Below are 53616 nucleotides of genomic sequence, written 5' to 3' on the forward strand. Positions count from 1 at the left end.
TAAGCGATTTGGTTACTATAATAACCTTCTTTATTAAGAAATTTGGCTAGATTTGGCCATAGGTTAATAGATATGTAAGCAGTTCTATTAAGGTCGCTTTTACATAAGCACATCGAAATAAATTCTACTAACATATCTCATTTATTGCAGGATACCTACAAAAGGAGAGTGAGATGCCTAAATACACAGCAGAAGAGTTAAGAAACCTACCAAACCCTTACAAAGAATTATTTGAAGATAATGACACACTAGCCGAAAATCGTGATAGTTTAGAACAGTTAAGTTATAAGGATAAGCTGACTGTAACTACCAAGATGCTTCTAGCTTGCCCTAATAACCAGTTACGTATGCTCAGCGCAAGAGCAGAAGAACTACGCCATCATCAAGAACCAGAAGATTCTTTTCATCGTGTATTAAGCCGAGGTTTAGAAGTACGCCACCGTATTCAAGCTATGGCCGATCAGCAAAATCCCCATCCGCAAAATAATTTGTTAGACAATGAGTTCAATGCTGATCTATTTAATGAATTTGGCGAGTTAAAAATTAAATTAACCGAGCGAGAGTTAACTGAGTTAGTCAATAACTTAGTTCTCAAGACGCCTGATAACCAGATACAAGAACTAAGCAAAAATATTCGCGCCGGTTTATCAGAAACGAATCTTGGACCTGCCTTGAGCGAAGCTTTTGTACTAAGAAGATTATTAACTTTGCTACAAAGCCAACAGCCACACCAAGCGTTTACTAGCTCAGACTTTAATTCAGATTTATTTCACAAATACCCATGTCTAGTAACCTCTTTCTTAAGCGGTCATGAAGCAGAAATTGCTCAAAGATTAGCTAATAGTAATGAGCGAGCTGCTATTAACAATGGCCTAGAGCAACTTAGACCTAATGTAATCGATAATGAAAATCCTTTAAGTATATTGTATTCCCAGTTTCAAAAAGCCAATATTACCGCGGAAGCTAACATTCAGCACCAACAAACTTCTCCACAAATTGCTTCCAATAATGTACCTACACAAGAAGCGACTACAACCCATAGAGAAATAAAAACTGATATACCTAAAGTTAGTAATAATCGTCATGGCACATTTGCTCGCCTAAAAGATAAGCTGAGTCATCTAGATCTAGGGCATAAGAAAGCGACGCCTGAAAACGAAGAGCATACGAATGAATCTAAATGTAAGCCTTGCAGTATCCTATAATGATTATTTTGCTTAGATGCCTTAACGGGCATCTAACATTAGTATTCTTCAATTACTTTTCCTTTTTAAAATGTGTATAATTACCTCTTTTGTTGCCCAATTTTAAATCATGAATCTGAAAAAAGCTTACGATATAATCATTATCGGTGGTGGCCATGCTGGTACTGAAGCAGCGCTTGCAGCTGCACGACTTGGTGCCGATACACTTTTGCTTACCCATAATCTCGACTTATTAGGTCAGATGTCATGTAATCCTGCCATTGGCGGGATTGGGAAAGGCCATTTAGTCAAAGAAATTGATGCCTTAGATGGCGTTATGGCTTTAGCAGCTGATCAAGCAGGTATCCAGTTTAGAATTCTTAATGCCTCTAAAGGTCCTGCCGTACGTGCTACACGCGCTCAAGCAGACAGGGTGCTTTATCGGCAAGCAATTCGACAATATTTACAAGCCGAACCTAATCTTACTTTATTTCAACAAGCAGTTGATGATTTAATTATTAGTGGTGAAAAAGTTGTTGGTGTGATAACTCAAATGGGCCTAACTATTCATGCTCGAGCTATTGTACTTACAGTGGGTACTTTTTTAGGTGGAAAAATTCATGTAGGCATGGGGCAATATGCGGGTGGCCGCGCAGGTGACCCGCCTGCAAATGCCCTAGCACACAAGTTACGAGAATTAAATTTACCTGTAGGGCGTTTAAAAACAGGCACTCCTCCTCGCGTTGATGGTCGCACTCTTGATTATTCTAAAATGACGATTCAACCAGGCGATATGCCTACACCTGTCTTTTCTTACTTAGGCAATGCTACTTTACATCCTCAACAAGTCCCGTGTTACATTACGCACACGACTGAAGAAACACATGAAATTATTCTAGAAAACTTACATCAATCACCGATGTATGCTGGCATCATTGAAGGTACTGGGCCACGCTATTGTCCCTCTATTGAAGATAAAATTGTTCGCTTTGCTGATAAGCTTTCACACCAAATTTTTGTTGAGCCAGAAGGCTTGACTACCTCCGAAATTTATCCGAATGGAATTTCAACAAGTTTACCCTTTGACGTGCAAACACAGTTTGTACGTACAATAAAAGGATTTGAGAACGCGCATATTACACGTCCAGGTTATGCTATTGAATATGATTATTTTGATCCACGTGGCTTAACCTCCTTTCTGCAAACAAAGCCCTTAAGAAATTTATTTTTCGCCGGTCAAATCAATGGTACTACAGGTTATGAGGAAGCAGCAGCACAGGGTATTATTGCCGGTTTAAATGCAGCTTTATTAGTGCAAGAAAAACCATTATGGTGCCCACGACGTGATGAGGCCTATATTGGTGTATTAATAGATGACTTAATTACCTGCGGCACTCAGGAACCTTATCGTATGTTTACTTCTCGCGCGGAATATCGCTTATTATTACGTGAAGATAATGCTGATCAACGTTTAACGGCAAAAGGCTATGAATTAGGTTTAGTAAGCGAAGCACGCTGGCAAGCGTTTAATATCAAACAAGAAGCAATTAAAATAGCACAGGAAAAACTTAATAATACTTGGGCACGTGTTAATGATAATGCCGTCCTTGCACCTATTCTTAGTACACCATTACAGCATGATTGCCGTATGTCAGACTTAATTAAACGGCCTGAAGTTAATTATCAAAAATTACAAGCTATAGAGAGCTTTCAGTTACCTGTCCTTGCTGATGAAGTAGCTGAACAATTAGATATACAAAGTAAGTATGCCGGCTATATTGAACGCCAGCAGCTGGATATTGACCGTTTACGCAAACATGAAGCGACAGCAATTCCTGCTGATTTTAATTATGCTGAAGTCTCAGGATTGTCGGCTGAGATAGTACAGAAATTAAGTCAAATTAGACCCGCAACAATAGCGCAGGCAAGTCGTATCTCTGGTGTAACACCTGCTGCTTTATCCTTACTGCTCATTTATCTTAAAAAGCACAAGGCACTAGTATGAGCTCAGAAGATGATGCAGAACGATTATTGAAAATAGGATTAAATCAGTTAGGGTTGACCGTTAGTCCTAATTTATTAATCCAATATCTTCTTCTTTTATCAAAATGGAATCGCACTTATAATCTAACTGCAGTGCGTCATTTAGATGATATGGTCATCAAACATTTATTAGATAGCCTTGCCATCTTACCGTGGGTTTACGGTAAACGATTAATTGATGTAGGAGCAGGAGCGGGCTTACCGGGAATTCCCCTAGCCATTGCCAACCCTCATTTAGAAATTGTACTTTTGGATAGTAATGGTAAAAAAATTCGTTTTATGCAAGAAGCAAAACGATTATTGCAACTCGATAATGTTATAGTTGAACAATCTCGGGTTGAACTCTATCGTCCAACTCAAGGTTTTGATACAGTTATGAGCCGAGCTTTTAGTAGCCTTGCTCAAATGATAACCTGGACGCAACAATTGATTGCACCTTCTGGAATATGGCTTGCCATGAAAGGTCGCTATCCAGAAAATGAATTACAAGCGATTAGCTTTCCTTATCAAGTTAAAGCTTATAGCATACCAGGCTTAGAAGGTGAACGCTGCTGCGTAATTATAAAGAATAATAAAACCAAGGAATAAAAACATGGCGAAAGTTATAGCAATTGCCAATCAAAAAGGTGGTGTAGGTAAAACCACAACAGCTATCAACTTAGCTGCCTCTATTGCTGCAAATCGCCAGCGAGTGCTGCTTGTTGATTTAGACCCGCAAGGAAATGCCACGATGGGAGCTGGGGTTGATAAAAATACCCTAGTGCATACTTGTAATGATGTCATTTTACGCGATTGTTTAGCAGAACAAGCCTGCCTTACAACAGCATGCGGCTTTGATCTAATTCCAGCTAATGGTGATCTGACTGTGGCTGAAGTCAGTTTAATGGAGAAAAACCATCGTGAAACATTTCTTTTAAAAGCATTACAATCAATACTTGATTCCTATGAATTTATATTTGTTGATTGCCCGCCTGCTCTAAACACTCTCACTATTAATGCTCTTGTTGCTTCGGACTCAGTAATTATACCTATGCAGTGTGAGTATTATGCTCTTGAAGGTTTGGCAGCCTTATTATCTACTATTGAGCAAGTTAGAAGTTCTGTAAATCCACGCTTACAGCTAGAAGGTATCTTACGAACAATGCATGATGCTCGAAACCGCTTATGTTCAGATGTATCTAAACAATTAATACAACACTTTGGCGATAAGATATATCGTACAGTTATCCCACGTAATATTCGTTTAGCAGAAGCACCTAGTCACGGTATGCCAGCTATGCAATATGATAAGGCATCTTCTGGCGCTAGAGCTTATATGGTACTTGCCGCTGAAGTTATTAAAAAACAATCTGTAATAGTTTAAGAGGTAATTTATGTCTATCAAACGAGGAGGTTTAGGGCGTAATTTATCGGCTTTACTTAGCACACCTGCCCCTAACTTTATTTCTAATACAAGCACAAATGAAACAGTAAAATTAGCACTTGATTGCTTACAGCCTGGTAAATATCAGCCGCGTTCGGCAATCGATGATCTAACATTGCATGAGTTAGCTAGCTCTATTAAACAGCAAGGCTTACTACAGCCCATTCTCGCTCGCTCCCTTGCTAATGGAACCTATGAAATTATTGCCGGAGAGCGTCGTTGGCGGGCTTGTCAATTAGCTGGTTTAACTGAAGTGCCAGTTATTATTAAACAAGTGGATGATGAAACTGCTATAGCCATGGCTTTAGTTGAAAACTTGCAGCGCGAGAACTTAAGTCCTTTAGATCAGGCTCGCGCAATGGCGAGGTTGATTGAAGAGTTTGGCTTAACTCATCAGCAAATTGCTGATCTACTATCTAAGTCTAGAGCCACAGTTAGTAATTTTCTTCGCTTGTTAGCACTTTCGCCTGAAGTAATGAAGTTACTCGATAATGGCGATTTAGACATGGGACACGCACGTGCTCTACTTATTCTTGATGAAGAAAAACAAGTCCAGGTTGCCAATATTATTATTGTTAAGAACCTTTCTGTAAGGGAAACAGAACAATTGGTAAACCGGCTTAAAGAGGCTGATAAGTTACCTCAACCTAACAGCCGTGAATCCTTGCCGCAATTTTCATTAATTTATTCCCACTTGGAAAAATTAAAAGAACATTTAAATACCCAAATTAATGTTAAGCATAGTAAAGCTGGCAAAGGCTCATTAGTCATTCACTATAATTCATTACAAGAATTAGAAACAGTGATTGAGCAAATTATTAGTTGAAGCGTTTGCCTCTTTTGTATTGAACTCATGTTAGTCAAGTTTAGTCATGAGGAATGATAAACTAAGATAAATTAAAAGCGACTAAATGCCCTGTTTAAAGCAGGGCAAGATATTTTAAACAATCATTCCTATAACCAATAGACAAACACAAATAAGAATAACCACACCACATCGACAAAATGCCAATACCAAGCCACCGCTTCAAACGCGAAATGGCGCTCTGGGGTGAAGTGACCTTTTATACATCGTATAAGGATAACTATCAGCATGATAGTCCCAATTGTAACGTGTAGACCGTGAAAGCCTGTGAGCATAAAAAAGGTCGTGCCATAAATTCCAGCATCTAAAGTCAAATTCAGTTCCGTGTAAGCTTCATGATATTCATAAGCTTGTAATGATAAGAATAAGATCCCCAGCGCAATTGTCAGTGCCATACCAACAACAAGCTGTTTTCTTCTATTTAACTTTAACGCCCAATGTGCCCAAGTAATTGTAGCTCCGGAAGTTAGAAGAATTAAGGTATTTACTGCTGCTAACCCCCAAGCACCCATACCCTCATTAGCCCCAGCAAAAATTTGATTATTTGGGTTAATAAGCAATGGCCAAGTAGCTTTGAAATCTGCCCATAAAGTGTAGTGAGTGATTGGATGTATTTCACCACCTAACATAGGTACGACCCAATAGCGGGTGTAGAATAACGCGCCAAAGAATGCACCGAAAAAGCAAACTTCTGAGAAAATAAACCAAGTCATTCCCCAACGGAATGAGTGATCAACTTGTGAGTCGTATAATCCCTTTTGATTTTCATAAATCACCTGACCAAACCAGCCAACCATCATAACAATTAATATTATAAAACCTAAAGTGAAGATATAGGGACCATACCAATCATGATGTAACCATGATGCTGCGCCCACTAGCGTGGTTGTCAGGCCTATAGAACCTACTAAAGGCCAATGACTTGGTTTGGGAATGTAATAGGTGCCATGCGTTCCCATAAATTAATTCTCCTATTATCGCTTTAACTTAAACTTTATTAGTTTATTACCCGGTTGGTAACATCATATAAAGTGTAGGATAAGGTTATTGTTTTTACTTTTTCTGGTAAATCAGTATCAAGGTGGAACAACAAAGGCATATCCATTGCCTCGTGTCCATTTAATGTCTGCTGAGTGAAGCAAAAGCACTCTGTTTTTTTTAAGTACTTAGCAGCAATACCTGGAGTAACACTAGGTATAGCTTGCACTGTCATCCGAAAATTACTCTTATTTTCGGCATAGAAAGCAAGCTTGGCAATTTCACCAGGATGTACCTTAATTTTTGTAGTTTTTGGATAAAAAGACCAAGGAACACTACCATTATTTGTAGCTACAAACTCAACGGTTATTTCTCTATTTTTATCAATAGTTTTATCAGTCGCTTCATAAGCTTCTACTTGACTATTAACCTTACCATTAATCCCTAGTGTCTGGCATAAACGATTATAAATTGGCACTAATGCAAAACCGAAAGCAAACATTCCAAGTGTAATCGCGCTTAAAATGATAATTAATCGTGTATGACGTTTTACCACTAATTTATTCCTCTATATAGCTACCGCTCATTTATCCTGTTGGCAAGTGTAGCTAAGTAATTAGGGATATCCTTTTAATCGATTCTGGGTGGAATCGTAAAACTATGATAAGGAGGCGGAGAGGATAAAGTCCACTCAAGGCCTTGCGCTCCTTCCCAGACTTGATCACTTACCTTTGGCCCACCACGTACTGTTTTAATAACGTTATAGAGAAATAGTAATTGCGCAAATCCAAAAACAAAGGCGCCTACTGTCGAAATCATATTAAAATTTGTAAACTGCAAAGCATAATCAGGAATACGTCGTGGCATACCGGCTAATCCTAGAAAGTGCATTGGAAAAAAAGCAATATTGACGGATATTACAGATAACCAGAAATGCCACTTACCTAGTCGCTCACTGTACATATGTCCTGTCCATTTAGGCAGCCAATAGTAGGTCGCAGCTAAAAGAGAAAAAATTGTACCTGGCACCAGTACATAGTGGAAATGACCAACAACGAAATAAGTATCCTGATATTGGTAGTCAGCTGGAACTAATGCCAACATTAAACCTGTAAAGCCACCTATAGTAAATAAAAACACAAAAGCAACTGCAAAGAGCATAGGTGTTTCAAAAGTCATAGCACCTTTAAACATAGTGCTTACCCAGTTAAATACTTTAACGCCAGTAGGTACAGAAATTAACATCGTAGCATACATAAAAAATAGCTCTGCGCCTAATGCAATACCTGTTGTAAACATATGATGCGCCCAAACAATAAAAGATAAACCTGCAATACTAACTGTTGCATAAACCATAAAATGATAACCAAATAAAGGCTTACGACTGAAGGTAGGGATGACTTCCGAGATTACACCAAAGGCAGGCAATATAAGCACATATACTTCTGGATGACCAAAGAACCAAAAAATATGTTGGAAGAGAATAGGATCACCACCCCCTGCTGCTTCAAAAAAGCTCGTACCAAAATGCCTATCGGCTAGCATCATAGTTACAGCCCCTGCTAACACAGGCATAATAGCAATAAGTAGAAAGGCTGTAATTAACCAAGTCCAAACAAACATCGGCATTTTCATTAAAGTCATGCCTGGTGCTCGCATATTTAAAATAGTCGCAATAATGTTAATTGAGCCCATAATAGACGAAATACCCATCATATGAATGGCAAAAATCATAAAGTCGGTACTTGGCGGTGCAAATTTAGTCGATAAAGGAGCATACATTGTCCAACCAAAATTGGGCCCGCCGCCACTATGAAATAAAGTAGATCCTAATAGGGCAAATGCGAAAGGTAATAGCCAGAAACTCCAATTGTTTAAGCGAGGTAACGCCATGTCAGGCGCACCAATCATCATGGGAATTTGCCAATTAGCCATGCCAGTAAAAGCGGGCATAACAACACCAAATAGCATCATTAAACCATGGAGTGTAACCATTTGGTTATAAAAATTAGGATCAACAAAACGATGCCCAGGTTGAAACAATTCAGCTCGAATTACTAACGCCATGGCGCCCGCAACAAAGAAACTGATTAAAGCTAGCCATAAATAAAGCGTACCAATATCTTTATGGTTAGTTGTAAATAACCACCGCTTCGCAAATCCTAAAATACCCCTGCCTTGCTCAGGTCCGTGATCGTGATGTTCATCAATACCGTGGGTTACTACTTCACTCATCGAAAACCTCCAGCTTGAGCTTTATTTACCATTTTAGGTTCTTGACTTTCACCTTGCCGCACTTTTAAAACATCTGCAGGCTGAATGACATCACCTGTGTTATTTTCCCATGCATTTCGTTCATAAGTCACAATAGCAGCAATTTCTTCATCAGTTAACTGATCTTTAAATGCCTGCATTGCCGTGCCAGGAACGCCATTTAGGACAATTTCTATATGCCTTGCAATAGGCTTACCAACGCAAACAGAACTGCCTTTTAGAGGCGGGAATACAGGCGGCATACCTGTTCCGTCAGCTTTATGACAAGCAACGCAAACTTGCTCATATTTAGCTTTACCCGCTGCCATAAGCTCTTCTTTAGTCATATTTTTTTGTACTTGCGTATTAGTGGGCGCACCTGAATACGGATCAGGAACTTTAGGTTGCTGATTAACCCATTTTGTGAACTCTTCATCATTAACCGCTTGTACTACAATTGGCATGTAAGCATGCCCTATCCCACATAGCTCAGTACACTGACCCCGATAAACACCAGGTTTTTCAATTCGTGCCCAAGCTTCATACATAAACCCGGGCATCGCATCCCGTTTAATGCCTAACTTAGGCACCCACCAAGAATGAATAACATCGTTAGAGGTAACTAGAAAACGAATTTTTTTGTTAACAGGTAGAACTAAAGGCTTATCCACTTCGAGTAAATACCACTGGCCTTTTTTATCTTTATTTTCAATTTGATTAAAAGGCGTAGAGAGATTACTAAAAAAACTAATTCCTTGATCCAGATACTGATACTGCCACTTCCATTGATAACCTACAACTTTAATGGTTACATCTGCTAGGTTGGTATCTTCTAAACGTAAAAGAATACTTGTAGCTGGAATTGCTAAACCAACCAGAATAAGAAAAGGGACAATAGACCAAAAAATTTCTAAACGATTATTGTGTATAAAAGTTGCTGGCGCATGTCCTCTTGATTTTCGGTGATAAATAAGGGAGTAAATCATTACGCTAAATACAATTATTCCAATAATAGCGCAAACAACCATAGCAATATTATGTAAGTTATACATATCTTTACTTAGTGGCGTAACCCCTCTATACATGTTGAGCTGCCACTCATCTCTGGCTATTGCCTCTGAGCCGATCATTAATCCAGCCAAAAGGGTAAGCACTTTACTTACCTGAAACCTATTTAGCATCCCCATCCTCACCTTATCATGAGCCATAGTCTAAACTCAGCTATGGCCTAACGTTTAAATCACCTTACTCTTCACCTAACTTAAAGCTTTACCATAAGCTGTAATTGCCTTCAGTTTTTGATTGACTTACCATATATTTGATAGCTTCAATAATTTCATCCGTGGTACAGACTTTGCAGCCGCCGTTTTTAGGATGATATTCACTTTGCATAGTATTCTTAATTAAAACGTCCATATTCTTAGCAATAATTGGAGCCCATATTGCTTTATCGCCTAGCTTGGGAGCGCCATTTTTCCCTTCGTTATGACATGCACTACAATTTTCGTTATAAACTAATTTTCCATTCGAAGGATATTTTCTTGAGCCTTCCGATTTCAAATCACGCCATTGGGAACGAGATAGAGAACTATTTAGAATGTAGTTTGTTGCTGCAATAATATCATTGTCTGAACAAGTTACACAGGCTCCTTTTACAGGCATACTGTTGTAACCATATATGGCATGACGGTATAGTCCTGTTAGGCCACTATCTTTTAAGCGGCTAAACCAATTTGCGCCATCACCAATTAGAGGTGCGCCCATCATACCTTTCTGATGACAAACAATACAAGCATTAATGTAAACTTGCTTTCCGCGCTTTAACGTTGGTTGTTCTTCTGAAGGAGCAACGCCTAAGCGTTCCTCACTAACAACTGTTTTTAAATAAGTAGCAATAGCCAGTCTATCCTCATTAGTTAAATTACTAAGACTGTTATGATTTACTTCAGCCATTGGTCCTGCAACAGGGCCTGCTTGATTAATCAATTCACTTTTTTTAAAGACATCAGCCACTTCATAATGACTTGCAGACTCTAATCCAGCAGCTGTGATATTAGGAGCCCAGTAACCATCAACAAAACCGCCCGTTAGATAATACCGCTGCTTTGGCGCGCCAAATACATTAAGTGGCGTATGACACATACTACAATGGCCAAGTGTATCTACAATATACTTTCCTCGATTCCAAGCGGGTGATTTATCTTCCTCATAAACAAATTCATCTTCCTCTGGGAAGAAAAATAAAAGATTCCAACCCCACAAGGCAAACCTTGCTCCAGGTATATTAAAAGGGAAAGGGAGCGGTTTATTTTCCTGCTTTACAGGAGGAATGCTCATAAAGTAAGCATACAAAGCACGTGCGTCGTCATCAGTAATTTTGGAAAAATAGACATAGGGAAAGACAGGAAAATAATTTCTACCTTGTGGATCACGGCCCTCTTTTAGTGCTCGAATAAAATCTGCTTCAGTCCAATTACCAATTCCTGTTTCTTTATCTGGTGTAATGTTGGGACTGTAAAAGGTGCCAAATGGCGTCGCTATAGGTAATCCGCCTGCATAAGCAGGTGTTCCACCTTTAACGTCTGTATGACAAGCAATACAATCACCCATTTTAGCAAGATATTCACCACGTTTAATTAAAGCTGCTTGGGCGCCCGTTGCCGGCCTAGTAGGTGGATAAGTTGGATAAATGTCTTTAAGATAGGGCTCAATTACTTTTGGTGCCTGATTAGTATTACCCGTATTCGGTATAACTTTTGGATCTGCTGTAATCGGTATAGGAGCAGAATTCATCTTGTTAGAAGTACCTGCTGGATTCGTAGTATTAGTTGTAGTAGTTGTACTTGTTGGATTCCCTGCATTCGTTGTATTAGGAGTTCCTGCTGAATTCGTTGTATTAGTGTTACTTGTTGGGTTTACTGTACTTGTTGTACCTGTGGCAGCTTTTGGATTAGCTGGCTTAGCTGTGTTAGTCACATTGGCTGTATTGGCAGTATTAGCTTTATTATCTTTATTTACTGTAGATGCATATACATTAAACAAATTAGTTATGCCAAAAACAAAAAGCAATATTGCCTTACTTTTCAACAAAGAGCGCACGCTCCCTCCTTAATTAACAGACTACCAACTTCATAAGTGCTCAAAATAAGCAGGCATTTTATACTTCTCAAGCTATAACTTGCAATCTAGTTTTCATGGAATTCTATTTCTTTTAATTTTTTATAGAAATTTATGTTAGGCATCATTAAGTCTTTAAAGTATCCGTTATGAAATTACATTCTTAATCAACTTGATGTATTAAAGGCAGGTAATTTTAAATTATATGCACACTGAATTAAAGACGATCTTGATAGTTAAATGAGATATAATTTTGCCTCACTGACTATTTCTTGAATAAATTTTTGATACTGATGAGCTGATACTTGCCAATAATGCCAATAAAGTGGCATAAGCCAACGCTTACCAGGATTAATTTCAATAAGTTTATTTTGCGCTAACTCTTCTAAAATATCGAGTCTTGGAATTAAGCCAAAGCCATAACCCTGCAAAGCAAATTGTTTAAATCCCTCCACTGACGGCACCATATGATAGCGCTTTGGATTAAAAGGAGTTTTAAAAAATTGTTGAAAATAATATTCATGTAATCTATCACGACTATCAAAAACTAAAATAGGCGCCAACATCATATTTTCTTGTATAGAAAGGCGTTTCTTAAAATAGCGTTTAATAAAATCAGGAGAGGCGACTAATAAATAATCCATATGTCCTAAGAGTTCACATTCACAACCTGGTAAAGGCTTGGCATAACTGGTCAAGCATGAAGAAACAATCCCTTTACGCAAATAATCAATAGTCAATTCTTGATCGTCGGTAATAATGTCAATATTTGCAGCCTTTAAACTATTTATTTTAGGTAATGCCTTCATAAACCACGTTTCTAAACTGTCACGGTTTAAAGCAATTGATAAACGACTTGGGGTATCAAGATTTAATTCTTGCAATAGGTGTTCTTCAAGCAACCTTGTACGCCGCAACAAACTTAATAATTTTTCACCTAGCGGGGTTGCAGTATAGGGTAATGATCTTATAAGTAGAGGTTGCCCAAATTGATTTTCCAGTTGTTTTATACGCTGACTTACCGCTGGTTGCGTTATAAATAATTGGTTAGCTGCCGTTGCAAAGCTTTGAGTTTGAATGACCATATCTAATGCACATAAGGCACGATAATCTATTTTCATAAGTAAAATTTATCAATTATCAAAATTATTAATTTTCATAATAAGTGAATCTAGGCGATAATAGAAGCCTATTTTTTTGAAGGAGGGCTAGAACTATGTTAGTTTATCTTAATGGTTTAGCATTAGGCTTATCTTTAGTTACAGCCCTTGGCCCTCAAAACATCTTTTTAATTCGCCAAGGCGCTCTACGTCAGTATGCAGTGTTATCCGCGGCTGTTTGCTGGATATGTGATATTATTTTGGTATCTGCAAGTGTGGCAGGTTTACACCAATTACTTAATCTACATCCGTTTTTGAAATCCTGGATTACTTGGGCAGGTGCGCTTTTCCTTTTTTATTATGGTACTAGTGCCTTAAACAAATCATTAAAAAAAACATCTAATGGCAATACTAAATTAAAGGAAGCACGTAATAATCGTTTACAAATAATTTTGCTCGCAGTAGGTTTTAGTTTACTTAACCCGCATGCCATTATTGATACTTTAATTATTATTGGTGGTAGCAGTAGTCAGTTTCCGGGACATCAAAATGCCTTTTTATTAGGTGTTATTAGTTCTAGTTTTCTTTGGCTAACGTTATTAACACTTGTAACACAGTTTTTTTCCGAAGTTCTGACTAAAGAAACTGTTTGGCGCCGGCTTGAATTTGGAAGTGGAAGTTTGATGATATTTTTAGGCGCAAAATTAATGCTTATGTAATTTCAGCTAATCTAATTTATTTATTTTACGAGATAACATTTGTTTAGCGACATAAAAGGGACAAAAGTCCCTTTTATGTCGTACTCATGTTAACTTCCAGGTTGATAATTAAATATTTTAAGCGCAGCATTATTTACTTGACTAGCCACGGTTGTTTTTAAGGTTTGCCATAAGTCATTAAGCCCATGCTGGCCATAAATGCGATAAGTAAGTTCGGAAACTTGTGTGCCCGCAGCAAACCGGGCTAACTGTTTTTCAAATTCTTCAGTAATATCATTACGACGTCCGCTAAAGAAGTTCTTTGGATTTAGGCTATTAGGCTTTAAATCATCAGCAGTCCAAGTATGAATTACTTCAGGCGCTACACAGGGACCCAATGTTAAAATTAAATCTTGCAATGTCTTAATAGCTAGCTTATGCCAATGATTACCTGTGTTTTTACCCATAGACCAATTATAGGTATTAATTAAATCATCCAGAGCTTGACGATATTTTTCATAAGCTATAGGACGTTTTGCATGGGCATGTGCCGCTAAACTAAAACTAGCTATGGATATGGTTACTACCGGAAATAGATAAGAGCCAAAATAACACGAACTGCCCACAATAACGCCTAAAAAGATATTATAATCAAGTGCTTTTAATGCATCTGCAGACTCTTTAAAACGTGAAATTTGCTTTTCAATAATCTCTAAATGGGCAGAGTTTTTATAATTAAAAGCTTCTCTAGGTAAACTCAATTGAGAAGATTGCATAGGGTTTCTAAACAAGGCTCCAAACATAACTACTACTCCATCCATTGACATACTATGTTGGTTTAACATAATTTTTTTTTTATTGCAATCTGTAAAAAAAGAGCTAATTGAAAGAATTAATGGGAGTTTTAGATTTTAATAGAAAGGGCCAATCAGTGTGTCGCCAATTGACCCAGTGGAATGACACATAGCAAGTCCAACCTCGCATTGATAATATTGCATACTTGCCAAGAAGTTGTCAACTCAGATTTCTATAAGCATAACAATAAAGTGCCTTTTATATTTTTGTCTTAATTGTTGTTTAGTGTTGAATGAGCTAAGATTGCTTCTCATTATTTAGAATTGGTATCCGAGGTAGTTATGATTTTTGGCAATAGTGTACAAGATACCAGACGGCTTTTCTTTACAAGTTGGCGAAAATATCGCTTAAAAGAAGTACTCACACCGCTTGAACAACAACTTGTTGACGTTATACTTGCGCATCCTGAATATCATGCACTTTTAGAAGAAAATAATTCCTATCTTAACCAGCAATATTTTCCAGAACTTGGGCAGACTAACCCCTTCTTGCATATGGGATTACACTTAGCTATTCGTGAACAAATTGCAATTAATAGGCCCGTGGGAATTACTAAACGATTTCAAGAATTAGTCGAGCGCTATCAAGATCCCTTGTTAGTTGAACATAAAATGATGGATTGCTTAGCTGAATGTCTTTGGCAAGCTCAGCGTAATCAAATGCCACCTGATGAAACAAATTATATTGCAGCCTTAGCCCAATTATAAATTTGCTTGTAAAGTAAACGAGTTTTAAACAAAAATAATATTTCAAGACTATTCTCTATGAAATAAAACTATTTCCCAGCCTTTTAAATGCTATTGTTACTTTCACCAATAAACAGCTATAGTTAGAGAAATAGCAGTAAAAAATTAGTTAACTTTATTACTAAATAATTAGTGAGCAAGTCATTTTTTTAATGAGAAATTACAAACTTTTTTCGAAAAAGCAATTTATAACTGATAAAGGCTTATTGAAATAAATTCAAAAGGTAAAGGGTTTTTGAAAGGGTTTAAGGGAGATTACTATGAGTAGAGTTACTATCATTATGTCTGTTTTACTTTTTGCTTCAACAACTATAAATGCTTATAAATCGCCCTTAAAAATAAGTGGTATTGAGTCACAAGCAATAACACCTATTATAACTGAGAATCCAGATCAAACCATTCATTTGCAACCAAATACATCTGATCCCTCTCAATTACATTCAGGGAGAACTATCCCTAGCGCAATCCACAGTGATCTAATAGTGACACCCGTTATAATTAATAACCCTAATCAAATTATACATTTACCATCAGATAGACCTGCCACTTTTCAATTAAATTCAGCGATTACTACTCCTAGTACAACAAATAGTGATACAACAGCACCTAGCATCACGAATGATAATAACACTGGAACTAGCCCTAATTCTATGGATGAGCAGGGTAATACTACTAACAACTCTTCCATAAATAATAATATAATCGACTCAACAGCCCCAGCCTCTATAGATGAGCATGGCAATACTACTAATGATACAGATGTAAATACTAATTTAAATGCTACACCAAGTGGCACTACCTCTTCTACTACTAATGAGACAAGTGATACAGATGATAACTCTGATATTGATACAAATCTAAATAATTCCACTAATGGAACAAATGGTACTCCTACTAGCGCCCCAGCTGTAACCGCGCCTCCTACATTAAATAATGATAGTGGCACTGCCAATGATTCATCTAATACTACCAACCCGACTATTGTAAACCCTGGTAATACTTCAGTACCTACTGCTGATTCTGAAAATGAAACAATCTTAGATAGCGAGGAAGATATCGGCGAGGGTGACGACATATTACTTTTGGACGATGCTGACACAAATTCAGATTCCACTTCAACGCCAGCGATAGGAAATCAAACTCCAGGTTCTCAATAATTTAAGCAAGTAACTTTTCTGCTAACCATTTTTTAATTTAAAGTGAGTTTAATAGTATTCAATCATAAAGTAGCTCGTTTTAAACTAAGTTTCGGCATAACTGCATAGGTACTTACAGAATAACATTTATTTAGCAGAAAAAATTCCTTGCCTTTTTTAAGTTAAACTCACGTTAATTTAGCAAGTTTGAAAGATTTCTAATTACTATTTTCTAGTCAATCAGGTAATATAGAGCTAAATCTTAAAAGTTTAAATCAATGAGTAAGCAAGAAAAAACAACCCACTTTGGCTTTACACCCGTTGCTTGGCATGAAAAGGAAAAAAAGGTTAGAGCTGTTTTTCAATCTGTTGCTAAAAATTACGATTTAATGAATGATCTTATGTCACTTGGCATTCATCGACTTTGGAAGCGCTTTACCATTGAATTAAGTCAAGTTAAACCCGGGCAAACTGTCCTAGATTTAGCTGGTGGAAGTGGTGACTTAACGCGATTATTAAGCCAAAAAGTAGGGGATCAGGGCCAGATTGTTCTTGCCGATATTAACTCTGCCATGTTAAATGTTGGCCGCGACAGGTTAATTAATGAGGGACTTGTTAATAACATTACTTATGTTCAAGCTAACGCTGAAATACTGCCTTTTCATAACAATAGTTTTCATTGTATTACGATTGCTTTTGGCTTGCGTAATGTTACTAACAAAGAAGCGGCATTACGCTCTATGTTTCGTGTTTGCAAACCAGGTGGTAAATTATTAGTCTTAGAATTTTCTATGCCTAATGTCCCTGGCTTAAAAACTATCTATGACTGGTATTCTTTTAATATTTTACCTAAATTAGGTCAATTTATTGCTCATGACGCTGATAGCTATAAATATCTTGCTGAATCAATCCGTATGCATCCAGACCAGGAGAATTTAAAAAAATTAATTGAGGAAGCCGGATTTGAAGATTGTCAGTATTTGAATTTAAGTGGTGGTATCGTTGCTTTACATATCGCCTATAAATATTGAGAACGATATGATTAAAAAATATTCTTTAAAAGCATTACAAACAGCCATTAATAAGGCTCTCTCCTTAGATGAAAGTATGCCTACAAAAATTAAGGCGCTTCACGGCAAAGTAATTGAAATTATTATTGCGCCATTAAATGTTAACTTTTTTATTACTTTTAAAGAAGAGCAACTCTGTTTACTAGAGCGCGTTACAAATGCCCCAGATACCATTATTCATAGTAATCCGCTTGGTCTTATACGCTTAAGTTTTTTGCCTGCATCCAAAGCCCGCTCACTATTTAATGATAAGATGCGGGTGTCAGGTGATATTGAACTAGGTTTAGCTATAAAAAGATTATTTGATGAAATGGACATTGACTGGGAAGGTCATTTAGCGCAGTTTACAGGTGATGTTATTGCTTATCAATTGGGCTCTATGATTAGGCGGGGGGTAGAGTTTAAACGCCAACTTAGTGCCTCATTACAAAACAATATGACTGACTATCTGCAAGAAGAGCTGCGGCTATTTCCTACCCATGAGGAAGTAGAGAATTTTTTTACGGATATTGATCACTTAGTGTTGGACGTCGAACGTTTACATGCTCAAATCAATCTCCTGGATAAGCAATGAAATCCATTAAACAGTTAATACGTTTAATCCATATTAATACTATCTTAGCTCGTAATGGGCTTGATCAAGTTATTGTTTCCATTCGGCTTTTTTCTGCTTTACGATTTATAGTTTATTTAAACCCTTGGAACTGGTTTCGCAAAGAGCAACTTACGCGGGGTGAGGCACTTCGTAAGACATTAGAAGATTTAGGCCCGATTTTTGTTAAATTTGGTCAAGCGCTGTCTACTCGACCTGACATTATTCCTGCCGATATTGCCTTAGAGCTTTGTAAATTACAAGACAATGTTCCACCATTTCCAAGCGAGCAAGCGTTAGCTATTATTGAAGCATCGTTTGGACGTTCAGCCTTTGATGTCTTCGCTTACTTTGATCCACAACCGTTAGCTTCTGCCTCCATGGCTCAAGTGCATGCAGCAAAATTAAAAACGGGTGAAGAGGTGGTAGTAAAGATTTTACGGCCTAATATGCGTAAAATCATTGATCAAGATATCAGCCTTATGTATACCATCGCGTCCCTTGCTGAGCGTTACTGGTCGGAGAGCAAGCGACTTAAACCGCGAGAAATTGTGCAAGAATTTGAGCACAATTTAATAGATGAGCTTGATTTACAACGAGAAGCAGGCAACGCTGGTCAATTACGCCGCAATTTTCCAAATTCGCCGTTATTGTATATCCCTGAAGTTTTTTGGGATTATACCCGCGAAAATGTGATGGTCATGGAGCGAATTCATGGCATACCAATCAGTGATATTAGTGCATTAAAAGCTAATCATGTTGATATTAAAAAATTAGCAGAGCGTGGCGTAGAAATCTTTTTCACCCAGGTGTTTAAACACTGTTTCTTTCATGCAGATATGCATCCGGGTAACATTTTTGTTTCCTATAAGCATCCAGAGCAACCGCAATATATTTGTATTGATTTTGGTATTATCGGTACACTAAATGATAGCGACAAACGCTATCTAGCTGAAAATTTTTATGCCTTTTTTAATCGCGATTATCGTCGAGTTGCAGAACTACATATTGAATCTGGCTGGGTGGCCAGAAATACCCGTATTGAAGAATTTGAAAGCGCCATACGCACTGTTTGTGAGCCTATTTTTGAAAAACCATTAAAAGATATCTCTTTTGCCCAAGTTGTTCTACGACTCTTTCAAGTTGCTCGGCGTTTTAATATGGAAGTCCAACCTCAGTTAATCCTTTTACAAAAAACGCTTCTAGCTATTGAAGGCTTAGGAAGACAGCTTTATCCAGAGCTTGATTTGTGGGCAACAGCCAAGCCATTTTTACAAAATTGGTTAAAGGAGCAATTAGGACCTAGAGCCTTTTTTAGGCGATTACGTGAAAATGTTCCTTTTTTCGTTGAAGAATTGCCTCATATGCCCCGCCTACTACAGGAAGTACTCGTACTTAGTAAAGAAGAGAAAATTCGCTCCTTAAATGAGCTTGCTAATCGGCAACTAGTTAGCTCGAATCAGAGCAATTGGTTTAAAGGGTTAGGCTTCGGTATTTTCATTACTATGCTTATAATAAGTTTACTTAGCTATTTAAATTTACTTAATCCAGAAAAATTAACTCTTACTGCCTTTACTATTGCTTTAATTGGCGGTTTAATTTACGTAGGTAACCTTAATAACAGGAGTTGACATGGGGTTAAGTGGCATTAGTCCATTATCATTATTATTAATCCTCTTAATTATTATTGCTTTATTCGGTACGAACAAATTAAAAAATATTGGTTCTGATTTAGGAAGTGCCATTAAGAGCTTTCGCAAAGCATTAAATGAGGACAATGATGAGAAAAAGTCATGAATATGAGTGAGTTATTAGTTATTATTATAGTAGCCCTGATTGTCTTTGGACCAAATAAGTTACCGATGCTTGCTGAGCATTTAGGCAAATTTATTCGTCAACTTAATTCTCTCAAGATGCAGCTAACTAATTTATGGCAAGCCCAGCTTAATGAACAACAATTGCGCGAGAATCAGCAAAAAGCTGAAAAAGCAGATATCATCTATAAAAATAGGGATTAATTAGCGCAAGCTTACTAGCTAAAGTGTAATCAATATGCCTGTTTGGTTTTTGAACATACATTATTCTATAACTAATGTAACAATAGGATTTTAGATGGGCAAAGCGGATCCCTCAATAACTGAATTTATTGAGCAGGAAGAGAGCTATATTAATCAACTTATTAATGGTAGCCAGCTTATTGAAACTCGGCTTGGCCCCATTGAAATCAACTATAAAGATAGTAATAAAAACCCTATCGATATAAAACAGCAGCTACCTTTAGCGCCAACTATCTTATTGATTCATGGCGGTATGGGCGGACAAGATCAATCAATGATGCTATTTGATTCTTTTTTTGGCCTAGGCTGTAACTTACTTGCTATTTCTCGCCCAGGTTATGGCAATTCGCCTTTACTTGAAAACAAATCAGCAGAACAGCAAGCTGATTTAATGGCAGCCTTACTTGATACCTTCTCATTAAAACAGGTTAGTGTAATAGGATTAAGTGCTGCAGGGCCTTCTCTCTATCAGCTTGCAATACGCCATCCTAGTAAAGTTAGTGCTATTATAGCTATTAATTGTATTTCCATGAATTATCAATTAAGACAATCAGCGCCTGTTATTAGTCAGATTTTATTTAGTGAGCCATTTACCTGGTTAATGCATCACTTATTACGATTAATGCCTAAAGCCACAACATCTCTAATATTACGTGCAAATAGTCTTTTAAACAAAGAGCAGATAAAAGCAGAAGCCGCTCATATTGTTATTGATAAGGCTAAATTTAAATATATTATTCGTCTTTGCAAGTCCATCTTAAATTACGACAGCCTGCGTAAGATTGGTGTTGAAAATGATATTGAGCAGGGCCGCCATTTGACACCTTTAAATTTAGAGAATATCACCTGCCCAACCTTAATTATTCATGCGACAGCAGATGCAGCTGTGCTATTTTATGACAGTGTAAACAGTGCTTCGAAAATTCCTCACTCTGAACACCTATGGATTGAAGGCGGCTCACATTTTTCTTTTTGGCTTAATCAAAATGCTGACCAAATTCAACAAAAAGCTAAAGATTTCATCTTAAGACATATAAATTAATAAGTTTATTTAACGTGAATTTTTCTCTTTTATGTCGAATTTGTTTATTCTTATAGCGACATAAAAAAGCCTTCGTCTCTTTTATATCGAACTCACGTTACTTCAAATGAACCGAAACGTGATTCAGGGCGATGGCAATAAGGGGCTTTATTATGTTTAGTATAATAGTCTTGGTGATAGCTCTCAGCCGCCCAGAAAGTCGTCACTTTCAACAACTTAGTAGCAACATTATAGCCACGACTTTTTAATTTCTGAATGAGCATATCTGCATCCTGAAACTGATCTTCATTGTAGCAGAAAATAGCACTTTGATATTGAGGCCCAATATCTGGCCCCTGGCCAGCTCGTTGAGTAGGGTCATGAATTTCAAAAAACCGTTTAATAATGGCAGAATAATCGACTCTAAATGGATCATATACAACTCGAGCAGCTTCATAGTGGCCAGTTGTACCCTGACACACTTGCTCATAAGTAGGGTCTTGAACAGTGCCACCAATATAACCTACTTCAACTTTTAATACGCCCGGTATAAGTTTTAAAAAATACTCAACACCCCAGAAACATCCACCTGCAACAATAGCTTCTTCCGTATCTAAGACCGTTGTATCTAAAACAAAATCAATAGACGCTGAATTAACACAATGACGTATATTTTTTTGAGTTAAATACTCGCCCACAAAGATATGGCCTAAATGAGCATCACAACGATTACATAAAATCTCTGTTCTCATGCCATCTTTGTCTGGTAATTGTTTAATGGCTTCGTCAATATTTTCATCAAAACTAGGCCAACCACAACCCGAGTGAAATTGACTTTCTGCTCTAAACAATGCCAAACCGCAACGTCGACAAAGATAAGTTCCTCTACCGATTAGATGATTATAAATACCTGTATGAGGATATTCTGTTGCTTTATGACAGATAACACGCTTGGCAAGTGGGGTAAGACTAGCCGTTTTATCTAAATATACAGTCATTTTACACCCCACTTTAAAAATATAACAAACTTCACTTTATACGATTACAAATCTTATCAGCCATATAACCGATAGCACCCGCATAATAGATAGAATTATTATAGCGTAAAATCATCTTATAATTTGGATAAGCTAAGAAAACAGGACCACCATTAGGCTGCACAATACTTGCATCTAGCTCTGGATAAGGCAATGGTTGGCCATCTACTGTCCTAACGCCCATGGCATTCCACTCACTTACTTTTTTGACAATTGATTTACCTTCTAAATTTTTATCAAAACCATTAGGTAATTTAACATGTATACCCCAAGGCTGGCCTGTTTGCCAACCATTTTTCTTCATATAATTAGCAATCGAAGCAAAGACATCAGGCTTACTTAACCAAATATCTTTACGTCCATCTCCATCATAATCGACCGCAAACTGTACCCAGCTTGAAGGCAAAAATTGCGGCTGGCCAGAAGCACCTGCCCACTCACCTTTAAAACGATCTAGCGTAACATGGCCATCATTAACAATGCGTAAAGCAATAAATAGTTCTTTACGAAAAAAATCAGGCCTTGATGAATCATAAGCTAAAGTTGCCAACGATTTTATAACTGGAAAATTGCCCATATAAGAGCCATAACTTGTCTCCATACCCCAAAAAGCAACAATAAAACAAGGATCAACGCCAAAATGTTGGCCTACTTCTTCTAAAAGAGCCTTATTATTTCCATAGTGTTTACGCCCCATCGCAATTCGATAACTATCTGCACGAGTATTTAAATATTTAGTAAACGTTAGGCGGTGCTCAGGTTGCGAACGAGCAAGGCTTTTTACCTGCCGACTAGGTTCACGAATATCAGCAAAGGCTTCATCAAATAATTCTGCTGAAATACCTTGATTAATAGCTTCCTGTCTTACGCTAGCAACCCATTGATTCCAATTCGGGCTAGCCATAACAAAAGGTGAAAAGCAACTCAAAAGCCAGGGCAATAAGTTAAATATCAACTTTTTCATTTTTCTCTCTCATTAATTAGGTAGGTTCTCATGTATTAACCTGATAGCCCATGGTGATATTAAAATATTTATTTATCATGGTAAAAAATAAATATGCAGGATTTATGCCGTAATTTACGCAAAAGTGTTTATTACTACATTTAATTTAATAACTCGGCATTATAGTATAATTTCTTACCAAAATTAAAGCATTTGCCGCAAGGTAGGCCAAATATTATCCAATATTTTTGCTTGAGCTTCTTGATTGGGATGCAAGCCATCTGGCTGCATCGAGTTAGGATTACCTGCAATTCCCTCTAAAAACATAGGAACTAAGGGAACTTGATACTGATTTGCTAAATCAACATAAACCTGTTTATATTGATTTAAATAGGTTGCGCCATAATTGGGTGGCAGTAAGGTGGCAAGTAAAAGCACTTTTGCCGATTTTTCCTGCGATTTAACAATCATCTTTTCTAAGTTACGCTTTATGTCACTAATAGATAAACCCCGTAATCCATCATTCGCGCCTAGTTCAATAATAACAATATTGGGTTTATATTTTGATAATGCGCCTGACAATTTAGCAAGCCCATTTGCAGTAGTATCACCACTCGTACTGTAGTTTACAACTTGATAGGGAGATGATTCTTTTTTTAGCCGTTCATTTAATAGACTAACCCAGCCTTTACCTTCTGCTATGCCGTAACCTGCACTTAAGCTATCGCCAAGAACAAGAATCGTCTTTGCATAAAGTGGTGCTATTATAAAAAGAAAACATATTATATAAAGGAATTTTTTAATCATGATTAACTCTGATGCCATAATTAAATTAGTAAACGTTAATTATAGCATCCCAGTTGATAGTGATACTCTAACAATTTTAGACGCCATTAATCTTACTATTCCTGCCGGTGCAACCATAGCGATTACAGGTGTTTCTGGTTCAGGTAAAACAACCCTACTGAATATTATGGCTGGTTTAGAAAAACCTACTTCAGGCCAAGTTTATTATGGTTTACAAGAAATTAGCAGCCTCAATGAAGATGACCGAGCTAAACTGAGAGCAAGAAAGGTTGGTTTTATCTTTCAATTTTTTCATTTATTACCCAATCTTACTGCTCTCGAAAATGTGATGTTACCCTTAGAAATTAATCAACAAAAAAATCCTGCCCACATAGCTTTAGACTGGCTTAAACAAGTTGGCTTAAGTAACCGAGCAAAACATTATCCAAACCAATTATCTGGCGGTGAACAACAACGCGTTGCTATTGCTCGTGCCTTTGCTCTTACGCCAGCTGTTTTATTTGCCGATGAACCAACAGGAAATCTCGATAAAAAAACAGGACAAGCAATTATTAATTTATTATTTTCTCTTAATCAACAATATCAATCGACCTTAGTCATTGTAACCCATGATGATACTCTAGCAGCTCGTTGCCAACTTCACTGGCCACTTATTGATGGGCATCTACAATGCTAAATTTTCCTTTACTTTATCGAACTCTTTTACGTGAGTGGCGTAGCGGCGAGTTAACCCTATTACTCTTAGCTTTACTTATTGCCATAATCTGCATGAGTACTATCAATAACTTTACTTTCTATATTGAAAATTTACTAAACCAACAGGCAGCGCAAATGTTAGGTGCAGACGCTGTTATTACAACTAATTCATCTATTCCTAAAAGTTGGGAAAAGAAAGCAAAGGAACTTCAATTAAAACAAACCAAAACTATTTCTTTTTTTAGTATGGCCGTGGCAAAGGATAAATTACAGCTTGTCCAGGTCAAAGCCATTACCTCTTCTTATCCTTTAAAAGGATTTATCAAAATTGCATCTCAGCCTTTTGTCTTAACAACCAATGTAAATCACGCCCCGGCATTAGGTCAGTTATGGGCTGAAGCAAAATTACTCTCTCTCTTGTCTGCTAAGGTTGGTGACAAAATTACCATCGGCGAGGCAACTTTTGTGATTAGCGGTATCTTAGTTGAAGAACCTGGACAAACAGGAAATTGGTTTAATATTTCACCACGTGTAATTATTAATCAAGCTGATCTTGCTAAGACTAAAGCCATTCAGACAGGTAGTAAAGTAAGCTATCGATGGCTATTAATGGGAACCGAGCAAAAATTAACTGAATTAAAAAACTCGCTAAATCCACCTTTAAGTGAACAACAGAATTGGCAGGATAAAACAACAAATCCTGCTCTTGTCAAAACGATTGAGCGTACTTTAGCTTATCTAAATTTAGGTATCTTAATGAGTTTAATTTTAGCGGGGATTGCTATTAGCATGGCTATGCACCGCTATAACCAAAGACATCAGAAACATATATCTATTTTAAGATGCTTCGGGGCATCCGAGAAGGATATTTTTCTTATTTACTTAGGCATTATATTTATCTTTGGTTGCCTTACATCCCTAATAGGAATTCTATTAAGCTACGCATTTCAACCTTTTCTTTTCAGCTGGCTAAAAGGTTTATTACCAAACTTTCAAGTTGACTTTAGCCTTAAACCTGCCCTGCTTAGTTTTTCTACTGGCATCTTAGTATTGCTTAGTTTTACAATTCCTCATCTTCTAAGCTTACGTAAAATTTCAGCTATCACATTATTTAAATCCCAATATCAGGTGAATAAATATTCTTTCTTAAATTATCTTATTGCATCTTTAGTGTTATTTAGTCTTGCTTACTTATATATTCGTTCCTGGCAGCTAATTGTTATTGTTTTTATAGGATTAATATATTTTACCATTTTTGCGTTAAGTCTATTAGTGATAACCAATTTCTTTATTAAACTTATAAAAAATAAAATTTCCTTTGTCTGGCGTTTTGGCTCCACAAGTATAAATCGTAATTTAACTAACAGTTTATTACAATTAATAGGGATAGGTTTGGCACTAGCAGCACTGCTAACCTTAAACTTATTTAAAACCAATCTAATTAAAAATTGGCAACAACAATTGCCGGCAAATGCAGCTAATTTTTTTGTTATTAATATTCAGCCGTCGCAAACAGCCAGTTTCTTAAATTTTCTTAAACAAAATCAGGTTGAAAACGTCATTTTATATCCTATCGTAAGAGGACGATTAATTACTATAAATGGGGTAGAAGTATCTTTAAAATTAGGTGATAAAGCAAAAGATATTAATGCGCTACAAAGAGAATTAAATTTATCTTGGTCAAAACAATTACCTGAAGAAAATAAAATAGTTCAAGGTAGTTGGCAAACGAATCAATTCGATTGGATTTCTATTGAAGAAGGATTAGCGCGGCAATTAGGTGTGCATGTAGGCGATAAATTAGGATTTCGTATAGAAGGACAAACGCTTATTACCTCCATTACAAGTATTCGACAAGTAAATTGGACAAGCTTTAAGCCTAATTTTTTTATATTATTTAATCCTGCCCTATTAGCTAATTTACCTAAAACATACCTAACTAGTTTTTATCTACCTGAAGAAAAACAAAATCAGTTAGTGAATTTAGTAAGGCAATTTCCTGGTATTACCATCATTGATCTTGCAAGTACTATTAAAAAGGTTCAGACAATTTTCCAAAATATAAGTAAGGCTATTAATTTAATTACTCTATTTAGTCTATTAATAGGGATAATTATCGCTATTTTAGCGATGCTTGCTTTCAATGATATTAAGCAGCAAGAAATCTATATATTAAAATTGTTAGGCGTGCAGAAAAAAGCACTTTTTTGGATTAGAAGTAGCGAATCAGCTATCATTGGTTTTTATGCAGGTTTACTTGCTATAATTTTAGCAATTTTAATAAATTATTATTTTAATATCGTTGTTCTTAATTTCACTTTTCAAATACCCTGGGCACTTTTAATCCTAGTACCTGCGCTAACTAGCCTTGCAAACATCTTAATTAACTATAAAATTATTCACCTTCAAGCTAAGTAATTAAATGAACCCATTTAAATAATTTATAGAAATTTTTTATGATTATCTTATATATTCCTTTTGAACGCGCCAACAGTGGAGACCTTGGCATAAAAGCGCAAATATGGAGAAATAACTATTTTTTACACACGTCAGAAAAGATAAAGATTATCTACTACCAAGATGACTTTAATCCTGATGAAATTGAGCTAAACAGTGAAATATGTATCTTAGCGCATGGTGATTATAGCGACCCTGATATTTTAGCCAACTGTCCTTATGAAGATAAAGCTTCAATCATTAATATTGACTGCCTTGTTTCACGATTTGAATTTGATTTCTTAAACATAATTCACCATATTTGTAAAATTTATCTGTATTGCTGTGGCACGCAACAAAAGAATCATTTAATGGCAAATCAGTTTCAACAATCTTTATTAAGATCTGAACATACTAATATACATTTTTATCAAGGCAAACTTTATGCCCCTGATGAACTAGGAAGATTTTTAACAGAACAAGATGACAAGATTGTTTCAGCTATTCCATTTAGACTTCCTTCTTTACAAGATGAAGAGCTTTATCCTGAATTAGACCGTCTTTCTGTTAAAGAAGTTACCACGTTAACCCATGCTAATTTTTTAGAACACTTAAGGCAAAGTGCCCTAAATAAAAGTAAGCAAATAAGATATAAAGAAATCTGCGCCGCCAGAAGCCTAAAGTTCGGATCAGAAAATATCAGCTCTACTAGTGAGGATGTTTTAAATTCACCTAGCAGAAGGCAAACATTTTTTTATCCTAGTCAACTAACTGCTGAGGAACCAGAAGCTGATAAAGCAACTTACTTAATTAGTTAAATAAACCTTTAAAGGTTTAAATTAAGTAGTATAATTTGCTATTTTAAGCAAGCGCTTGTAAAAAAATTCACTTAAAACACTTCACAAGGATGCAGAGCTTACAAACTAAGTCTATTATTTAATTTACCCTAATTAATTAAATTAAAACAATGACATTACTTAAACTTGATGTCGAATTGTTTTATTCTGCTATTATTAATGCTTGCCGATCAATTATTGATCATCGCGAGACATTAAATGCAATTAATGTGTTTCCTGTCGCCGATGGTGATACAGGTAATAACATGGCAGCAACAGCTCAGGCTATCATTAATCATGCGGTGCTTAAGCCTACTTTTTCTGAAACGTGTCAATCCTTAGCAAATGCTGGTATTTTGGGCGCTCGTGGTAACTCTGGCATGATCTTATCTCAATTTTTTAATGGCTTTTTAGAGTCACCCTTACCTAATACATTAGAAACCATCGATTTTGCTAATTTGATTAAAACGGCTTGTATTAGTGTTCGGAAAGCCATCGTTAATCCTGTAGAAGGAACAATTCTAACAGTGATGGACGCATGGGCTAATAGTTTAATGGATGAAGCGCTACATATTGCTTGCTTTAACATTCTTCTACAAAATACTAAAGATGTAGTTGATAAAGCGCTAGCGTCAACTATGCAGACGCTTCAATTACTTAGAGAATCGCATGTGGTTGATGCTGGCGCGTTAGGCTTTAGTTTTTTTATTCAAGGCTTTACGGAGTTTTTAGCAAATCCAACTAAAAAACCAGAAAAAGTAGATTTTAATTTTGATCAAAACTTACACGAGTTCCCTCATCATAGCAAACCGCCAATAAACCGTTATTGTACTGAAGCTTTATTAGCAGGAAACAACCTGAGCCAAACAAAATTAACTCATCTATTAGGTGATTTGGGTGATAGTATGGTTATTACTGTAAATCAAAATTTATGTCGTGTTCACATTCATAGTAATGATCCGCCCACAATTTTTACTAATTTGCGCCAAATTGGAAAAATCCAATATTCCAAAGTAGATGACATGCTGCGACAATATCAATCCATTTATGAAAAAAAACATCCAATTGCTTTAGTAACTGACTCAAGTGCTAGTATTCCTCAGCAACTATTAGATCAACATCAAATTCATCTAATACCGCTTAATGTTCAATTAGATGGACACGATTTATTAGATAATTATTGTTTTGACGCTAATCATGTTTTTAACATTCTAGCAACATTAAAAACCTACCCCACCACCTCGTCACCTACCTATGCTTCTATAAATGAAAAAATTAGTTATCTTGCCAAAAATTATGAACAAGTTCTTATTCTTAGTGTGGCTCAGGCATTAAGTGGCACTTATAACGCCATATTAAATGTTGCCAAGCACTACTCTAATGTTCATGTGATTAACACCTGTCATGTTTCTGGCAGTCAAGGATTATTGCTAAGTTATGCTGCTGAGTTAATCAAGCAGAAATTATCTATTAATGAAATTAAAGAAGCTTTATTAGAGAAAATCAGTAAAACCTACTTTTTTATTATGGTCAATCAATTTGATTCTTTAATACGTTCGGGCCGCGTAAGTAAATTAAAAGGAAGATTTGCACAGTATACTGGGGTAAAACCTATTATTTCATTAGATAAAGAAGGTAGAGTGATTCTTATTGATAAGGCATTTAACGAAATTAAAGCCTTAAGTAAGCTTGTTATTAATGTTAGTACACTAATGCAGAGCAATGAATTAGATAGTTATTGTATTATTCATGCAGGCGTACCGCAAAAAGCAGAAGAGTTTGCTTGGATGACTACTGAAGCATTTAAAAAAGAACCTTTATTTATTGATCCTGTATCAATTGCCATCGGTTTACATGCCGGCAAAGGATGTATTGCAATTGCCGCTATGCTTAAATAGTTTTTAGATTTGCAACAGCGTTGTCTAAGTAGCCAGTTTAATAGCAAACCGTAGAGAGGAACAAAAGATATTAAACTTATTAGAATTTTAAATCCTAAATCGACAGTCGCAATTTCTAACCAGTGGGCGTTTAAGTAAGAATTACTACTGTGATAAAAGGCAATAAAGAAAAAACAAAAAGTATCTAAGAAATTTCCAAAAATAGTGGCAATACTTGGCGCCATCCACCATGGATTATAGTGTCTTAATTTCTGGAAGAAAAAAATATCTAATAATTGACCTAGGACATAGGCCAAAAAACTCGCCATGGTGATTCTTAAGATAAGTAAATTTAAAATTCCCAAGTGTCCATATTCGAGCCAATTTGAAATAAGAAAGGATAAAATTAAGCCAGGTAGCATGGCGACATAAATAACGTGACGTGCTTCAGAAGCTCCTATAAGCCGCGTTGTTAGATCAGTACAAATAAAGATTAAAGGATAAGAAAATGCGCCCCAAGTTGTATGAAAGCCTAACAATGTAAGTGGATGCTGCACGAGAAGATTGCTAAGACTAATAATGAAAATATGGATTAAAGCAAGACCTATTAGCTTAAAGTACATATTATTTAAATAAATAAAAAAAGAGAACTATAGTCTAACTAAATTAGATTATCCAATGTATTATCTGAATTATTAATTAAAGTATTCTGCTTAAGAACTTGCAATTCTCTTGCCATCTCTAAGGTTATAATCTTTTTTAAATTAATCACTGCTGCTACTCGTGAAGGATGACTAACGTTTTGGCGCTCATTAAGCCAGACATGAATACCCTCCATAATTTTTTGTAGAGCATCCAGATTATCAATAATTACATTCGTTGAATACCAATAAATAAGCTCGTCTAATTCCTTAGTTGCTTTAGTACGCCAACTAAAAAATCCAAGATTACTTTTAGCTTTCCACCAATAATAAAGGCTTTGTTTGTTTAATTCCAATTGCTGATTAGGTTCCTTTAAACCTAAATCTTTCATGGCGCCAGAGACAGTTTCTTGATACTTAATGGGTAAATTTACATCAGTACAGTTAGAAAAATAAATTCTTTCTTCAAGCCAACTTTTTAAAATTTCAACTTGTATGCTTCGATGAGAGGATCTAAAACGAATAGCGTGTATTGACTCCCAATTCGATAATTGAGTATAAAGCACCTTTAATTGATCTAATTTATACTCATAAACCCCATTTTTTACTTGAATATCCAATGCTGCTATTGTTTTATCTAGTAAATGAGTTTGATAAGTTGCCAGCCCTTTAAATTTTGTATATTCATCTCGAGTACTTATCCACCATTGTTTTATACTAACTATTTTTAGTGTCTCTTGAAGTTCTTCATTTGTTCTATTAGTTTTAAAGAAGTACATTGTAAGCAACAATTGCAATCTTCGCGCGATCATAATTCCATTTTGATTTAATTACAATATATTACTTATGTGTTAAAAATAATAAACTCTTAATTGAATTAATATTGGACAATAAGGGTATTTTTTGTGTAAAATAAGGCTTTAAACAACCAATTTTAGGATAAAGTATGCCAGTTACGTTTTTTGAATCTTACAAAACCTCAGAAGCGGGTCTAAATGCTCATAAATCTAGCGCACTGACTCAGATCGTATCTAGTCTTGCTTCTAATACATCGAGAAATAAATTTAATCCAACTTTACAAATCCCCCAAAAACTTGTTCAAGCAATTATTGAGTTTTCAACCCTCTTTCGCTCAGATGTTGAAACGATTGAAAAAGTGCAAAATGGCCTGCTAGCATTACTCGCTACAGCACAATTAGGCTTGGCAACTACCTTATTCTTTCAGAATCAAACCTGCGAAGATAATTCTGAGCCCATTTGTCAGAGTACTTTTTTATTAGAAATTTTCTATACAAGTCTTTTATCATTAGGATGGGGCGTAAGTGAAATTGCAGCGGCTATGCAACAAGCCAACTTGAGGTTACCAACAACCCCAGGCTTGGGCGCTAAGAAAGTAGCTGCATTTACGCAAATAATTGGTAACTTTATTGCTAATCTGAGCGATAACATTACACCTATTGTGCAAATTCCCCAAAAAATTATACAAACCATTACGGGTTTCTATGCTGCTTTTCGTTCTGATATAGAAACAAAAGAACGGCTACAAAATGGCGCCCTAGGTTTACTTGCTGCAGCGCAATTAGTTTTAGCCATTATAATTTTTACTCAAGATAAAAATTGTGAAGAAAATAATGTTGATTCCCTTTGTCGCGCTAGCTTCTTATTAGAAGCTTTTTATGCAGGTGTTTTATCATTAGGATGGAGCGAGGGTGAAATAAAGGCACAAATACAGCGAGCGCAACAAGCTTTAGCAGCACCAGCAAACAACATACAACAGCCCCAAGTTGTTATTCCTGTGGCTGCGCAACCCCCTCAACAGCAGCCACAACAAACAAGAAGTAGCTCATGTAGTATTATTTAGGAAATAAATTAAGCGTTAGTCAAAATTAACTAGCGCTTAATAAATTTTATATAACAGATTATTTATTGATATTTTCTTAATTAACGTGAGTTCGACATAAGAGAGCTAAAAGCTCTTTTATGTTGCTAAACGAACATTATCCCGTAAAATGCGAAGTATTTGTACGGGATCTAGGTCAAAATAGACAAATTCCAAACAAAGCTGCCTTGGAATTTAAAGATTACTCTTCGACTTTAATATCAATTTTCTTTTCAAGAGCGGTTTTCTTTTTAGGGATGGTAATTTCAAGAACCCCTTGTTTGTATTTCGCGCTTATTTTAGCATCGTCTGCAGTTTGTGGTAGACTAAAGCGGCGGCAAAATTGTCCTTGAACACGTTCTACCCGCGTATAACCATTTTTTTCTTCAGTTTTGTCGAAATGCCGTTCTCCCTGAATCGTTAATAAATTATTTTCAAGTGAGATATGAATGTCTTCTTTATTAACACCAGGAATATCAGCAATAACAATAAATTGGTTTTTCTCTTCTTTAATATCTACTGATGGTGCCCAAGCACTTGTTGCAACGAAAGAAGAGTCGTCTTGCTGACCTCTTAAAAAATTATCCCATAAAGAATTGATGTCTCGGTATAATGATGGAAAATAATCACTACGTTTTAAATTGTTCATACTTAATTCCTCCTTCATGAAAGATGATATGCCTATAAATATTAATTATTTTGCAAAATTCAAGGGGTAAGGAAAGAATTTATGTCACAAATCAGCTAAAAATTAAAAGCCGTGCCATAAGAATTATACATAGCAGCACCCCTAGAACTATTTTAAAGCTAACAAAAACGAAGTTATAATTTTCATATGCAACTCCATTTGTCTAGAGAGCATTAACCTTTGCTCGCTTTATTAAGAATAGGACAAACTCTGGATGTTGCAAACTTAAGTAGATTGAATAAATCATTCACTACGTAAAGAAACGATAGGTTCCATTTTAGCTGCCCGTTTAGCAGGATAAAAACCAAAGAAAATACCTGTCGCAACAGATACAGCAAATCCAGCAACAGGTGGTAATAGGTAGAACATAAATGTCCAACCACTAAAATAAGCAACGCCTGCTGTAAATAGTAAGCCTAAAATCACACCTAAGATTCCACCTAATAACGATAGAATAACCGATTCCACCAGGAATAACAGTTGAATTTCTTGGTTACGAGCTCCAACTGCTTTACGAATGCCTATTTCTTTTTTACGCTCACTAACAGAAACTAACATGACATTCATCACGCCAATACCACCCACTAATAAAGAAATACCACCAATGACTGCTAAAAGCAGCGTAAAAATACGACCTTGACTTTCCATACTGGCAATAATCTGTTTAGCACTACGAGGAAATACACTCATTTTAGGCGCATAAGAAGTGATATAATGCTTAAGCTCTGCAATGACTTCATCAATTGGGCTGTTAGGCTTTAAAAGCATAATAGCATTATTAATTTTACTATCCTTACTAATTAAAGCAATGCCTGAAATAGGCACGATTACCGCTTGATTAATGTCTTCATTAAAAAAACCACTCTCCTGCCACGGCTTGGTAATACCAATAATGGTATACATCGCTTGGCCTATACGTAATTGTTTACCAACAGGATTATCTAAGGTGATCTGCTTTAACTGCCCTGCAAGTCCACTGCCTATAACGCAATAGTGTTCAAATGATTCAACAAAAGAAACAAAATGACCTTCAGCCATATCAATATGAATAATGCGAGCTAACGCATCATCAGCCCCAACAATCGCACCTCTTAAAGGAAATCCTTGAAAACTTATTGTTTGATAAGCTGTGGCATAAGGTGCTATTTCTTTTACCGCTGAAATCCTATCAGGGATTTGCCGCCATACTGCTAAAGGCACTTCGTTGCCGCCACTTTGAGAATTTTGTTTTTGCTCTTGTTGAAATAAAGAAACAGCAAGTAAGTCAGTCCCAAGCGCTTTAAACTGAGCTAAAGCTTTTTCAGTTGCAAGTTGGCCACAACTGATTAATGCAACAACAGCAGCAGTTCCAACTAAAATGCCTAACACAGCAAGAAAAGAGCGTAGTTTTGCTGCATTTAAATTAATGACCGCTTGTTGGCAATGACTTAATAAACTCATGACTTACTCTCAGCGACAATTTGGCCGTCTACTATGGTAATACGTCGACTACATTGTGCAGCAACTTGGTTATCATGAGTTACCATAATAATAGTTCGACCTTCAGCGTGCAAAGTTAGAAACAAATTTAAAACCTCAGTACCTGTTCTTGAATCAAGCGCACCTGTTGGTTCATCAGCAAGAATAACTTGGGGTTCGCCTACTAAGGCGCGGGCAATTGCCACCCGCTGTTGCTGTCCACCGGATAGTTGAGTAGGGCGATGCTCGGCAAATGCTGCCATACCAACCCGCGCCAAAGCTTGCATAACCCGCTCGTCTATCTCAGCGGTATTAATATTGTTTCTGTAAATTAGAGGTAGTGCTACATTTTGCTTCGCTGTAAAGCGTGACAAAAGATTAAATTGTTGAAATACAAAACCAATTTGTAGATTACGCAGCGCCGCTAACTCGTCTTGATTGAGTGCTGCTACATTACGCTGATTAAGGAGATAAGAGCCGCTGTCACCTTTATCAAGTAAACCAATGATATTCATTAAGGTTGATTTACCTGAACCTGAGGCGCCAACAATAGCTAATAACTCGCCAGAGTCAACAGATAAGGAAACTTTTTTTAATACCTGACTTGTTACTCCTCCTAGAGAATAATTTTTAACTAATTCCCTGATCTGTATAAGTGGCTTATCCATCATAGACTACTGTATCACCTATTTTTAAGCCCGATTCGATAATCACCTTATCTGCAAGGGCCGGACCTGTCGCTACTTGACGTGTTGCAATTCTACCCTCTGCAAGTACTCGCACTACGCTGGCACCCTTCTCGCGTTTTATAGCAGCAATGGGAATAACTAATTGATTATTTTCTTCAAGAGAAAGTTCAATAGCAGCGCTCATTCCTACCTTAACTAGTGCTTGTTGCTTGGCTGTTAGCTGTTTAACTTCAACAATAGCGTTAAAAGAAGGCAGTCCATTACTGCCTGTACTTGATGCTTGTGCATTAATAGCAACTACTTTACCTGCCAAGACCTCTTTACCCAAAGCAACACCTGTTATTTTGGCTTGCATACCAGGTTTAATCTTATCAATATCAATTTCAGGTACATCAATTTCTACACTAATCCCACTTAGATCACCAATTAAAGCAATAACCTGCCCTGCTTTGACTGCTGATCCTACTTTTAAGTGACCTGATTTTTCTTCACCTGTTTTAGGAGGAGAAAGCAATATACCTTGAGCAGGCGCTTTTAAATGAATGAGGTTGTGATTCCTTGTTAAAGCCTCTTTAACTTTATTAAATTCTGCAATACTTAAAGTCGATAAACTTTTAGCATCAGTATCATCTATTTTATCTAGCATCTCTGTTAACTTACGGGTTGACTGCATCAGTGCAACACGTGCTGTATCTAAACTTGACTTCTCACTTAAATAATTATTTTTAGCAATTAGACCTGCTTTCCACAGTTCATCTGTACCCGTAAATTTAGCTTTCGCAATAGTAAAATTATCTTTCGCTTTCAAGTAATCAGTTAAAATTTCATTATATTGCTTTTGTAACTCTGTCGAATTTAAAGTAATAACTACCTCATCTTTTTTAACTGCTTGTCCATAGCTATAATTCATCGTTTCAATTACAGCATCCATTGGACATGTAATCGCACTTTCATGAAGAGGCTGAATAGTACCTGTAAAATACAATGTTTTATGAACAGGTTCTGCCTTAACAGTATAAGTCTGTTGTTTACTTGCTGTAGGCTTATTAGAGCCACTACAGCCTATTAGTAGACTTGATAATAATGCAATTGTTACTGTTGAAATAATTTTCATTGACCGTACCTAAGCTTAATCTGCCATTCATCTAAGGTTGTACCTAATAAGCGCTGCAGGGCTGAGAGTTGGTTAAGGTAAGCTATTTTAGCACTAATTAGCCCTGCTTGGGCTTGTATCAGTTGATTTTGGGTATTACTTACATCAAGCGCTGTCGCAATACCAGCTTGCAATTTTTTCTTTTCTAATTCATAAGATTGCCTAGCTAATCTAACCTGCTTTTCTGCTAATCGATACTGTTTAGCTTGGCTTTGGATGGCATTGATGGTATTGGTAATTGTGGTAATAAGCGCACGTTTTGAGGCAATTAAATTTAATCTATCTCTTTCTAGCTTAACTTTAGCGTTAATTAATTGACTGCGCCGACTGACATCATTAATAGGGATATGAAGAGATAAACTTATTGATTCATTTATATTACGACCATTATAAATGCCTCGTAAGCCTCGATTAAGGCCTGTTACATCGGACGTTGTACCGGATTGAATACCACCGCTTAAGTTAAGTTCCCAGAGTTGATCATTTTTAGCCAAATTATAAGCTCTTTCATCTGCTTTCAAGGCCATTTTTTGCGCTAAATATTGGCTATTATGATCAAGCGCAATATCAATAGACTGCTGCAGATTGGGTACTTTAACATGATCTAAATTCACGTCACTAGGTACAGCAAGGTGCATATTTGGATCAAGACCAATTGTTTGTAATAAATCTTGCGCTGCTGTTTTAAAATCATTTTCTGCCTGTTCAACCATTAAGCTTAATGACTCAATTTGATAAGATTGTTGGATATTGCCCGTAGGTTCTAGTTGCCCTGCTGCAATTTTCTTTTGATTAATTTCAAAAGTTCGGCGCGCTTCTTCTAATTGACGACGCTGATTTTCTAAGTTATTGCCACTTAAAATTAAGTTACGATAAGCACTAATTACTTGCGTGATTTGATCAATAATAGATTGCTTTAAGCTAATTTTACTTATGAATTCTGCATCACGCGCATCTAATAATCTCGCTTCATTAATATTTTTACCAAAACCTCGTAATAATGGCTGGGTAAAAGAAAAATTAAGTACGGGCGTAAAAGTATTATAGTTAGGTACATTATTATCTATACCTACATTTAACGTTGTTCCATATTTAGTTCTTAAGGATACCTCTGGCGAAACATAGAGAGATTTATTGACACTATGGCCTACACCACTAAAACGATTATTCTCAATAGAAGCAGCCCCTTCTAAAGCATACTGCAATTCAAATTCATTATTTGCTAGACGCAACTGGTAGCGCTGGATAATTCTATCAAGCTCAGCATTCTGAATATTAGGGTTATAGCGTAAAGCCAATAAAATAGCTTCTCTTAAACTTAAGCGTTGGATTTTCTTATTTCTTATATTGGGTGCAGTCGGTAATTCAACCCAATTTTTGAGCATATATTCAGGATTAGCAATCGCAGTTTCTAAACGTTGACTTGCCTGGCTAACCTCTAGGGCTTCTTGTTTAGGCGCTTCGACCCAACGATATAATGAGCTATTTTCTTTAGGGGAAGTTGTTATAGGAGCAGCATAAAGATTAAGCCCCCCTAAAACCATAGCTAAGGCCCAACAAAGCACTAAACGTATTAACCTAATGTTTAACAAAAGCATCAAACCTTAATAGACTTCATGGTTAAATTTAAATCATATCTTGCTGCACTATACCATTTTTAATCTTGGTGACAAGCCTAGAGTAAGACTTAAAATTCTAAGTATAACGTCAGCCACTAAATTTTAGACAAAGCGCAAGTGAGCGAGGCGAAGGAGTGTATAACTAAGTACATGACTGAGCCGAGCAAGCTTGCAACGAAGTATAAAGCTTAGTAGGTGACGCTATACAATAAAAACTATTCTTTCCTAGAATGACTATGACATAATCAGTGTCTAAATGATTTGCTCTCAAATAATATGAAGTATTCTGACCTGCGGGATTTTATTGAACAGCTTGAAGCGCGTAACTTATTAAAGCGTATTGATTACCCTGTATCGCCCTATCTCGAAATGACAGTAGTCAGTGATAAAGTTCTAAGGACCCAAGGGCCGGCGCTGCTCTTTACCCAACCTAAACAAGCCTCAATACCTGTATTAACCAATCTTTTTGGAACAGTAGAACGTGTCGCATTAGGCATGGGTGAAGAAAGTATTACAGCTTTAAGAGAAGTAGGTAAATTGCTAGCTGCATTAAAAGAACCCGAACCACCAAAAGGGTTTAAAGATGCCTTTAATAAATTGCCTCTTTTAAAACAAGCTTTAAATATGGCACCAAAATACGTCAATTATGCGGCCTGTCAAACCCATGTATGGGAAAAAGATGAAGTTGACTTGTATCGCCTACCAATTCAGACTTGTTGGCCAAAAGATGCCGCACCCTTAATTACTTGGGGGTTAGTAACAACTAAAGGCCCTGATAAAGCGCGAGAAAACATGGGTATTTATCGTCAGCAAGTGCTAGGTAGAAATAAACTGATTATGCGTTGGTTGTCTCATCGAGGCGGCGCCTTAGATTTTCAAGCCTGGCAACAAGCCTATCCAGGCGAGCGTTTTCCTATTGCTGTTACATTAGGTGCTGATCCTGCAACCATCCTTGCTGCAGTAACGCCCATTCCTGATACCCTATCTGAATATGCTTTCGCAGGACTTTTACGTGGCCAACGTACCCAATTAACACGTTGTATAGGTCATGATTTGCACGTGCCAGCCAATGCTGAAATTGTATTAGAAGGCTATTTAGAGCCAGGTGTTGAAGCACCCGAAGGCCCTTATGGCGATCATACTGGATATTATAATGAAGTACAGTCCTTTCCTGTTTTTACAGTGGAACGTATAACCCATCGTGATCAACCTATTTATCATAGTACTTATACTGGCCGCCCACCTGATGAGCCTGCTATCCTAGGTGTGGCTTTAAATGAAGTATTCATACCGCTGCTGCAAAAACAGTTCCCGGAAATTGTAGATTTTTACTTGCCTCCAGAAGGATGTTCTTATCGATTAGCAATCGTTACAATTAAAAAACAATATCCAGGTCACGCTAAGCGAATTATGATGGCCGTTTGGTCGTTCTTGAGACAATTCATGTATACAAAATTTGTAATTGTTTGTGATGACGATATTGACGCACGCAATTGGCAAGATGTTATCTGGGCAATGACTACTCGTATGGATCCATTACGTGATACTGTTTTAATGGATAATACACCCATTGATTACTTAGATTTCGCCTCACCTATTTCGGGACTTGGCTCAAAAATGGGATTAGATGCAACGAGTAAGTGGCTTGGCGAAACACAACGTGAATGGGGTGAGCCTATCACAATGGATCATGATATTGTTAAGGCCGTAGAAGCTTATTGGCAACATTTAGGACTATCATCGTGAACCATGCTTTAATCAGTGCGCAGGTTGAGCGTATTGCGCCGCTAACTGACAGAGTCATTAAACTAATACTCTCGCCTAGTCATTACATTGATTATCAAGCAGGCCAATATTTACAAATTTCCTTGGCCAATGACTATTTAAGTTATTCTATTGCTAATGCGCCTTTAGGATCTCATAAATATGAGCTTCACATTCGGCATGTTCAGCAAGACCTTTGTAATCGTGCTCTCTTTGCTGAGATTAAACAGCAAGGTGCCGTTAATATCCGTTTACCTTTTGGCGATTGTCATTTAAATAAATTAAAGACAGATGTGCCTATTCTGTTTATTGCTGGTGGAACTGGCTTTGCACCTATTAAAGCGATGATAGAACAATTATTAGCCACAGGTGACTCAAGGCCTTTTGAACTTTACTGGAGCGCGCGCTCCCAAAGTGACTTGTATATGGATGAAAAAGTTAAGCAGTGGCAGACACATGTTGACCATTTTCGTTATTTTCCTCTTTTATCTAATACCAATTTAAAAGATAAAATTGCTAATTATGTATTTAAGCAACACCCACATGACTTGGATAAATATGAAATTGTTATTGGTGGCCCATTCGATATGGTTTATGACATTCGAGATGTATTAGTCGGCCAAGGAATTCCAATTAATCATATGTATTCTGATGCATTTAGCTTTGAAGCAAAAAAGGAGTAATTTAATGGAAACTGTTTATCAAATTTTAGGACTTATTGGTGCTGGATTAATTATATGGTTTATGTATCGCAGTATTAAATATCGACCCGATTTATTTAGTCGCGACAATTTAAATAAAAGCTTTTTTACTATAGGAATACTAGCTCTTATTCTAATTGCTTTTGTGGGCTTATTAATATTAATGGTTAGAAATACTTAGTGCCTGCTTATATTACTATGATAACGACCTTGTTGTTTTTTAAGATAAGAAGAAAGATTCGGATTATCAATTTCATGTTCAAAAAGATCTAATTGTAAATAGCACTCTTCTACATAAGTCATTTGACTACTGTTATCAACTAGTAGACGATACCAGGGATTGCGAGTGGCAAAATCACGCTTAGTTGCTTGTGGGTTAGGGCGGCCAGAGGCTTGAAATAACGGATCAATATCGATGACGACTGCTCGATAGCCATGTCGCTGATGCACTACACAATCACCAATATTAAACTTCGCCACTTTTTGCATGTTACCTTCCTTTTGATAAGGATAGAACATGTTTTTTATCGGCTATTAGGCTTACAAACTTAAGTATTTTTCTTTCTATAGAAGGCTAAAATAATACCAAGCTCATATAAAATACACAGGGGGACCGCAAGCATAACTTGAGATAAAACATCAGGCGGAGTTAATAACATCCCGAGGGTAAAGGCGCCAACAATAATATAGGGACGAATTTGGCGTAAGTTAGTGATACTTACTAAGTTTAGATGAACCAATGTTAAACAAATGAGGGGTACTTGAAAACAGAAACCAAACAACAGCAACATGCGTGTAATAAAATCTAGCGTACCTGCCATATCAGGCATTATCTTTACAGGAAAAGGCGTTGCTTTAGTAAAAAATTGAAACATAAAAGGTAAGACAATATAAAAGCAAAATAAGACGCCAATAATAAATAAGGAAATACTTAATAAAATACTACTACCTAACTTCTGTCGTTCACGCGCATAAAGCCCTGGTGCTGCAAACTGCCAAATATGGTAAAGCGCGACCGGCGCTGTACAAAGTAAGGCTGTATCAGCAGCTAAATTAAGCGGTGTTAGAATTGGAGAGGTAATTTGAGTCGCAATAATAAAATTGTCAGGTGGTAGAATAGAAATCAATGGCTTTACAAGCCAATAGAAGAGCTGCTGAGAAAAGTAAAAAAATAATAAAAAGAAGCCTAGAAAGATACTTATCACCAGCAGAGCACGTTGTCTTAATTCTAATAAGTGGCTTAACATGAACTCGCTTGATAAGTTAAATTCTAAGTTAGCATAATTTTATTCTTGATAAGGAGCAACCTTTCTTCTGACTATTTAACTTAAATTAAAACAAAGATTGAATTTTATACAATAATTTGTTCATAAATTGATCGTTAGCGATTCTAGTTAGTTATGTCATTAAAAAAATCAGCAGTATAAACTAGGGCCTGTTAACAACGGCTTTATAAGCCCTATGTGTGCTCTATAAACCTACGTGGAACGTAGGCATTTTAAGCGTTTTGAAAAAATGAATTGTCCACAGCTCCTAATCTAACATAGGTGACTCTTATCTTAGCTGTCATTAATCTTTATCAAATTTTGTAAAAAATTCAAATTAAACGTTAGAATAACACATTTATGCTCCCCTTAAGGTTATAATAGCTCTTGTATAGTTTTGAGGTATTTAAGTGAATCATAAGCCGCGGAAACGATTTGGCCAGAATTTTCTAAAAGATCAGGCAATTATTGCGAATATTATCAATGCACTTTGCCTGCATCCTGAGGATAACGTCTTAGAGATTGGCCCGGGAAAAGGCGCATTGACCAGTTTACTATTAAAACATTTAAAAAAACTAACAGTTGTTGAAATTGATAGAGACTTACAGGCTTTCCTAAGTCAGGCCTTTAACCCAGAGCAATTAAGAATTATAGCTGCCGATGCACTAGCAATTCCTTATAATACCTGGGGAAATCAGCTACGTATTGTAGGTAATTTACCTTATAATATTTCTACTCCTTTAATATTACATTTACTATCTTTTATTAGTAATATCAAAGACATGCATTTTATGTTGCAAAAAGAAGTCGTTGAACGTTTAAGCGCAGAACCTGGCAACAAAGATTACGGCCGATTAAGTATTATCGTGCAGTACCATTGTGAAGTTACTCATTTATTTGATGTACCGCCAGAGGCGTTTTATCCTAAGCCTAAGGTAAAATCAGCTGTAGTAAAATTAGTGCCTTACTTAACTTTACCTCATCCAGCTGCTGACCTTAAAATATTACAAAATTTAGTAGCAACCGCATTTTCAATGCGGCGTAAAACATTGGCTAATAATTTAAAATCACTTATTAGCGCACAAGAATTAACTAATTTAGGGATTGATCCTGGTTATAGGCCTGAACAAATTAGTCTACTAAACTATATTAAAGTAGCTAATTTTTTATCAGATAAAACAAATTTAAAACACAAGTAGTGGTATAATAGATTATGGCTAAATTTTTGGAGATTAACTTGTTTCATCGATACAGTAAAAAAGGTACAGGGCAGGCTAAGCCATTAAAGGATTTAACACGAATCTTGACTGTAGAAGAAGTACTTTCTGACGAGAAAAGGGCTTTGTTGCTAGAACAAATTCGTACCACATGCGCTTTAGAAAAATCACGATTTGATAGCCTTTGTTTAAGTATTATTCATAATCTTGTTAATCATGCACAAAACTTACCAGAAACTTCAAACAGTTACTATTCCCAACCAGGCGGCCTGTTAGATTATGCGCTTAATCGAACTGAAGCAGCGCTTAACTTATTTAAAAAATTTGTATTATTAGAAGAAAATGCAGACTACTCAGAAGAGCAGAGATTATGGCAGTATGCTTTATTTTCTGCAGCCTTATTACAAGGTATTGGCAAATTACAAATTGATTATTTAGTTGAGCTTTATGACAATAATGGGCAGTTCCTAAAATTATGGAACCCGCTGCTGGAAAATTTAGTTTCTATAGGTAGCCATTATAACTACAGTTTTCAAAAAGAAGGTGATATTGATTTACGTCGTCGTTTAAATATTCTCTTAGCCCGAACTTTAATGCCAACAAGCGGTTTTAGTTGGATCGTTTCAAATACTCAAGTTTTAGCTGTTTGGCTTGCATTACTTAATGAAGATCCTTATTCAGCAGGAACTTTAGGCGCTATATTAATTCGCGCCGATGCAATAGCATTACAAAGATACCTCAATCAATTAAATTTCAAACCCTCAAGTAATAAACACAACCGCTATGGAAGAGCAGGGACATTTACAGGATTTGTTCCAGAATCTATCAGTGAGCTAGAGCAACAAATCGGTATACAATTTATTCAGTGGCTGACTAAATCCTTAGAATCCAGAGTTATTATGATTAATAAAGCGCCTTTATTTATGGTTCCAGGCGGCTTATTAATGTCTCCTGAGATTTTTAAATGGTTTGTTCGGGAACATCCCGAATACAAAAATTGGCAAGCAGCCCAAAATGGTTTTTTATCTTTAAAATTACATCAAGTTGGCCCAGATGGTAATCCTATAGCTCGCTTTGAGCAAACTAATACAAAACAAATGCAAAGTGGTATCATATTTAGTCATTATGCTGTAGCCTTACCTGCTTCAGTACAGTTTTATAATTTAAACACTGGTAAGACAGCAACTTTATCTGATATAGAAACTATTCACTTATCGCAATTTTCCAGTAATTTCACTGCACCTCAACAAACTAATGTAACAACTTCGCTAGAGGTATTAAATGCAGCTGGCCAATGGCAACAAGCAAACATTTTAAAAACTCCAGATTCGAAATTAAATTCTGGGTTAACTTCACGTGGCTGACTATGTTATTGGTGATATACAAGGTTGTTTCGAACCCTTCCTACGTTTACTTGAGCATATCCAATTTAATGAACATACTGATAAACTCTGGTTTGTTGGCGATCTGGTCAACCGTGGCCCTCAATCTTTAGAGGTACTACGATTTGTTAAAAATTTACCTATTAAACCTCCTATTACATTAGGAAATCATGACTTACATTTATTAAATAAACTCTTTGGTAACGCTACTAGAAAAAATAAAGATGATACCCTGCAATCTATTTTATTAGCCGATGATAGATATGAACTAGGACACTGGTTACGTAGACAACACTTTTTATATTACAGCGAGCAATTCAACATTGTTATGTGTCATGCCGGCATAGCACCTGTATGGAATTTTGCTACTGCTAAGGCATGTGCTTTAGAGCTTGAAACCGTTTTAAGAGGTGAAGATTATAAAGATTATTTAAATCATATGTACGGCAATCTACCGAATGTTTGGTCACCTCATCTTACTGGTTTTGATAGGTGGCGGATTATTACAAATTATTTTACCCGAATGCGCTTTTGCGGAACGCATGGTGAGTTACATTTAGATTATAAAGGAACCGTTGAAAAAGCGCCTCCAGCATTTATACCTTGGTTTTCTGTACCGGGAAGGCAAGAAATTGAGGCGGATATTGTTTTTGGTCATTGGGCAGCCTTGCAAGGTAAATGCCCTCATTCTCGCATCCATGCTCTAGATACAGGTTGCTTATGGGGTGGGCGTCTTACTGCTTTACGCCTTCAAGACAAACAACGTTTTTCTGTTCCTGGCTTAAATACTTAATTCATTACGATTAAGATATTTATAGATGCATCTATTTCTTATGCTTCCTATTTTTGATTTGATGTAAGTCTATAAAAACGCTATCTAGATAACCTTAATCTAAATAGCTAAAGATAAAATTTTTAAAGTTTAACTATATTGGAATAGTTTACTGTGCCTTCGTAGATTCTAAAATTTTAATATTATCGACGAAACACTTTGTCTCTCCACTCCAGGGAAAAGTAAAGGCTTCGCAATGATAAGTCAGCACGACATGTTTGTTATTTTCCATAGCATAAATTGCTTTCTTTACTAAATCAGATTTGAATTGGCCAAGCGTGAAATGGAATTCCCGCCCAGTTGCGCCACTTGCGTTATCAAGCCCACCGCGAATTAATTCCCCTTCATACGTTCCCCAATAACGGCCCTCTTTTGCGACTTTGACAATAATACCTGACTTCTGTCCTGAGTGGGTTGTCCAGCAGCCTGTTAATAAGCTACTTATTACCAAAAGAAAGCAAGCCAGAACTATTCTCATGAGCACCACTCCTGAAATAATGAATTAGATTAATAAATACTTCAGCTAGTTATCCAGCTTATTTCGCTTTTATTAAATATTACAAATACCTATAAAGGTTGCATTTAGCATAATCTATTCTGTTATTACTAATTAAGTATAGAAAATAATTACAATTTTATCGCTTTCGGAGAAGATTAAGCAAATGGGATAAGTTAAATTTTAAAGGTTAATGTATATAGAAATTAATTTACTAGAAGGATAGATTGAATAAGAAAAAATTCTACCTAAATAGAGAACCGTGCAAAATTTATTGAAATGTAATTGAGCGCTGTAAAAGTTTAAAGATGCCCTTCATTAAACAAATCAATGAAGGGCAAAACTAGATTAGTGTATCATTACATAACGGCCATGGCGAACTGTATAAGTATGACCATTACGATAAATAACACCATGCTTGCGGAAAGCAACCATATCTCGATAAACAACAGGTTGGCCTGTCAACACAGCCACACCACCAACTGTATCACTAACTACTGCGCCAGTTGTATTTACAACACCTGTGCTTGTGCTAACAAGAGTACCACCAACTGTGTCCATAGTATTAAAGCCACAGCCAACTAAGGCTGCTGAAAGTATAGCAACAGAAGTTCCTGTGAGTATTAACTTTTTCATATTGTTCCCTCTTTAGTTAATAGTCCATAATTAACTACTACAGTTTAAACATAGTACAAAATTTTATAATTGCTAATTTTAGTAAGAAACATTGTGCTTTTTTATAAGGCAAGGGCTCAATATAATTTGATAAATCAGCGGAGTTTAAGCGCCTAGGCTATGTAATAGCGATTAATATAAATAAGTTAAGTAGAAAGCAGAAAGTATATCCACAGGTATAAAGCGCTGCTGTCATTACATTAAGTTTCTTAGCTATTTTAAGAGTGACCGCGTAAGATTGACCATAGAAGCTGAGCCAATCGCTATTGAGTTAAGGAAAAACCGTTAAGCCTTGGCCTAAAAATACTTTCTTGATACTTTGTAAGTTGGGCCTTGGCCCAAACTACCACATTTTTATTAACTTAATTGCTAGCATCTTGTTTAGGCTAGTTTTAAACACAAATTGCATTTATGATGAATCTTTGCCTTGCTGAGGATGCCAAATAAAAACTAGTATTTATGTTTATTTTTTTGTAAAAGTACAGGTTAGATCAATTATCTCCTGCTCCAAATCTATATCTTGGCCTTTCATAATAAGTTTTCCATTATCTAAATAAATAGCCATCTTCATGATACTAATTTCCGTAGTATTGGATTTAATATCTCGATATTTTTCAAAACTCATGCTTTTTACTGTTAACATAGATCTATCCTGATTCCACTCAAGTACCGCATGTTCAAACTCTGCCGTGTTACTTTCGCCTGAAATTCCTTTTGTATGAAGGGGTCCTATACTAAACTCTTCACCATCTATACTAAAATACTCCGCATCATTTTCTATAGTTAAATCCATAGGTATCTCTGGATAATCATTTATAGAACAACCACCTGACCAGCTTCCTGAAAAATTTGTATAGTTACTATTGTGTTGCTTCGTTTGTTTTTTTGCATGTAAATGCGTGACCTGATTTGGCGTTCTACTAGGTATTAATTTATGAAAAAAATTTGAAGCAAATAGTGGCGTTGTAAAAATACTGCTTAATATAAAAAGGGTAGGCAAGGTGGTTTTATTCATTATAAGTCTCTCTAATTTATGAAATTTTTTTTCAGCAATGGCATTTTATCAATAAAATATTTATTATCAACCCATCGTAATTTCCCAAAATTTAGGCGCCACCTCACGCTAAAAGCCTAAATTTTGAAATTGAAGTATAGGTAGCCTGGATGCAGGCAGCGCTTGCTATTAAGAGTGCATTACCGAGAAGATTTAAATTGAGGTAAACAACACTTAAGAAAGTCATATGTCCTTTTATAGATACCAGGACTACTAGACTCGCGGGGGCCACCAATATTAAGAGTGTGAATATTATTTGCGCTTATCCATTCTTTTAAATTATTTATTTTATTTTTTTTAGTAGTTAAATTAATAATTAAATAAGGTTTACCTTGTTTTTTAGCCTCCTGAATGGTCAAAACTGTTCCATCTTTTATTTTATTAGGTAAAGGCCAATTAGGAACGATAATTATAGTACCATCAGAATCATGGATATTTAATTTTGTTCTTTCATCTGCATGACTTGTAGTAGCCTCTTGCAGATTAGGGTATTTGTTTAGAATGCAATCGCCATTTTCATCTAAACCACCTTTAGGACACCAACCGCCAATAGCAAAACCTAAATCTAAAGCAGCTAAAAGGGCCGCTTGATCCACACCTGTCTGCCCACCTGAGACAATTTTATCAATCATAACGTAACTCTGATAAAAATAACCTTAAGGAATCTTGTCAATATTACTTTTTACAATTTTCAAGATAATTAATAAGAAGATAGCAAATTTGCCTGGAGTATTAGTCTAGCATCATCCTATTTATTAATTTTACCTGTTCAAACCTATCTCCATTAAAGATAAAGTTAGATTTTATTAAACTTATAAATTTATATTGGCAAAGTGACTGCAAAGTCTATTTTTGCAAATAAATTGTAAAATCAGCCCAGATTCCACTTTGTAAGCCATTAACTCACGTTAAAATCTAAAAATCGGTAAAATATTAGAGTAACAGTGATGGTTACGTTATCAGCAAATGGTATTAAACCAAAAATAGAAGATAAAAGTAGAAAACAAGATGCAAGGATCAAGGCTATTGAAAATAACCCATGCAGTTTATGTAAAGCTCTTGGCTTACCTATTTGCCGAGGTCATGGCGGCGGTGGCTCTACTGGTGGAGATAGCTCAGGAAGTGACTCAGGTGATTCATATGAGATCGAAGATATCCCTTCACTAAATTTAAAGCCTTCCCTTGTAGAAGGAATGTTATTATCTTCATTTTTGGAAGCTAGTGAAGTCTGGCACGAGTCTCCTGAAGAGGATTTATTATATCTATTTAATAATGATTTAGCCCTGCTATCTTTATCTCTAGATTTATCTCAAGGCTTGATTACCTTTAAAGAAAATAAATTGCTTAATACAGATGAACAAAAGGATCTCGCTATTTTATATGATGCGATAAACAATGAATTTAAACAATTTAAGAAAGAATTAAGTGCTCAAAATATCAAACTTAATGCCACACTAATTAGGGAAAATAATAAGTTAACCATTACAATCCCTATCATTCCTAATTCAAAACACTATGACGCTTTTATCGCAAGGCTAATAGATAAAAATTTAATTCCCACAAAGAAAAGGGAATTAGAACTTGAGCGAACAACAAAAAAACAAGAAATTTTGCCAGATCAGGATATTAGAGCAGAGGCTTATAAATCACCAACACCCTTTGATATTTCTCGTGGGCCAAAACCAACGACTGATTATAAGGAATAGTCGTAAATATCTCCGAGTAAAATTATAGCCTTGATAAAACAACGTGTAACCAAGGATTATTTATTTATCTGTATGATTGGGCTCTCTCCTAAATAAATCGGTACCAAAACTGGTACCAAGCTTTAAGAAAGGAAAACTTGGGATTTGCCAAAACCTAGACTGGAGTTGGCTCCCAGGGCGGGCTCGAACCGCCGGCAAAGTTTTATTAAAACCCATGAATTGGCTGCCTGGTATCTTGGCGTACAACAATTACAAAATGAAGTTTTGCGGGATTGCTTATTGTTAATAATACTAACGGGGTTGCGCCGTCAGGAAGCAGCGACTTTACGCTGGGAGCAAGTGGATCTAAACGCTAAAACGTTAACCGTACTTGATACCAAAAACTATGAGTCTCATACCCTCCCCTTTCAAGCTACCTCTACGAACTGCTATTATCACGCAGCCAAAAAAGGATTAATGAGTATGTTTTTCCTGGCACAGGCGCCGCAGGTCATATTATTGAGCCACGTAAACAAATGACCAATGTAACCAAGCTCTCAGGGATTCATTTTACGGTTCATGATTTAAGACGAATGTTTATTACCATTGCTGAGAAACTAGATATCTCGGCTTATGCTTTAAAGCGTTTGATGAACCAAAATGAATGGCGATATCACTGCAGGCTACATCGTGACCTATGTTGAGCGGTTAAGAAAACCAATGCAACAAATTACAGATTATTTCTTAAGTGTATGGGGGTTCAACCATCTGCTACAGTAGTGGCAATTGATCCATCACAAGAACTGCCCAAGGTAGAATTGTGTTGAAACTTATTCTATATAACGATTTTCATTATATTATAAAAGTTTTAACACAGATCAAAAAATTCATGGCGTTCATTTTTTTTAAACACAGTGTATATGTGAACAAAGAAAGGGGGTAATTGGATGAATATAGGGAAATCATTCACCCACACAACTAGCTAAAAACTTACAGAAAGGAATAACATTTTGCTGAATACTGGCTTGCTCCAGTGCTTTCATATATTCATTTCTTCTATCAACCGGAATAATTGTCCATGGATAATGGCCAGCAGCCATCATCACATTCATTAGAAAACGGCCAGTTCGTCCATTTCCATCAGAGTATGGGTGAATATACACAAAGAAGAAATGACCAAGAACAATTCTAACCGCAGAATCTTTTTCCTGGCTCACTAACTGAAAGAATTCCTCCATTAATTCACTGACAATTTGTGCTCTAGCTGGAATATGTTTTGATTGATGGATATATACTGGATTTCTTCTATAACCAGCAAGATCTGTTGGTTTTAATATACCGGCTACAACACTGGGCTGAAAAAGTTCTCGATACCAGCTGCCATGATCTTTTTGTATGACGGTTCCGGGATTTTCTCCAGCCAATACTTTTATCAGACTTTTTTTAACGGCTTGAAAAGCCTGCCAATACCCTCGCGCGGCTAAGGCATTTCGTTGATTTCTATCATCTTCAAACGCATCAGGGTTCCATTGACCGGAGCGTACTTTTTCAATTAGTTCTGCACTGACCTGATATCCTTCAATGGACAATGAATGATAAGCATCATTAGTGTAGCTTTCCTCAACGGTTTCTAAATATTCTTCAGTACTGATAATCTTATGTTTTAGTTTTGGGAAATAATCGATGATAGGTTGTCGCATTTCATACCACATCACTTCTAACCGGCTACGGTAAGGTGGTTTGTTTGACTTTGAGAAATCAATGGGTGTATCGGTAGTGAAAGGGTCTTCTTCTCGAATCTGATACCCAGCACTTTCCATGGTCTCTTTGATGTCATCGGCTATTTGCGCCTTTCCAATATTTCTAAATGCACCACTAAGTCTTCCCGCTATCCAAGAATGCCCTTCATCCAATAAATAATGAAGTATGTCGGAGGCGTTGTTAAACATAGATAGAGTCGCTCTGGCTTCAGTTGGATATTGTGCGAAGAATTTGGGCGAGCAATAGATCACAGCAGGAGCCAGAGCAAATAATCTTAGCTCTTGTTTTACCTCGACATGTTCGGGTGCTGGCATTTTATAACGCACTTGAAACATTGAAGTGTTATGAGGCAACTCCATATTACGGTTCGTTCCACTGGGACTTCGCACTATTAATTGCTGAGGCACGGTCCAGTTTTCTGCATGGATAAGTAGAGATTGTTCGGGAGAAAGACACCAGTTATCACCAAAGCGTTCATTTAAATAGCTGGCACAAAAATTCCAAAAAGTAGCATACCATGCTGTACTACCTCTTTGTTCATCTGGTTTGACAGGTATGTACCAACCTTTTACAGCTTCTTCTAAAAATCCATTTTCTACCAAGCGTTCACGATGTGTTCTGCTGATCTCTTTTGACTGAATTGCATATTTACCTTTTCGCTGTAATTCTCGTAAAATTTCTAATGATTGAGCCAGTTTTTCTGATGGTTTCATTATCGCTCTCTCTGTTTATACATTATTGAAATCATAGTATATTACGCTGTGGAAATCGTAGTATATCATGTTGTATAAATTATAGTGTATTGCGCTGTGGAAAGGATAGTAAATCGTGTTTTATTAAAATTTAATGTTCTTGTAAACCCATAAAAAATGGGCGGGATTTCAAGGGCAAGTGGAGCACCTCGTCATTACTTGGTTTGAGTTGACCCAACTTTGTTTTGCATAAGTGGGACGCAGGGGACACATTCATTTTTAGAGCTATTCTTAGTAACAATCAATATCATTTAACAACATATCTTTGAATTCCCCTTGACAATCTTTGAGGGGATACGCGATACTCTTCCCGAGCTTGAGGTATAAGCTTCATGGCCAGTAGAGGCTAATGAGTAGGAAAAGCAGGAACGAATATCAAGGAATTGTCTAGTCTAAGCTGGATAGACTCTTGACTTCATTTAAAGGGAATTGACTGGTCGGCATTATGCTGATGAATAATCAATTTCGGAGTTCTCTATGTCTGCTCAAAAACCATCCCGTTTACATCTTTTAAATGAATTTGAATCCGCACCTCAGACTGCTCTTTTTAATCAACAAACCATAGCCGCGGTATTAAGTTGTTCCACTCAGTTACTTGAACGTAACCGTTGAGCTGGTGGTGGCGTCCCTATTTGAAAATCGGTCGCAAGATTTTATACCGTAAAAATGATGTACTCAATTTTCTCCAACAACAAAAAGTTTATCACTCAACCAGTGACGAAGGTCAGTCACAAATGGTTTGTAGCGCATAAACCTTTATCATTAAAGTAATATATAAATCTTTGCAGTAAATCTAAATTCCCTCGGTAAAAATTATTAATTTCATAATGCTCTTGATTAGCAGCAAAAATATGCAAATAAGTAACATCCTCCCTTTTTGTGATAAAGCTTATACCATGATCTATATTAAAAAAATCTCTCCCTTGAAGATAAATAGGATCATTACCATCTAATTCTGACCACAAAAAGTATCCCCTAGGAAGCAAATGCTCAATATCTATAGCAGCAATAGAATTAAATAACGCACACTTATAAAAATGCTTTATCCAGTCTGGATTATTTGTTAGTAGCTCTCTTGAACAATCATTGTTATAAATTTTTATATAATTAAAATAAGATAGTCCAATAGATTCAAGTAAAGGGTTAACTAATTCTTTAACATTAACACTACTGGTTAAAGCATGATGCTTTTCTAGATTGATTCCTCCCATTTAGCTAAAACTCAACTTAACATGGGAATATGGCTTGCTATTTTTTGAGCATCATTGATTTGAATTAAAGCTTTTAACAAGGCTTGTACGTTCTTGTTTACTTCTGGGGCAAAATGTCCATGAGCAAGAAAGCCACTTTCTCTGCAATTATCTATAAATTGAAACAAGGTATCAAAAAAACCTTTAACATTAATAAAGCCTATTTTTTTATTTAGTTCGCCTATTTTTATAGCATTACATGTTTCAATTGCTTCTTCCAGTGTACCAAGGCCACCAGGAACAACGACAAAGCAGTCTGCTAGTTGTTGCATTAATTGTTTTCTTTCTTGCATAGAGTCAACTATATAAAGTTTATCAAGGATAGCAAGTGGCTTCTCTTTATCAATAAGATAGTTTGTAATGACGCCAATGGCTTTGCCGCCTAGCTCTTTCACAGTGGTTGCTAAAAGGCCCATTAACCCAAGACTTGAGCCACCATAAACTAAAGTGAGATCTAATTCCACTATTTCGTGAGCGAGATCAATGACAGCCTGCTTAAAAGAGTTATTATTGCCATAGTTTGCGCCAAGGTACACACAAATTGTTTTCATAAGTAAATGTGATTGCTAGTTAATTAAGGTGAGCTATTTTACTTCTTTATCTATTTAAGGGAACACGTAGAAATTACGTGTATTAATTAATTTTGATTAATACATAATTATTGCACTTTTTATTACTTAAAGAATAGAAAAAAGGAGTTAATATGGGTTGTGTCATAACATTTAAAAATTCACTAGAAGAACAGGAATTTAACTGTGATTCTTATAAGCAGCGAATTTTAATTGAGATATTAATTAAATATGGCAATTATAGTATCAAGCAGATATCTACAGCATTAGATATCGCTGTTCACAAATTGCAAGATATTCTAGATGGGAATTCTTT

52 protein-coding genes and 3 pseudogenes are annotated in these 53616 nt (G+C 36.3%); 29 read left to right on the plus strand and 26 right to left on the minus strand.

Going from position 1 to position 53616, the window contains the following annotated elements; genetic code table 11:
• Positions 1-173: 173 nt before the first annotated feature.
• From ACQUW5_RS11370 to ACQUW5_RS11390, 5 genes are all read left to right on the plus strand, one after another.
• Positions 174-1205, plus strand: a complete 1032-nt coding sequence (locus ACQUW5_RS11370; protein WP_444991373.1) for a hypothetical protein — start codon at positions 174-176, stop codon at positions 1203-1205.
• A 109-nt stretch (positions 1206-1314) separates the two neighbouring features.
• The gene (gene mnmG, locus ACQUW5_RS11375; RefSeq protein WP_444991374.1) at positions 1315-3189 is read left to right on the plus strand and encodes a tRNA uridine-5-carboxymethylaminomethyl(34) synthesis enzyme MnmG; all 1875 of its coding nucleotides are present in this window, start codon (positions 1315-1317) and stop codon (positions 3187-3189) included.
• The gene (gene rsmG, locus ACQUW5_RS11380; protein WP_444991375.1) at positions 3186-3815 is read left to right on the plus strand and encodes a 16S rRNA (guanine(527)-N(7))-methyltransferase RsmG; all 630 of its coding nucleotides are present in this window, start codon (positions 3186-3188) and stop codon (positions 3813-3815) included. The genes mnmG and rsmG overlap by 4 nt, the downstream gene beginning before the upstream one ends.
• 4 nt (positions 3816-3819) lie before the next feature.
• Positions 3820-4590, plus strand: a complete 771-nt coding sequence (locus ACQUW5_RS11385) for a ParA family protein (protein ID WP_444991376.1) — start codon at positions 3820-3822, stop codon at positions 4588-4590.
• Between the two features lie 10 nt (positions 4591-4600).
• A complete protein-coding gene (locus tag ACQUW5_RS11390; protein ID WP_444991377.1) occupies positions 4601-5476 on the plus strand; it encodes a ParB/RepB/Spo0J family partition protein in 876 nt (291 codons plus the stop codon).
• A 128-nt stretch (positions 5477-5604) separates the two neighbouring features.
• Here the strand turns inward: ACQUW5_RS11390 and ACQUW5_RS11395 are convergent, their stop codons facing one another.
• The 6 genes from ACQUW5_RS11395 to ACQUW5_RS11420 form a co-directional block, all read right to left on the minus strand.
• Positions 5605-6474, minus strand: coding sequence for a cytochrome c oxidase subunit 3 (locus ACQUW5_RS11395; RefSeq protein WP_444991378.1), 870 nt, complete (start codon positions 6472-6474; stop codon positions 5605-5607).
• A 38-nt stretch (positions 6475-6512) separates the two neighbouring features.
• Entirely contained in the window at positions 6513-7049 is a 537-nt protein-coding gene (locus tag ACQUW5_RS11400; protein ID WP_444991379.1) for a cytochrome c oxidase assembly protein, read from the minus strand.
• Positions 7050-7123: 74 nt separating this feature from the next.
• On the minus strand, positions 7124-8728 hold the full coding sequence (gene ctaD / locus ACQUW5_RS11405) for a cytochrome c oxidase subunit I (protein ID WP_444991380.1): 1605 nt from the start codon (positions 8726-8728) through the stop codon (positions 7124-7126).
• Positions 8725-9927 carry a cytochrome c oxidase subunit II gene (gene coxB / locus ACQUW5_RS11410; protein ID WP_444991381.1) on the minus strand — a complete coding sequence of 401 codons (1203 nt, stop codon included), beginning with the start codon at positions 9925-9927 and terminating at the stop codon, positions 8725-8727. The genes ctaD and coxB overlap by 4 nt, the downstream gene beginning before the upstream one ends.
• Before the next feature lie 88 nt (positions 9928-10015).
• Positions 10016-11539 carry a c-type cytochrome gene (locus ACQUW5_RS11415; RefSeq protein ID WP_444991427.1) on the minus strand — a complete coding sequence of 508 codons (1524 nt, stop codon included), beginning with the start codon at positions 11537-11539 and terminating at the stop codon, positions 10016-10018.
• Positions 11540-12099: 560 nt separating this feature from the next.
• Complete coding sequence (locus ACQUW5_RS11420) at positions 12100-12984, minus strand: ArgP/LysG family DNA-binding transcriptional regulator (protein WP_444991382.1); 885 nt, start codon at positions 12982-12984, stop codon at positions 12100-12102.
• A 95-nt stretch (positions 12985-13079) separates the two neighbouring features.
• Here ACQUW5_RS11420 and ACQUW5_RS11425 point away from each other — a divergent pair, with 95 nt between their 5' ends.
• Positions 13080-13682 carry a LysE/ArgO family amino acid transporter gene (locus ACQUW5_RS11425; protein WP_444991383.1) on the plus strand — a complete coding sequence of 201 codons (603 nt, stop codon included), beginning with the start codon at positions 13080-13082 and terminating at the stop codon, positions 13680-13682.
• A gap of 89 nt (positions 13683-13771) precedes the next feature.
• Here ACQUW5_RS11425 and ACQUW5_RS11430 read toward each other — a convergent pair whose 3' ends face one another.
• Positions 13772-14464, minus strand: a complete 693-nt coding sequence (locus tag ACQUW5_RS11430; RefSeq protein WP_444991384.1) for a hypothetical protein — start codon at positions 14462-14464, stop codon at positions 13772-13774.
• Positions 14465-14797: 333 nt separating this feature from the next.
• Here ACQUW5_RS11430 and ACQUW5_RS11435 point away from each other — a divergent pair, with 333 nt between their 5' ends.
• From ACQUW5_RS11435 to ACQUW5_RS11470, 8 genes are all read left to right on the plus strand, one after another.
• Positions 14798-15223 carry a DUF1841 family protein gene (locus ACQUW5_RS11435; protein ID WP_444991385.1) on the plus strand — a complete coding sequence of 142 codons (426 nt, stop codon included), beginning with the start codon at positions 14798-14800 and terminating at the stop codon, positions 15221-15223.
• A 299-nt stretch (positions 15224-15522) separates the two neighbouring features.
• Positions 15523-16419, plus strand: a complete 897-nt coding sequence (locus ACQUW5_RS11440; protein WP_444991386.1) for a hypothetical protein — start codon at positions 15523-15525, stop codon at positions 16417-16419.
• Positions 16420-16676: 257 nt separating this feature from the next.
• Positions 16677-17429 carry a bifunctional demethylmenaquinone methyltransferase/2-methoxy-6-polyprenyl-1,4-benzoquinol methylase UbiE gene (ubiE, locus tag ACQUW5_RS11445; RefSeq protein WP_444991387.1) on the plus strand — a complete coding sequence of 251 codons (753 nt, stop codon included), beginning with the start codon at positions 16677-16679 and terminating at the stop codon, positions 17427-17429.
• A gap of 7 nt (positions 17430-17436) precedes the next feature.
• A complete protein-coding gene (locus tag ACQUW5_RS11450) occupies positions 17437-18042 on the plus strand; it encodes a ubiquinone biosynthesis accessory factor UbiJ (RefSeq protein ID WP_444991388.1) in 606 nt (201 codons plus the stop codon).
• Positions 18039-19691 (plus strand): ubiquinone biosynthesis regulatory protein kinase UbiB, encoded by a 1653-nt coding sequence (gene ubiB, locus ACQUW5_RS11455; protein WP_444991389.1) that lies wholly within the window; start codon positions 18039-18041, stop codon positions 19689-19691. The genes ACQUW5_RS11450 and ubiB overlap by 4 nt, the downstream gene beginning before the upstream one ends.
• A gap of 1 nt (position 19692) precedes the next feature.
• On the plus strand, positions 19693-19857 hold the full coding sequence (tatA, locus tag ACQUW5_RS11460; protein ID WP_444991390.1) for a twin-arginine translocase TatA/TatE family subunit: 165 nt from the start codon (positions 19693-19695) through the stop codon (positions 19855-19857).
• A complete protein-coding gene (locus ACQUW5_RS11465) occupies positions 19854-20078 on the plus strand; it encodes a Sec-independent protein translocase subunit TatA/TatB (RefSeq protein WP_444991391.1) in 225 nt (74 codons plus the stop codon). The genes tatA and ACQUW5_RS11465 overlap by 4 nt, the downstream gene beginning before the upstream one ends.
• Before the next feature lie 94 nt (positions 20079-20172).
• Positions 20173-21159: an alpha/beta fold hydrolase gene (locus ACQUW5_RS11470; protein ID WP_444991392.1), complete on the plus strand. Its 987-nt coding sequence runs from the start codon at positions 20173-20175 to the stop codon at positions 21157-21159.
• A gap of 92 nt (positions 21160-21251) precedes the next feature.
• Here ACQUW5_RS11470 and ACQUW5_RS11475 read toward each other — a convergent pair whose 3' ends face one another.
• The 3 genes from ACQUW5_RS11475 to ACQUW5_RS11485 all read right to left on the minus strand — a co-directional run bounded on the left by ACQUW5_RS11475 (position 21252) and on the right by ACQUW5_RS11485 (position 23925).
• Positions 21252-22136, minus strand: a complete 885-nt coding sequence (locus tag ACQUW5_RS11475; RefSeq protein ID WP_444991393.1) for a bifunctional methionine sulfoxide reductase B/A protein — start codon at positions 22134-22136, stop codon at positions 21252-21254.
• Positions 22137-22167: 31 nt separating this feature from the next.
• A complete protein-coding gene (locus ACQUW5_RS11480; RefSeq protein ID WP_444991394.1) occupies positions 22168-23139 on the minus strand; it encodes a lytic murein transglycosylase in 972 nt (323 codons plus the stop codon).
• A 183-nt stretch (positions 23140-23322) separates the two neighbouring features.
• Complete coding sequence (locus ACQUW5_RS11485) at positions 23323-23925, minus strand: arylesterase (protein WP_444991395.1); 603 nt, start codon at positions 23923-23925, stop codon at positions 23323-23325.
• On the opposite strand from ACQUW5_RS11485, the gene ACQUW5_RS11490 reads away from it, so the two are divergent.
• The 4 genes from ACQUW5_RS11490 (at position 23924) to ACQUW5_RS11505 (ending at position 29791) form a co-directional block, all read left to right on the plus strand.
• Positions 23924-24601, plus strand: coding sequence for an ABC transporter ATP-binding protein (locus tag ACQUW5_RS11490; protein WP_444991397.1), 678 nt, complete (start codon positions 23924-23926; stop codon positions 24599-24601). The genes ACQUW5_RS11485 and ACQUW5_RS11490 overlap by 2 nt on opposite strands.
• Positions 24595-27039 (plus strand): ABC transporter permease, encoded by a 2445-nt coding sequence (locus ACQUW5_RS11495; RefSeq protein ID WP_444991398.1) that lies wholly within the window; start codon positions 24595-24597, stop codon positions 27037-27039. Before ACQUW5_RS11490 ends, ACQUW5_RS11495 begins: the two co-directional genes overlap by 7 nt.
• A 38-nt stretch (positions 27040-27077) precedes the next feature.
• Complete coding sequence (locus ACQUW5_RS11500; protein WP_444991399.1) at positions 27078-27875, plus strand: hypothetical protein; 798 nt, start codon at positions 27078-27080, stop codon at positions 27873-27875.
• Positions 27876-28024: 149 nt separating this feature from the next.
• Entirely contained in the window at positions 28025-29791 is a 1767-nt protein-coding gene (locus ACQUW5_RS11505) for a DegV family protein (RefSeq protein ID WP_444991400.1), read from the plus strand.
• A gap of 20 nt (positions 29792-29811) precedes the next feature.
• Here the strand turns inward: ACQUW5_RS11505 and ACQUW5_RS11510 are convergent.
• Together ACQUW5_RS11510 and ACQUW5_RS11515 are read right to left on the minus strand one after the other, a co-directional pair.
• Positions 29812-30393 (minus strand): annotated as a pseudogene (locus ACQUW5_RS11510) (7-cyano-7-deazaguanine/7-aminomethyl-7-deazaguanine transporter); the annotation flags it as partial.
• A 38-nt stretch (positions 30394-30431) separates the two neighbouring features.
• The gene (locus tag ACQUW5_RS11515) at positions 30432-31190 is read right to left on the minus strand and encodes a hypothetical protein (RefSeq protein WP_444991401.1); all 759 of its coding nucleotides are present in this window, start codon (positions 31188-31190) and stop codon (positions 30432-30434) included.
• A gap of 167 nt (positions 31191-31357) precedes the next feature.
• Between ACQUW5_RS11515 and ACQUW5_RS11520 the strand changes: the two genes are divergently transcribed.
• Complete coding sequence (locus ACQUW5_RS11520; RefSeq protein WP_444991402.1) at positions 31358-32272, plus strand: hypothetical protein; 915 nt, start codon at positions 31358-31360, stop codon at positions 32270-32272.
• A gap of 220 nt (positions 32273-32492) precedes the next feature.
• Here the strand turns inward: ACQUW5_RS11520 and ACQUW5_RS11525 are convergent, their stop codons facing one another.
• The 5 genes from ACQUW5_RS11525 to ACQUW5_RS11545 all read right to left on the minus strand — a co-directional run bounded on the left by ACQUW5_RS11525 (position 32493) and on the right by ACQUW5_RS11545 (position 37876).
• Complete coding sequence (locus ACQUW5_RS11525; RefSeq protein WP_444991403.1) at positions 32493-32939, minus strand: Hsp20/alpha crystallin family protein; 447 nt, start codon at positions 32937-32939, stop codon at positions 32493-32495.
• 282 nt (positions 32940-33221) lie between these two features.
• Positions 33222-34418: an ABC transporter permease gene (locus ACQUW5_RS11530; RefSeq protein ID WP_444991404.1), complete on the minus strand. Its 1197-nt coding sequence runs from the start codon at positions 34416-34418 to the stop codon at positions 33222-33224.
• Positions 34415-35107: an ABC transporter ATP-binding protein gene (locus tag ACQUW5_RS11535; RefSeq protein ID WP_444991405.1), complete on the minus strand. Its 693-nt coding sequence runs from the start codon at positions 35105-35107 to the stop codon at positions 34415-34417. The genes ACQUW5_RS11530 and ACQUW5_RS11535 overlap by 4 nt, the downstream gene beginning before the upstream one ends.
• Positions 35097-36239, minus strand: coding sequence for an efflux RND transporter periplasmic adaptor subunit (locus ACQUW5_RS11540; RefSeq protein WP_444991406.1), 1143 nt, complete (start codon positions 36237-36239; stop codon positions 35097-35099). The genes ACQUW5_RS11535 and ACQUW5_RS11540 overlap by 11 nt, the downstream gene beginning before the upstream one ends.
• Positions 36236-37876, minus strand: coding sequence for a TolC family protein (locus ACQUW5_RS11545; protein WP_444991407.1), 1641 nt, complete (start codon positions 37874-37876; stop codon positions 36236-36238). The genes ACQUW5_RS11540 and ACQUW5_RS11545 overlap by 4 nt, the downstream gene beginning before the upstream one ends.
• A gap of 297 nt (positions 37877-38173) precedes the next feature.
• Here ACQUW5_RS11545 and ubiD point away from each other — a divergent pair, with 297 nt between their 5' ends.
• From ubiD to ACQUW5_RS11560, 3 genes are read left to right on the plus strand one after another with little or no spacing between them, the layout of a single operon-like run.
• A complete protein-coding gene (gene ubiD / locus ACQUW5_RS11550; protein ID WP_444991408.1) occupies positions 38174-39643 on the plus strand; it encodes a 4-hydroxy-3-polyprenylbenzoate decarboxylase in 1470 nt (489 codons plus the stop codon).
• On the plus strand, positions 39640-40344 hold the full coding sequence (locus tag ACQUW5_RS11555; protein WP_444991409.1) for an NAD(P)H-flavin reductase: 705 nt from the start codon (positions 39640-39642) through the stop codon (positions 40342-40344). Before ubiD ends, ACQUW5_RS11555 begins: the two co-directional genes overlap by 4 nt.
• A 4-nt stretch (positions 40345-40348) precedes the next feature.
• Positions 40349-40543 carry a hypothetical protein gene (locus ACQUW5_RS11560; RefSeq protein ID WP_444991410.1) on the plus strand — a complete coding sequence of 65 codons (195 nt, stop codon included), beginning with the start codon at positions 40349-40351 and terminating at the stop codon, positions 40541-40543.
• Here ACQUW5_RS11560 and hspQ read toward each other — a convergent pair.
• Together hspQ and tatC are read right to left on the minus strand one after the other, a co-directional pair.
• Positions 40540-40851 carry a heat shock protein HspQ gene (gene hspQ, locus ACQUW5_RS11565; RefSeq protein WP_444991411.1) on the minus strand — a complete coding sequence of 104 codons (312 nt, stop codon included), beginning with the start codon at positions 40849-40851 and terminating at the stop codon, positions 40540-40542. The two genes, ACQUW5_RS11560 and hspQ, sit on opposite strands and share 4 nt — an antisense overlap.
• A 59-nt stretch (positions 40852-40910) precedes the next feature.
• Positions 40911-41609 carry a twin-arginine translocase subunit TatC gene (tatC, locus tag ACQUW5_RS11570; protein WP_444991412.1) on the minus strand — a complete coding sequence of 233 codons (699 nt, stop codon included), beginning with the start codon at positions 41607-41609 and terminating at the stop codon, positions 40911-40913.
• A 428-nt stretch (positions 41610-42037) separates the two neighbouring features.
• Here tatC and rsmA point away from each other — a divergent pair, with 428 nt between their 5' ends.
• The 3 genes from rsmA to ACQUW5_RS11585 are packed head-to-tail and all read left to right on the plus strand — an operon-like array spanning position 42038 to position 45019.
• A complete protein-coding gene (rsmA, locus tag ACQUW5_RS11575; RefSeq protein ID WP_444991413.1) occupies positions 42038-42826 on the plus strand; it encodes a 16S rRNA (adenine(1518)-N(6)/adenine(1519)-N(6))-dimethyltransferase RsmA in 789 nt (262 codons plus the stop codon).
• A 14-nt stretch (positions 42827-42840) separates the two neighbouring features.
• The gene (locus ACQUW5_RS11580; RefSeq protein WP_510175241.1) at positions 42841-44208 is read left to right on the plus strand and encodes a TraI domain-containing protein; all 1368 of its coding nucleotides are present in this window, start codon (positions 42841-42843) and stop codon (positions 44206-44208) included.
• Positions 44201-45019: a symmetrical bis(5'-nucleosyl)-tetraphosphatase gene (locus ACQUW5_RS11585; RefSeq protein ID WP_444991414.1), complete on the plus strand. Its 819-nt coding sequence runs from the start codon at positions 44201-44203 to the stop codon at positions 45017-45019. The genes ACQUW5_RS11580 and ACQUW5_RS11585 overlap by 8 nt, the downstream gene beginning before the upstream one ends.
• Before the next feature lie 148 nt (positions 45020-45167).
• On the opposite strand, the gene ACQUW5_RS11590 is transcribed toward ACQUW5_RS11585, so the two are convergent.
• From ACQUW5_RS11590 to ACQUW5_RS11605, 4 genes are all read right to left on the minus strand, one after another.
• Positions 45168-45536, minus strand: coding sequence for a hypothetical protein (locus tag ACQUW5_RS11590; RefSeq protein ID WP_444991415.1), 369 nt, complete (start codon positions 45534-45536; stop codon positions 45168-45170).
• A gap of 366 nt (positions 45537-45902) precedes the next feature.
• Positions 45903-46190 (minus strand): hypothetical protein, encoded by a 288-nt coding sequence (locus ACQUW5_RS11595; protein WP_444991416.1) that lies wholly within the window; start codon positions 46188-46190, stop codon positions 45903-45905.
• Between the two features lie 502 nt (positions 46191-46692).
• Positions 46693-47244, minus strand: a complete 552-nt coding sequence (locus ACQUW5_RS11600) for a hypothetical protein (RefSeq protein ID WP_444991417.1) — start codon at positions 47242-47244, stop codon at positions 46693-46695.
• 179 nt (positions 47245-47423) lie between these two features.
• A complete protein-coding gene (locus ACQUW5_RS11605) occupies positions 47424-47915 on the minus strand; it encodes a YpsA SLOG family protein (protein ID WP_444991418.1) in 492 nt (163 codons plus the stop codon).
• Positions 47916-48230: 315 nt separating this feature from the next.
• Here ACQUW5_RS11605 and ACQUW5_RS11610 point away from each other — a divergent pair, with 315 nt between their 5' ends.
• Positions 48231-48989: a hypothetical protein gene (locus tag ACQUW5_RS11610; RefSeq protein WP_444991420.1), complete on the plus strand. Its 759-nt coding sequence runs from the start codon at positions 48231-48233 to the stop codon at positions 48987-48989.
• Between the two features lie 189 nt (positions 48990-49178).
• Positions 49179-49795, plus strand: a pseudogene (locus ACQUW5_RS11615) (tyrosine-type recombinase/integrase); the annotation flags it as partial.
• Positions 49796-49930: 135 nt separating this feature from the next.
• Here ACQUW5_RS11615 and ACQUW5_RS11620 read toward each other — a convergent pair.
• The gene (locus ACQUW5_RS11620) at positions 49931-51118 is read right to left on the minus strand and encodes a Fic family protein (RefSeq protein ID WP_444991421.1); all 1188 of its coding nucleotides are present in this window, start codon (positions 51116-51118) and stop codon (positions 49931-49933) included.
• Between the two features lie 840 nt (positions 51119-51958).
• Here ACQUW5_RS11620 and ACQUW5_RS11625 point away from each other — a divergent pair.
• A pseudogene (locus ACQUW5_RS11625) lies at positions 51959-52233 on the plus strand (helix-turn-helix domain-containing protein).
• Here the strand turns inward: ACQUW5_RS11625 and ACQUW5_RS11630 are convergent.
• Together ACQUW5_RS11630 and ACQUW5_RS11635 are read right to left on the minus strand one after the other, a co-directional pair.
• On the minus strand, positions 52210-52692 hold the full coding sequence (locus ACQUW5_RS11630; RefSeq protein WP_444991422.1) for a hypothetical protein: 483 nt from the start codon (positions 52690-52692) through the stop codon (positions 52210-52212). The pseudogene ACQUW5_RS11625 and the gene ACQUW5_RS11630 sit on opposite strands and share 24 nt — an antisense overlap.
• An 11-nt stretch (positions 52693-52703) precedes the next feature.
• Entirely contained in the window at positions 52704-53282 is a 579-nt protein-coding gene (locus ACQUW5_RS11635; RefSeq protein WP_444991423.1) for an LOG family protein, read from the minus strand.
• 152 nt (positions 53283-53434) lie between these two features.
• Between ACQUW5_RS11635 and ACQUW5_RS11640 the strand changes: the two genes are divergently transcribed.
• A partial coding sequence (locus ACQUW5_RS11640; protein WP_444991424.1) for a hypothetical protein occupies positions 53435-53616 on the plus strand: 182 nt, incomplete at its 3' end.

The sequence above is a fragment of the Legionella pelazae genome, from assembly GCF_052527395.1.

Bases quoted from the DNA above. Each gene is read 5' to 3' on its own strand.
- ACQUW5_RS11370 (WP_444991373.1), top strand. From the start codon at position 174: ATGCCTAAATACACAGCAGAAGAGTTAAGAAACCTACCAAACCCTTAC.
- mnmG (WP_444991374.1), top strand. From the start codon at position 1,315: ATGAATCTGAAAAAAGCTTACGATATAATCATTATCGGTGGTGGCCAT.
- rsmG (WP_444991375.1), top strand. From the start codon at position 3,186: ATGAGCTCAGAAGATGATGCAGAACGATTATTGAAAATAGGATTAAAT.
- ACQUW5_RS11385 (WP_444991376.1), top strand. From the start codon at position 3,820: ATGGCGAAAGTTATAGCAATTGCCAATCAAAAAGGTGGTGTAGGTAAA.
- ACQUW5_RS11390 (WP_444991377.1), top strand. From the start codon at position 4,601: ATGTCTATCAAACGAGGAGGTTTAGGGCGTAATTTATCGGCTTTACTT.
- ACQUW5_RS11395 (WP_444991378.1), bottom strand. From the start codon at position 6,474: ATGGGAACGCATGGCACCTATTACATTCCCAAACCAAGTCATTGGCCT.
- ctaD (WP_444991380.1), bottom strand. From the start codon at position 8,728: ATGAGTGAAGTAGTAACCCACGGTATTGATGAACATCACGATCACGGA.
- coxB (WP_444991381.1), bottom strand. From the start codon at position 9,927: ATGCTAAATAGGTTTCAGGTAAGTAAAGTGCTTACCCTTTTGGCTGGA.
- ACQUW5_RS11415 (WP_444991427.1), bottom strand. From the start codon at position 11,539: ATGAATTCTGCTCCTATACCGATTACAGCAGATCCAAAAGTTATACCG.
- ACQUW5_RS11420 (WP_444991382.1), bottom strand. From the start codon at position 12,984: ATGAAAATAGATTATCGTGCCTTATGTGCATTAGATATGGTCATTCAA.
- ACQUW5_RS11425 (WP_444991383.1), top strand. From the start codon at position 13,080: ATGTTAGTTTATCTTAATGGTTTAGCATTAGGCTTATCTTTAGTTACA.
- ACQUW5_RS11430 (WP_444991384.1), bottom strand. From the start codon at position 14,464: ATGTTTGGAGCCTTGTTTAGAAACCCTATGCAATCTTCTCAATTGAGT.
- ACQUW5_RS11435 (WP_444991385.1), top strand. From the start codon at position 14,798: ATGATTTTTGGCAATAGTGTACAAGATACCAGACGGCTTTTCTTTACA.
- ACQUW5_RS11440 (WP_444991386.1), top strand. From the start codon at position 15,523: ATGAGTAGAGTTACTATCATTATGTCTGTTTTACTTTTTGCTTCAACA.
- ubiE (WP_444991387.1), top strand. From the start codon at position 16,677: ATGAGTAAGCAAGAAAAAACAACCCACTTTGGCTTTACACCCGTTGCT.
- ACQUW5_RS11450 (WP_444991388.1), top strand. From the start codon at position 17,437: ATGATTAAAAAATATTCTTTAAAAGCATTACAAACAGCCATTAATAAG.
- ubiB (WP_444991389.1), top strand. From the start codon at position 18,039: ATGAAATCCATTAAACAGTTAATACGTTTAATCCATATTAATACTATC.
- tatA (WP_444991390.1), top strand. From the start codon at position 19,693: ATGGGGTTAAGTGGCATTAGTCCATTATCATTATTATTAATCCTCTTA.
- ACQUW5_RS11465 (WP_444991391.1), top strand. From the start codon at position 19,854: ATGAATATGAGTGAGTTATTAGTTATTATTATAGTAGCCCTGATTGTC.
- ACQUW5_RS11470 (WP_444991392.1), top strand. From the start codon at position 20,173: ATGGGCAAAGCGGATCCCTCAATAACTGAATTTATTGAGCAGGAAGAG.
- ACQUW5_RS11475 (WP_444991393.1), bottom strand. From the start codon at position 22,136: ATGACTGTATATTTAGATAAAACGGCTAGTCTTACCCCACTTGCCAAG.
- ACQUW5_RS11480 (WP_444991394.1), bottom strand. From the start codon at position 23,139: ATGAAAAAGTTGATATTTAACTTATTGCCCTGGCTTTTGAGTTGCTTT.
- ACQUW5_RS11490 (WP_444991397.1), top strand. From the start codon at position 23,924: ATGATTAACTCTGATGCCATAATTAAATTAGTAAACGTTAATTATAGC.
- ACQUW5_RS11485 (WP_444991395.1), bottom strand. From the start codon at position 23,925: ATGATTAAAAAATTCCTTTATATAATATGTTTTCTTTTTATAATAGCA.
- ACQUW5_RS11495 (WP_444991398.1), top strand. From the start codon at position 24,595: ATGCTAAATTTTCCTTTACTTTATCGAACTCTTTTACGTGAGTGGCGT.
- ACQUW5_RS11500 (WP_444991399.1), top strand. From the start codon at position 27,078: ATGATTATCTTATATATTCCTTTTGAACGCGCCAACAGTGGAGACCTT.
- ACQUW5_RS11505 (WP_444991400.1), top strand. From the start codon at position 28,025: ATGACATTACTTAAACTTGATGTCGAATTGTTTTATTCTGCTATTATT.
- ACQUW5_RS11515 (WP_444991401.1), bottom strand. From the start codon at position 31,190: ATGTACTTCTTTAAAACTAATAGAACAAATGAAGAACTTCAAGAGACA.
- ACQUW5_RS11520 (WP_444991402.1), top strand. From the start codon at position 31,358: ATGCCAGTTACGTTTTTTGAATCTTACAAAACCTCAGAAGCGGGTCTA.
- ACQUW5_RS11525 (WP_444991403.1), bottom strand. From the start codon at position 32,939: ATGAACAATTTAAAACGTAGTGATTATTTTCCATCATTATACCGAGAC.
- ACQUW5_RS11530 (WP_444991404.1), bottom strand. From the start codon at position 34,418: ATGAGTTTATTAAGTCATTGCCAACAAGCGGTCATTAATTTAAATGCA.
- ACQUW5_RS11535 (WP_444991405.1), bottom strand. From the start codon at position 35,107: ATGATGGATAAGCCACTTATACAGATCAGGGAATTAGTTAAAAATTAT.
- ACQUW5_RS11540 (WP_444991406.1), bottom strand. From the start codon at position 36,239: ATGAAAATTATTTCAACAGTAACAATTGCATTATTATCAAGTCTACTA.
- ACQUW5_RS11545 (WP_444991407.1), bottom strand. From the start codon at position 37,876: ATGCTTTTGTTAAACATTAGGTTAATACGTTTAGTGCTTTGTTGGGCC.
- ubiD (WP_444991408.1), top strand. From the start codon at position 38,174: ATGAAGTATTCTGACCTGCGGGATTTTATTGAACAGCTTGAAGCGCGT.
- ACQUW5_RS11560 (WP_444991410.1), top strand. From the start codon at position 40,349: ATGGAAACTGTTTATCAAATTTTAGGACTTATTGGTGCTGGATTAATT.
- hspQ (WP_444991411.1), bottom strand. From the start codon at position 40,851: ATGCAAAAAGTGGCGAAGTTTAATATTGGTGATTGTGTAGTGCATCAG.
- tatC (WP_444991412.1), bottom strand. From the start codon at position 41,609: ATGTTAAGCCACTTATTAGAATTAAGACAACGTGCTCTGCTGGTGATA.
- ACQUW5_RS11580 (WP_510175241.1), top strand. From the start codon at position 42,841: ATGGCTAAATTTTTGGAGATTAACTTGTTTCATCGATACAGTAAAAAA.
- ACQUW5_RS11590 (WP_444991415.1), bottom strand. From the start codon at position 45,536: ATGAGAATAGTTCTGGCTTGCTTTCTTTTGGTAATAAGTAGCTTATTA.
- ACQUW5_RS11595 (WP_444991416.1), bottom strand. From the start codon at position 46,190: ATGAAAAAGTTAATACTCACAGGAACTTCTGTTGCTATACTTTCAGCA.
- ACQUW5_RS11600 (WP_444991417.1), bottom strand. From the start codon at position 47,244: ATGAATAAAACCACCTTGCCTACCCTTTTTATATTAAGCAGTATTTTT.
- ACQUW5_RS11605 (WP_444991418.1), bottom strand. From the start codon at position 47,915: ATGATTGATAAAATTGTCTCAGGTGGGCAGACAGGTGTGGATCAAGCG.
- ACQUW5_RS11610 (WP_444991420.1), top strand. From the start codon at position 48,231: ATGGTTACGTTATCAGCAAATGGTATTAAACCAAAAATAGAAGATAAA.
- ACQUW5_RS11630 (WP_444991422.1), bottom strand. From the start codon at position 52,692: ATGGGAGGAATCAATCTAGAAAAGCATCATGCTTTAACCAGTAGTGTT.
- ACQUW5_RS11635 (WP_444991423.1), bottom strand. From the start codon at position 53,282: ATGAAAACAATTTGTGTGTACCTTGGCGCAAACTATGGCAATAATAAC.